The 53,206-nt window shown below is 63.6% G+C and carries 74 protein-coding genes (2 of these 74 running past the window's edge); 25 read left to right on the forward strand and 49 right to left on the reverse strand.

Annotated features, from left to right (window positions below):
- The 14 genes from AKN83_RS00400 to AKN83_RS41990 form a co-directional block, all read right to left on the reverse strand.
- Positions 1-51, reverse strand: partial view of a sterol desaturase family protein gene (locus tag AKN83_RS00400; protein ID WP_050400351.1) — the 5' portion only. It extends 519 nt beyond the left edge of the window; 51 of the gene's 570 nt are visible here — the first part of the coding sequence; the start codon lies at positions 49-51; its stop codon lies beyond the left edge, outside the window.
- Between the two features lie 5 nt (positions 52-56).
- Entirely contained in the window at positions 57-842 is a 786-nt protein-coding gene (locus tag AKN83_RS00405; protein WP_050400352.1) for an NlpC/P60 family protein, read from the reverse strand.
- A 50-nt stretch (positions 843-892) separates the two neighbouring features.
- Positions 893-1,306: a hypothetical protein gene (locus tag AKN83_RS00410; RefSeq protein ID WP_050400353.1), complete on the reverse strand. Its 414-nt coding sequence runs from the start codon at positions 1,304-1,306 to the stop codon at positions 893-895.
- 5 nt (positions 1,307-1,311) lie between these two features.
- Positions 1,312-3,165 carry a hypothetical protein gene (locus AKN83_RS00415; protein WP_050400354.1) on the reverse strand — a complete coding sequence of 618 codons (1,854 nt, stop codon included), beginning with the start codon at positions 3,163-3,165 and terminating at the stop codon, positions 1,312-1,314.
- A 68-nt stretch (positions 3,166-3,233) separates the two neighbouring features.
- Positions 3,234-3,602: a hypothetical protein gene (locus tag AKN83_RS00420; RefSeq protein ID WP_050400355.1), complete on the reverse strand. Its 369-nt coding sequence runs from the start codon at positions 3,600-3,602 to the stop codon at positions 3,234-3,236.
- Positions 3,599-4,159: a hypothetical protein gene (locus tag AKN83_RS00425; protein WP_050400356.1), complete on the reverse strand. Its 561-nt coding sequence runs from the start codon at positions 4,157-4,159 to the stop codon at positions 3,599-3,601. Before AKN83_RS00425 ends, AKN83_RS00420 begins: the two co-directional genes overlap by 4 nt.
- Positions 4,156-4,560: a hypothetical protein gene (locus tag AKN83_RS00430; protein ID WP_050400357.1), complete on the reverse strand. Its 405-nt coding sequence runs from the start codon at positions 4,558-4,560 to the stop codon at positions 4,156-4,158. Before AKN83_RS00430 ends, AKN83_RS00425 begins: the two co-directional genes overlap by 4 nt.
- Entirely contained in the window at positions 4,557-4,997 is a 441-nt protein-coding gene (locus AKN83_RS00435) for a hypothetical protein (RefSeq protein ID WP_050400358.1), read from the reverse strand. Before AKN83_RS00435 ends, AKN83_RS00430 begins: the two co-directional genes overlap by 4 nt.
- Complete coding sequence (locus AKN83_RS00440) at positions 4,998-5,435, reverse strand: hypothetical protein (RefSeq protein ID WP_050400359.1); 438 nt, start codon at positions 5,433-5,435, stop codon at positions 4,998-5,000.
- Positions 5,436-5,439: 4 nt separating this feature from the next.
- Positions 5,440-8,835 carry a host specificity factor TipJ family phage tail protein gene (locus tag AKN83_RS00445; RefSeq protein WP_050400360.1) on the reverse strand — a complete coding sequence of 1,132 codons (3,396 nt, stop codon included), beginning with the start codon at positions 8,833-8,835 and terminating at the stop codon, positions 5,440-5,442.
- Between the two features lie 109 nt (positions 8,836-8,944).
- Entirely contained in the window at positions 8,945-9,355 is a 411-nt protein-coding gene (locus AKN83_RS00450; protein WP_050400361.1) for a hypothetical protein, read from the reverse strand.
- Positions 9,355-9,879 (reverse strand): DUF1833 family protein, encoded by a 525-nt coding sequence (locus tag AKN83_RS00455; protein WP_050400362.1) that lies wholly within the window; start codon positions 9,877-9,879, stop codon positions 9,355-9,357. Before AKN83_RS00455 ends, AKN83_RS00450 begins: the two co-directional genes overlap by 1 nt.
- Positions 9,879-10,250 carry a hypothetical protein gene (locus AKN83_RS00460; RefSeq protein ID WP_050400363.1) on the reverse strand — a complete coding sequence of 124 codons (372 nt, stop codon included), beginning with the start codon at positions 10,248-10,250 and terminating at the stop codon, positions 9,879-9,881. The genes AKN83_RS00455 and AKN83_RS00460 overlap by 1 nt, the downstream gene beginning before the upstream one ends.
- A gap of 3 nt (positions 10,251-10,253) precedes the next feature.
- Positions 10,254-13,121 carry a phage tail length tape measure family protein gene (locus AKN83_RS41990; RefSeq protein WP_172803458.1) on the reverse strand — a complete coding sequence of 956 codons (2,868 nt, stop codon included), beginning with the start codon at positions 13,119-13,121 and terminating at the stop codon, positions 10,254-10,256.
- Positions 13,122-13,554: 433 nt separating this feature from the next.
- Between AKN83_RS41990 and AKN83_RS40370 the strand changes: the two genes are divergently transcribed.
- Complete coding sequence (locus AKN83_RS40370; RefSeq protein ID WP_172803459.1) at positions 13,555-13,773, forward strand: hypothetical protein; 219 nt, start codon at positions 13,555-13,557, stop codon at positions 13,771-13,773.
- A gap of 267 nt (positions 13,774-14,040) precedes the next feature.
- Here the strand turns inward: AKN83_RS40370 and AKN83_RS41995 are convergent, their stop codons facing one another.
- The 19 genes from AKN83_RS41995 to AKN83_RS00560 all read right to left on the reverse strand — a co-directional run bounded on the left by AKN83_RS41995 (position 14,041) and on the right by AKN83_RS00560 (position 29,560).
- Positions 14,041-14,475 carry a phage tail assembly chaperone gene (locus tag AKN83_RS41995; protein ID WP_430641498.1) on the reverse strand — a complete coding sequence of 145 codons (435 nt, stop codon included), beginning with the start codon at positions 14,473-14,475 and terminating at the stop codon, positions 14,041-14,043.
- Positions 14,472-14,918: a hypothetical protein gene (locus tag AKN83_RS00475; protein WP_157113129.1), complete on the reverse strand. Its 447-nt coding sequence runs from the start codon at positions 14,916-14,918 to the stop codon at positions 14,472-14,474. The genes AKN83_RS41995 and AKN83_RS00475 overlap by 4 nt, the downstream gene beginning before the upstream one ends.
- Positions 14,919-15,088: 170 nt before the next feature.
- Positions 15,089-16,321: a hypothetical protein gene (locus AKN83_RS00480; RefSeq protein ID WP_157113130.1), complete on the reverse strand. Its 1,233-nt coding sequence runs from the start codon at positions 16,319-16,321 to the stop codon at positions 15,089-15,091.
- Positions 16,321-17,373 carry a hypothetical protein gene (locus AKN83_RS00485; RefSeq protein ID WP_050400368.1) on the reverse strand — a complete coding sequence of 351 codons (1,053 nt, stop codon included), beginning with the start codon at positions 17,371-17,373 and terminating at the stop codon, positions 16,321-16,323. The genes AKN83_RS00480 and AKN83_RS00485 overlap by 1 nt, the downstream gene beginning before the upstream one ends.
- Positions 17,374-17,382: 9 nt before the next feature.
- Positions 17,383-17,613 carry a hypothetical protein gene (locus AKN83_RS00490; protein ID WP_050400369.1) on the reverse strand — a complete coding sequence of 77 codons (231 nt, stop codon included), beginning with the start codon at positions 17,611-17,613 and terminating at the stop codon, positions 17,383-17,385.
- Positions 17,610-17,969: a hypothetical protein gene (locus AKN83_RS00495; protein ID WP_063695126.1), complete on the reverse strand. Its 360-nt coding sequence runs from the start codon at positions 17,967-17,969 to the stop codon at positions 17,610-17,612. The genes AKN83_RS00490 and AKN83_RS00495 overlap by 4 nt, the downstream gene beginning before the upstream one ends.
- Positions 17,970-18,029: 60 nt before the next feature.
- The gene (locus AKN83_RS00500) at positions 18,030-19,511 is read right to left on the reverse strand and encodes a phage tail tube protein (RefSeq protein WP_063695127.1); all 1,482 of its coding nucleotides are present in this window, start codon (positions 19,509-19,511) and stop codon (positions 18,030-18,032) included.
- Between the two features lie 65 nt (positions 19,512-19,576).
- Positions 19,577-19,831 (reverse strand): hypothetical protein, encoded by a 255-nt coding sequence (locus AKN83_RS00505; protein WP_050400372.1) that lies wholly within the window; start codon positions 19,829-19,831, stop codon positions 19,577-19,579.
- Positions 19,832-19,840: 9 nt separating this feature from the next.
- Positions 19,841-20,317, reverse strand: coding sequence for a phage tail terminator-like protein (locus AKN83_RS00510; protein ID WP_050400373.1), 477 nt, complete (start codon positions 20,315-20,317; stop codon positions 19,841-19,843).
- The gene (locus AKN83_RS00515; protein ID WP_050400374.1) at positions 20,317-20,970 is read right to left on the reverse strand and encodes a hypothetical protein; all 654 of its coding nucleotides are present in this window, start codon (positions 20,968-20,970) and stop codon (positions 20,317-20,319) included. Before AKN83_RS00515 ends, AKN83_RS00510 begins: the two co-directional genes overlap by 1 nt.
- 2 nt (positions 20,971-20,972) lie before the next feature.
- Complete coding sequence (locus AKN83_RS00520) at positions 20,973-21,353, reverse strand: hypothetical protein (RefSeq protein ID WP_050400375.1); 381 nt, start codon at positions 21,351-21,353, stop codon at positions 20,973-20,975.
- A 3-nt stretch (positions 21,354-21,356) separates the two neighbouring features.
- On the reverse strand, positions 21,357-22,028 hold the full coding sequence (locus AKN83_RS00525) for a hypothetical protein (RefSeq protein WP_050400376.1): 672 nt from the start codon (positions 22,026-22,028) through the stop codon (positions 21,357-21,359).
- A gap of 31 nt (positions 22,029-22,059) precedes the next feature.
- The gene (locus AKN83_RS00530; protein ID WP_050400377.1) at positions 22,060-22,566 is read right to left on the reverse strand and encodes a hypothetical protein; all 507 of its coding nucleotides are present in this window, start codon (positions 22,564-22,566) and stop codon (positions 22,060-22,062) included.
- 90 nt (positions 22,567-22,656) lie between these two features.
- Positions 22,657-23,052 carry a hypothetical protein gene (locus AKN83_RS00535; RefSeq protein ID WP_050400378.1) on the reverse strand — a complete coding sequence of 132 codons (396 nt, stop codon included), beginning with the start codon at positions 23,050-23,052 and terminating at the stop codon, positions 22,657-22,659.
- 95 nt (positions 23,053-23,147) lie between these two features.
- Entirely contained in the window at positions 23,148-24,560 is a 1,413-nt protein-coding gene (locus AKN83_RS00540; protein ID WP_157113131.1) for a phage major capsid protein, read from the reverse strand.
- A 28-nt stretch (positions 24,561-24,588) separates the two neighbouring features.
- Entirely contained in the window at positions 24,589-25,983 is a 1,395-nt protein-coding gene (locus AKN83_RS00545; RefSeq protein WP_050400379.1) for a head maturation protease, ClpP-related, read from the reverse strand.
- A 12-nt stretch (positions 25,984-25,995) separates the two neighbouring features.
- On the reverse strand, positions 25,996-27,288 hold the full coding sequence (locus AKN83_RS00550; RefSeq protein ID WP_050400380.1) for a phage portal protein: 1,293 nt from the start codon (positions 27,286-27,288) through the stop codon (positions 25,996-25,998).
- Positions 27,289-27,297: 9 nt separating this feature from the next.
- Positions 27,298-28,980 (reverse strand): terminase large subunit, encoded by a 1,683-nt coding sequence (locus tag AKN83_RS00555; RefSeq protein WP_050400381.1) that lies wholly within the window; start codon positions 28,978-28,980, stop codon positions 27,298-27,300.
- Between the two features lie 199 nt (positions 28,981-29,179).
- Complete coding sequence (locus AKN83_RS00560) at positions 29,180-29,560, reverse strand: hypothetical protein (RefSeq protein ID WP_157113132.1); 381 nt, start codon at positions 29,558-29,560, stop codon at positions 29,180-29,182.
- A 656-nt stretch (positions 29,561-30,216) separates the two neighbouring features.
- Here AKN83_RS00560 and AKN83_RS00565 point away from each other — a divergent pair.
- From AKN83_RS00565 to AKN83_RS00660, 24 genes are all read left to right on the forward strand, one after another.
- A complete protein-coding gene (locus AKN83_RS00565; protein ID WP_050400383.1) occupies positions 30,217-30,528 on the forward strand; it encodes a hypothetical protein in 312 nt (103 codons plus the stop codon).
- Positions 30,529-30,927: 399 nt separating this feature from the next.
- Positions 30,928-31,086, forward strand: coding sequence for a hypothetical protein (locus tag AKN83_RS39315; RefSeq protein WP_157113133.1), 159 nt, complete (start codon positions 30,928-30,930; stop codon positions 31,084-31,086).
- Between the two features lie 13 nt (positions 31,087-31,099).
- Entirely contained in the window at positions 31,100-31,312 is a 213-nt protein-coding gene (locus tag AKN83_RS00570; protein WP_050400384.1) for a hypothetical protein, read from the forward strand.
- A 5-nt stretch (positions 31,313-31,317) separates the two neighbouring features.
- Positions 31,318-31,557: a hypothetical protein gene (locus AKN83_RS00575; RefSeq protein ID WP_050400385.1), complete on the forward strand. Its 240-nt coding sequence runs from the start codon at positions 31,318-31,320 to the stop codon at positions 31,555-31,557.
- 207 nt (positions 31,558-31,764) lie between these two features.
- Positions 31,765-32,220, forward strand: a complete 456-nt coding sequence (locus AKN83_RS00580; RefSeq protein ID WP_050400386.1) for a hypothetical protein — start codon at positions 31,765-31,767, stop codon at positions 32,218-32,220.
- Between the two features lie 92 nt (positions 32,221-32,312).
- Positions 32,313-32,555 carry a hypothetical protein gene (locus AKN83_RS00585; protein ID WP_157113134.1) on the forward strand — a complete coding sequence of 81 codons (243 nt, stop codon included), beginning with the start codon at positions 32,313-32,315 and terminating at the stop codon, positions 32,553-32,555.
- Positions 32,556-32,593: 38 nt separating this feature from the next.
- Complete coding sequence (locus AKN83_RS00590; protein WP_050400388.1) at positions 32,594-32,785, forward strand: hypothetical protein; 192 nt, start codon at positions 32,594-32,596, stop codon at positions 32,783-32,785.
- 5 nt (positions 32,786-32,790) lie between these two features.
- Positions 32,791-33,090 carry a hypothetical protein gene (locus AKN83_RS00595; RefSeq protein ID WP_050400389.1) on the forward strand — a complete coding sequence of 100 codons (300 nt, stop codon included), beginning with the start codon at positions 32,791-32,793 and terminating at the stop codon, positions 33,088-33,090.
- A gap of 277 nt (positions 33,091-33,367) precedes the next feature.
- Entirely contained in the window at positions 33,368-34,246 is an 879-nt protein-coding gene (locus tag AKN83_RS40835) for a hypothetical protein (RefSeq protein WP_157113135.1), read from the forward strand.
- A 39-nt stretch (positions 34,247-34,285) separates the two neighbouring features.
- Positions 34,286-34,459: a hypothetical protein gene (locus AKN83_RS00605; RefSeq protein ID WP_157113136.1), complete on the forward strand. Its 174-nt coding sequence runs from the start codon at positions 34,286-34,288 to the stop codon at positions 34,457-34,459.
- A gap of 70 nt (positions 34,460-34,529) precedes the next feature.
- Positions 34,530-34,943 carry an ArdC-like ssDNA-binding domain-containing protein gene (locus tag AKN83_RS00610; RefSeq protein WP_050400392.1) on the forward strand — a complete coding sequence of 138 codons (414 nt, stop codon included), beginning with the start codon at positions 34,530-34,532 and terminating at the stop codon, positions 34,941-34,943.
- 85 nt (positions 34,944-35,028) lie between these two features.
- On the forward strand, positions 35,029-35,298 hold the full coding sequence (locus AKN83_RS00615) for a hypothetical protein (protein ID WP_050400393.1): 270 nt from the start codon (positions 35,029-35,031) through the stop codon (positions 35,296-35,298).
- Between the two features lie 10 nt (positions 35,299-35,308).
- Entirely contained in the window at positions 35,309-35,503 is a 195-nt protein-coding gene (locus AKN83_RS00620; RefSeq protein ID WP_063695128.1) for a hypothetical protein, read from the forward strand.
- Between the two features lie 28 nt (positions 35,504-35,531).
- The gene (locus tag AKN83_RS00625) at positions 35,532-35,939 is read left to right on the forward strand and encodes a hypothetical protein (RefSeq protein WP_050400394.1); all 408 of its coding nucleotides are present in this window, start codon (positions 35,532-35,534) and stop codon (positions 35,937-35,939) included.
- 137 nt (positions 35,940-36,076) lie between these two features.
- Positions 36,077-36,310, forward strand: a complete 234-nt coding sequence (locus AKN83_RS39320) for a hypothetical protein (protein ID WP_157113137.1) — start codon at positions 36,077-36,079, stop codon at positions 36,308-36,310.
- Between the two features lie 65 nt (positions 36,311-36,375).
- Positions 36,376-37,281 carry a hypothetical protein gene (locus tag AKN83_RS00630; protein WP_050400395.1) on the forward strand — a complete coding sequence of 302 codons (906 nt, stop codon included), beginning with the start codon at positions 36,376-36,378 and terminating at the stop codon, positions 37,279-37,281.
- A 59-nt stretch (positions 37,282-37,340) separates the two neighbouring features.
- Entirely contained in the window at positions 37,341-37,532 is a 192-nt protein-coding gene (locus AKN83_RS39325; protein WP_157113138.1) for a hypothetical protein, read from the forward strand.
- Positions 37,533-37,609: 77 nt separating this feature from the next.
- Complete coding sequence (locus AKN83_RS00635; protein ID WP_050400396.1) at positions 37,610-39,973, forward strand: DUF3560 domain-containing protein; 2,364 nt, start codon at positions 37,610-37,612, stop codon at positions 39,971-39,973.
- A 75-nt stretch (positions 39,974-40,048) separates the two neighbouring features.
- Positions 40,049-40,543, forward strand: coding sequence for a hypothetical protein (locus AKN83_RS00640; protein WP_050400397.1), 495 nt, complete (start codon positions 40,049-40,051; stop codon positions 40,541-40,543).
- A 73-nt stretch (positions 40,544-40,616) separates the two neighbouring features.
- A complete protein-coding gene (locus AKN83_RS00645) occupies positions 40,617-40,988 on the forward strand; it encodes a hypothetical protein (RefSeq protein WP_050400398.1) in 372 nt (123 codons plus the stop codon).
- Positions 40,976-41,263 (forward strand): hypothetical protein, encoded by a 288-nt coding sequence (locus tag AKN83_RS00650; RefSeq protein ID WP_157113139.1) that lies wholly within the window; start codon positions 40,976-40,978, stop codon positions 41,261-41,263. The genes AKN83_RS00645 and AKN83_RS00650 overlap by 13 nt, the downstream gene beginning before the upstream one ends.
- Before the next feature lie 36 nt (positions 41,264-41,299).
- Complete coding sequence (locus tag AKN83_RS39330; protein ID WP_157113140.1) at positions 41,300-41,473, forward strand: hypothetical protein; 174 nt, start codon at positions 41,300-41,302, stop codon at positions 41,471-41,473.
- Positions 41,474-41,586: 113 nt separating this feature from the next.
- Complete coding sequence (locus AKN83_RS00655; RefSeq protein ID WP_050400400.1) at positions 41,587-41,838, forward strand: hypothetical protein; 252 nt, start codon at positions 41,587-41,589, stop codon at positions 41,836-41,838.
- A 94-nt stretch (positions 41,839-41,932) separates the two neighbouring features.
- On the forward strand, positions 41,933-42,256 hold the full coding sequence (locus AKN83_RS00660; RefSeq protein WP_050400401.1) for a hypothetical protein: 324 nt from the start codon (positions 41,933-41,935) through the stop codon (positions 42,254-42,256).
- Between the two features lie 6 nt (positions 42,257-42,262).
- Here the strand turns inward: AKN83_RS00660 and AKN83_RS00665 are convergent, their stop codons facing one another.
- From AKN83_RS00665 to AKN83_RS00740, 16 genes are all read right to left on the reverse strand, one after another.
- Positions 42,263-42,565, reverse strand: a complete 303-nt coding sequence (locus AKN83_RS00665) for a hypothetical protein (protein ID WP_050400402.1) — start codon at positions 42,563-42,565, stop codon at positions 42,263-42,265.
- Positions 42,566-42,674: 109 nt separating this feature from the next.
- Positions 42,675-42,941 (reverse strand): hypothetical protein, encoded by a 267-nt coding sequence (locus tag AKN83_RS00670; RefSeq protein ID WP_050400403.1) that lies wholly within the window; start codon positions 42,939-42,941, stop codon positions 42,675-42,677.
- A gap of 10 nt (positions 42,942-42,951) precedes the next feature.
- On the reverse strand, positions 42,952-43,296 hold the full coding sequence (locus tag AKN83_RS00675; RefSeq protein WP_050400404.1) for a hypothetical protein: 345 nt from the start codon (positions 43,294-43,296) through the stop codon (positions 42,952-42,954).
- Complete coding sequence (locus tag AKN83_RS00680) at positions 43,293-43,478, reverse strand: hypothetical protein (protein WP_050400405.1); 186 nt, start codon at positions 43,476-43,478, stop codon at positions 43,293-43,295. Before AKN83_RS00680 ends, AKN83_RS00675 begins: the two co-directional genes overlap by 4 nt.
- A gap of 10 nt (positions 43,479-43,488) precedes the next feature.
- Entirely contained in the window at positions 43,489-44,388 is a 900-nt protein-coding gene (locus tag AKN83_RS00685) for a hypothetical protein (protein ID WP_157113141.1), read from the reverse strand.
- 91 nt (positions 44,389-44,479) lie between these two features.
- A complete protein-coding gene (locus AKN83_RS40885) occupies positions 44,480-44,908 on the reverse strand; it encodes a hypothetical protein (RefSeq protein WP_206600771.1) in 429 nt (142 codons plus the stop codon).
- A complete protein-coding gene (locus AKN83_RS00695; protein WP_050400408.1) occupies positions 44,905-46,335 on the reverse strand; it encodes a DnaB-like helicase C-terminal domain-containing protein in 1,431 nt (476 codons plus the stop codon). The genes AKN83_RS40885 and AKN83_RS00695 overlap by 4 nt, the downstream gene beginning before the upstream one ends.
- Positions 46,332-47,078, reverse strand: a complete 747-nt coding sequence (locus AKN83_RS41010) for a DNA-methyltransferase (protein WP_050400409.1) — start codon at positions 47,076-47,078, stop codon at positions 46,332-46,334. Before AKN83_RS41010 ends, AKN83_RS00695 begins: the two co-directional genes overlap by 4 nt.
- Positions 47,075-47,602: a hypothetical protein gene (locus AKN83_RS00705; RefSeq protein WP_050400410.1), complete on the reverse strand. Its 528-nt coding sequence runs from the start codon at positions 47,600-47,602 to the stop codon at positions 47,075-47,077. Before AKN83_RS00705 ends, AKN83_RS41010 begins: the two co-directional genes overlap by 4 nt.
- Positions 47,599-48,882 carry a DNA-methyltransferase gene (locus AKN83_RS00710; protein ID WP_050400411.1) on the reverse strand — a complete coding sequence of 428 codons (1,284 nt, stop codon included), beginning with the start codon at positions 48,880-48,882 and terminating at the stop codon, positions 47,599-47,601. Before AKN83_RS00710 ends, AKN83_RS00705 begins: the two co-directional genes overlap by 4 nt.
- Before the next feature lie 32 nt (positions 48,883-48,914).
- The gene (locus AKN83_RS00715; protein WP_157113143.1) at positions 48,915-49,961 is read right to left on the reverse strand and encodes a DUF7146 domain-containing protein; all 1,047 of its coding nucleotides are present in this window, start codon (positions 49,959-49,961) and stop codon (positions 48,915-48,917) included.
- 41 nt (positions 49,962-50,002) lie between these two features.
- Positions 50,003-50,212: a hypothetical protein gene (locus AKN83_RS00720; RefSeq protein WP_050400413.1), complete on the reverse strand. Its 210-nt coding sequence runs from the start codon at positions 50,210-50,212 to the stop codon at positions 50,003-50,005.
- Positions 50,209-50,892, reverse strand: coding sequence for a hypothetical protein (locus AKN83_RS00725; protein ID WP_050400414.1), 684 nt, complete (start codon positions 50,890-50,892; stop codon positions 50,209-50,211). Before AKN83_RS00725 ends, AKN83_RS00720 begins: the two co-directional genes overlap by 4 nt.
- Entirely contained in the window at positions 50,889-51,242 is a 354-nt protein-coding gene (locus AKN83_RS00730; RefSeq protein ID WP_050400415.1) for a hypothetical protein, read from the reverse strand. Before AKN83_RS00730 ends, AKN83_RS00725 begins: the two co-directional genes overlap by 4 nt.
- A complete protein-coding gene (locus AKN83_RS00735; protein ID WP_050400416.1) occupies positions 51,239-52,048 on the reverse strand; it encodes a hypothetical protein in 810 nt (269 codons plus the stop codon). The genes AKN83_RS00730 and AKN83_RS00735 overlap by 4 nt, the downstream gene beginning before the upstream one ends.
- A 1-nt stretch (position 52,049) precedes the next feature.
- Positions 52,050-53,206: the 3' portion of a DNA cytosine methyltransferase gene (locus tag AKN83_RS00740; RefSeq protein ID WP_063695131.1), read on the reverse strand. 1,027 nt of this gene lie beyond the right edge of the window; 1,157 of the gene's 2,184 nt are visible here — the last part of the coding sequence; its start codon lies off the right edge, out of view — the gene reads right to left on this strand; its stop codon occupies positions 52,050-52,052.

Below are 53,206 nucleotides of genomic sequence, written 5' to 3' on the forward strand. Positions count from 1 at the left end.
CGGCGACAGGTCGAAGGCCGGATCGAGCCCGGCGTGACGGTTCTCGTCCATGGCCGTCACGCCTCGTTGGTGGATACGCGGCCGTTGCTGAGGACGACCGGGAGATGGCTGAAGCCGATCTGGCTTGCCGGCGGCGGCGGAACGTCCTTCGGCCACCAGAAACCCTGGTTAAGCCGCGAAGCGGCAAAGGGCTCGATGTTGACGGCATCAGACTGGTTGCCGCCAAGCCCCATCACGTTGCCGTGCTGATCTTTGCCGACAACGACCGTGATGTGACCGCCTCCGGTCCGCTTCATCGGAGCAAAGGCGCCGACCGCCGGCCCGGCCAGTTTCACGGACGGCCACTTACCGGCGAAGTCTAGAGCCCAAAGCGTCTTGGTGCCCTTGAGGCCCACCTTGGTCAGGATGTGATTGGCGAAGAGCGCGCACCACGGGATCGAATCGTGGGTGTATTCGGCCGCGATATCGCCGCCTTCATCCTTGGCCCAATCGATGATGACGGGGTTGTCCTTCGAACCCGCGCCCTCCTTCGTTCCGATCAGCTTGATGCCGGCTTCAAGCCACAGCGGCCGGCTGATTTCCGCTGCCGGCGCCGGTGCCGGTGCCTTTCCGGTCATAGCAGCGTCAAGGGCCGCTCCCGTCAACGGCCCCACCTCACCATCGACGTTCAACCCGGCGCGCTTCTGGAACGTCTCGACTGCTGTATCGGTCGCCGGACCGAACCAGCCGGTCCCCTTCAAATCATATCCGATGGACTTCAGAGCAAGTTGAACCTGCTTCACGGCGTCACCCGTTGCGCCCATGCGCAAGGGCGTCGCCGCCACGAGGGCCGCGATCGTCATCCCGTTCTCCTGTTGGGTATCAAAAAGCCGCCCGAAGGCGGCGCGTTAGATCAAAGCTTCGAGGCGTTGATCCAGAGTTCGTCCATTTGGGCGGACGTCCATTGAAGAGCCGTGCCGAGCTTGAGAGTCGTGGGGTGATTCCGGTTGAACGAGGTGGCCCCGGATATCAGCATCTCCGCGTCGAATTGCTCCTCGGTAGGCAGGAGGTTGAGCACCTGCTGCAGCGCAGCCGGGATATCACCTGTCTTGACCGCGGCGAGCGCCTCGGCGTTCGTGATGACGCCCTGAATGGCGAGGCGCTGGAAAAACTGGCGATCCGAGATCGTCTCCGGCACCATCGTCGGATTGAGAAATGCAACGACGGACGGATCATCGTCGTCGATCGGATCGAGGACACGGTCGGGCTGCTCGCACCGAAACCATGAGACGATCTCACCAGCGTTGTTTCGCTCCACAAATCCCATATCGATCAGCCCTCCAATGGATCAAACCAGCCGCGCGTAAAGCAGCGATATGACGTCCCGGCTGCGGACGATCGCGCGCAGATTTGCGCGGACGTGTCCGTCCAGACCCTCAAATCGGACGCATTGCCAGAGGTCGCAGTCGAGGCTTCCAGACCGTTGGCACCAACGCTATAGCTTGGCGGGTTGTCAGTGATGCCGGTCTCGTGCGTCCACCAGGTGGTGTTTTGCGTAGCGTTCCAGGCGATGACATTGAGCAAAGCCTGCACCCTGACGCCAGTTGGACAGCTGGCGAGAGCGAACGTTTGTAACGTCGTTCCGATCGTCGTGGTTACATCCAGCGCCGAGCCCGGCCAGAAAAACTCCCTGCCCCGCTGCAAAATCTGCGAGAAATTTACACCACTGTTGAACCACACGGCACCGATGCGACGGAACAATGTGTATCCGGCCGGCATCGTCGGCGCAGTTGCACTCTTGGACATCAGCACATCGACAACCGACGTCGTCGGATTTTTGATTATGAAGACATGGTAGAAGCCGTTTGCAAGCGCCCCGGTATCAAGGCAACCATTGTTGTTGCCAGCCGCCCATGCCGAACTTGACTTAGTCAGTGCAGCACTGAGAACGATCATATCGGTCCCGCTTCGATCGCAAGCGACACCGGCGCTGACGCTGAACGTCGAAACACCGCCCGGCGACGTGATCTTCAATCCTGAGAGATGGCCGAGCAGCAAGCCGGGGACACCGAGATTGACGAGCGCAACAGGCTTATTCGTCAGATCAGACAGATTGGCGGTCGACGACAAGTCGCCAGCGCCCGGCTGACCGACGCGGCTGAAATTCCAATCGTTGAACGTGCCGGCGCCGGCAAATTTATCCCTGTACATGAGGAGAGCGCCGGTCGATGGATCGTAAGTGCAGACCCCCTCTTGCCAGTTGCCGATGTTGGCATTGGACGATGCGCGAAGGCGAACGCCATTTTGATAAGACAGATCAGGTTGCGTCGTAAACCCGATGGTGCCGGCGCCGATCGTCACCGAAGTCGTGCTTGTTCCTTCTTTGAGGCTTTGAGCAATCAGCTTCCACTTGCCAGCCGCAAGATCGGTCGCGAACACTCCGGAGTTATGCGGAACGATGCACTGATACGTATTGCCATTCGGCCCTGTCACGATCGACGCGGGCGCTGCTGCAACAAACGCTATGCCCGTCGCCCAGGCTACCGGGACGGCCCAGGGCACTGAGCCGGTATCGCCCTTGTCGCCTTTCGCCGCCAGCACCTGCCAGTAAGTTGGGTCCGGCGCTGGATGCCCAGATCCCGGCGTTTGGTTGATCCAGACATAGGACGTACCCGCTGTCGTCTGGACGTCGCCGACCGAATAGGCCGCGGCATTGTCGTATGCGCCGCGGAAGCTGAAACCCTTGTAGACCCCCAGATAGGACCAGGCGCCACCGGTATGAACCCACATCTTTCCGGTGGTAGGCTGCAGCGCGTACTGCCCGTCCGTACCGAGCGAGGGATCGGGCGCCGCGAGCGACGCGTCGACGAACCAAAAGAAGCCCGACGTGTTCAGCGCCGCCACGAGCGCGGAAACATCCGCCATAGCTTGCGCACCGGCGATGCGCTGGGACGATACCTTCCAGACAACATACGCAACGGCTGCCTGCGCGCCGCCACCCCACGGGGGAATGACGAGATGCGTGGGATCCGTAACGTCAGTGATGATCGTTTGGAAATTCCCGATCTGGAGAATGTCGCCGGGCCGCACGTTGGTGCTGGACCAGATCGTTCCGACTCCGGACACAGTGGTATCGCCGGCCGCAACGGAAACCGTCCCGGTCGAGTAACTGGCAAGCGCCGTCATCTCGAGAACCTCTCGATTGAAGCTTCTTTGTGTTTGCGGGGGGCAGAGCCGCTATGGCTCCGCGCAGGCTACGGCAGCAGGGCCAGCCGCTGATCCTCGTAGTGCGCCGGAACGCCATTGTCGGCGAGGATCCTGTTCAGCTCTTCCAGGGTCTGCGCATTGCGCACGGCGACGATCAGGCCCCTGCGCCTGTTTTCCTTGGCCATGAGATCGTCAGGCTTGGCGAGGATGATGGCCGCGAGCTGCTGCGCGGTTTTGCCCTCGATCCTGGCAGCCTCTTCAAATTCTGCGGTCGGCGCCGCACCGTTCTGCACAGACAGCGCCAGCATGTGCTTGCGGGAGTGCGCCACGTCATGCCCGTCAACCATCAGGAACGTGTTGATCCGGCGCTCCGCTCGCTTCTTTTCCTGGACGAGCGGCGAGATGCTAATTTTCATCGCGCGATCACCTCGAAGGCGCCGACCTTGTACGGCTGCGCGGCAACAATGGTTACCCGGAACGTGCCGGCCTGGTCGATCGCGAACTCGATCGCACCATCCGTGACGTCCTCCTGGTGGACCAGCCTGTTCTCAAACCAGACATAGACCGTGAAATTTTCCGGCCGGACCGTCAGATGCAGCACATCGATGCCGTCCGCCTTGATCGGCCGGATTTCGCCGCTGATGACAACCTCCGGCTTGGGCCGAATTTCCGGCGGATCGGTCGACAGGTCGACATAGGCCTCTTTGATGTCGACCGGTCCATCGTAGAGGATGTGGTCAATGCCGGCCTCCGCGAACGACTTGGAGATCTCGTCCATCGGCCTTGCAGCCTCGAGAATGACCTGAGTAATGACGCCGTTCGCGTCGTGCCTGATGAGCGTCTTTGTCCTGTTCAGCGCCTTCGGCTCCTCGACAGTGATCGGCTGCGAGCCGACCGTCAGACCCTCACCGTCGGCCCCGGCCGGGACGAAGCCGGGAACAGCCCACGCACTATCGAGCGTTACGCCCGTCATCCTGCGATCCTCCTGAACAGCGAAAAATAGAGCCGCCCGACTTGGTTGCCGAACTTGAACCGGAACTGGATCGCCGACGACGTCACCGCGGCGTAGATCCAAAAGTCAGTGCCTCCGCCGCGGTAGGCTTCGCACTGTAGATATTGCGCGCCGGGATTGAGGATGATGCTGGGGTCGCAGTAACCCAGCATGAACGGAACCTCCGGCAACGTCTCGCCGAAATTCAGCTGCGCCACGCTGTCGTTGCCGCTGTCGAGGGTGCCGCTCAAATAGAACTGATGGCCCGACCAGCGGGAGTCGAACACGGTCTGGTCGAGGTTTGCGAGGGACGCTTCGATGCCCGGCTTGCTGACCACGAGCTTGGCGTCTGCCCCTCCCTGCATCAGGACGCGCTGGGTCACCCGAGGCTCCGGTTGAAGACCATGTAGTCGACGTAAATGCCGTACGACTCGGAGATCAGATTGTTGAAGTTCATCGTGTTGTTGTGGATCTGGAAACCGTTCTGGATCTCGTAATAGACCGTGCCGCCGATCGTGATGTCCCTCGGGACCGCCATGTCGAGGCGATACGGGTAGGAGACGACGCCATTGTCGATATACGTCCGAAAGGAGACGTATGGATTTTGCGGCAGGGACGCCGGGTACGGGATAGACACGTTCCCACTGAGAGGCGGCAGGTAGATGCTGCCCGACATGATGACCTGCTCGTTCTTGACGTCCGATTTGAGCAGGAACTGAGCTGCCGCCGTGGCCGCGACGACGTCGACGCCAGGCACGGAGAGCCAGACGCCGTACTGCCCGAGGTTGGGATGCAGCCCCATCAGGAAGCGCTGGGCCACTTACCAGACCTTCCACGCGAGGTAGAACAGGTTGTATGCGATCCCATGCAACCGGGAGTACCTCGCGAACACCAGGCCCGAGTCATCCGGCGTGAACCCGTCTCGCGCACATAGCACGGCGAAGGGAGAGCGCTGGATGGCGGTCGAGCTGTTGGCATCCCTCATCACGAGCGTCTGGCCGTATCCCGCGACACCCGAGCTGAGACTGTAAGGGACGATGTCGACGGCCGGCGGCGTTGGGTACGTGCCCGAATAGAATACCTTGGCGCCGCTCAGAAACGTGTAGGCCGGAATGAGGCCGACCTCGAGCGGCCTGCCCTGGTTCAACCGGCTGTCGAGCGACAGGTACTTGTAATCGACGGCCGGCGGAAACTGCGCGTCGTACCCCGGCTTGGATACCGTGACCCTGGTTGGATCGATATAGATCCGGACGGCCACACGGTCACTCCGAGATGACGAGGGTGCCGGCCGTCAGGTTGAAGACCGTCTTGCCATCTGAGCTCTGGATGATGCCGGCAGTTACGGTCCCGATGTTGGCCGAGATCGCGCTCAACACGCCGACGTTCATCATGCGTGCCGTGAGGACGCCATCAAGGAACAAGTTCGCCGTGATGCCAATCGAAGGAACTCCGCTGATCGTGCCCACGGTGAAGACCGCTTTCGGCGCGCCGCCATTGTAGCCTGGCAGTTGGATCTGGAACTTGTCGGCGACGACGGTGAAGGCTGAGACCCCCGAACCGCCGTTGACCAACTGTATTCCGGAGATGTAGCCGTTCACGTTGAGCGTGAGGGACCATGCCGCGGCGGCGTATCCGCCCAGCTGCGCGATCGCGGTCGATTGTTCCGTGATCGACGCGTTGACGTCGCCGAACTCAGCCGTAACGGACGTGCTGAGATCCGCGACGGCTTGCTGGGCGTCGACGGCGACGGTCTGCACCGTGGCGATTTGAGCAAATGCAGCGCCCACACGGGCCGAAATTTCGGACTTGATCGACTTTTTGTCGAGCCAGTTGCGCGCGTCCTGGTTCGCAACGGCCGCCGTGGTCGCCTGCAGGACGGCGTTGATCTCGTCGTTGTTCTGATCCGTGACGTCGGCGACCTGTTTTTTCAGCGCCGCGTTGAACGACTCGAGCGTGACCATGCCGGGCGCCAGCTTGACCGTGGGAGCATCGAGATCGACGGTCGAATAGGCGCCGCGCATTGTCGCATTGACGGCCTGCACTCGCAGCGTCGCGCCCGCCAGGCTGACGATGATGTCGAACTGGTTCTCAGCGCCCTCGTAGACCTGCGTCCAGCTCTTGCCGCCGTCATATGTGATGCCGGCAACGTAGTAGACTGCACCTTCCGTCGGGAACCAACTGGCGAACAGCCTCGGCTCGGCGGTACCTTGGCTGATGTAGGCATTCAGACCGTAGACCAGCGGAACCTTGGCATTTGACGGATATTGCGGGCTCGGCAGGATCGGCGGGGTGCCGAGATCGGTCGCATGGACCCGCTCGTCGTCAACGACGAGGCTGAGCGAGCAGGTATCGCCATTCGGCGTGCCGTTCAGGACGAGGCAGAGCTTCGAGGCACTCTCGCCGGTGCCCAGTTCGAAGGACGCCGGCTCGCCACCATCCTCACGCGCCAAAACCGCGGCCAATGTGGTCGACTGCGCCGCCTGGGCCGCCGCCAGGCTGGTTGGGTCGAGATTCGCGATCGACGCATTGGCGCCCTTGCCGCAGGCGATGGGGCCGAAGAACTTGCCGTTCGGCATGCGCAGCCGGATGTAGAACGGTCCGCTATCCCATGTCGGCGCCGGGTCAAGCGTTAGGGCATTGCCGGCGACGCCGACCACCGCGCCACCGTATCCGTAGTCCTGCGGCAGTTCGGACTGCAGCCGGATAACGGAGCCGAGGGTAATCGCCCTGCCCTCGTACTCGACGCCGATCGTGACGTTCTCTCGACGGTAGAAGGACTGCAGATAGGTGAAGGCACACTCGCGGAAGGCCTGCAACCGGTTGACGATGCCGTCAATTCGGATGGTCGTGGCGTTGAGCGAGGTGAAAGTGTCGCTGTTCGGCGGGTACTGGACCTGCGCGGCCTGCCAGGTGTTCTCGTCGACATACTCGAGAATGACCGCATCCGGGTCTTCCTCGCCGAGCATCGTGAGGTCGATCGCGGTCGAGTCCCGCACGATCTCCCGATCGGTCAGCAACATCGTCGGGACGTCACGCCATTCGTCGCGAACGATGGAGACGGTATCCCCGAGCCAAAAGTGCTTTGCTCTAGCGACAGCGAGGATCTTGTCGAAGGCATCGGGTACCGCGACGGCGGCGTCGAAGCGGAAATCGAACGTGTCGCCGCGGCTGGTGCACCCCGCTGCAAAGTTCACGACGGCGTTGAAATCGACCTTCGAGATGCCGAGGCCGGATCCGTATTGGGTGTTGCTGACGCTGTCAAAGAAGGCCCAGCCGGGATTGCGCGTCGCTTGCTGTACGAAAGCTGCCCCATTCCAAACCGGGAGAACCCGGGTGGCCAGCACGCCGAACTTATAGGAGCCCTGCGTGGACTGCGACGCCTTGATCCGGATCGCGATCGTTGAGACGTCCGGGAACGAGTTGTTGCCCTTCAGGAACGAGCGGAGACCGGCCCAGATGACGGAATTGGAGCCGCCGGTGCCGGCGAGCTCGGCATCCTCGCGCCTGAAGCGGACCAGGTATCGACCCGGGAAGACGTCGACCTTCACGCTGTTGCGGACTGGCGCCTGCGACGCGTACTGAAACGACGTCGAGAACAGCGTCACGAACGGCCCGGTCTGGGTGCCTGCATCATCGCAGGTGGCGTATTCAGCCGTCAGCCCGACGTTTGAATAGCCGATCGAATTGTCCTTGCCGCTGACGGTGAAGCAGCCGGCCGGGAACGCGAAGTCGACCGCGATGGACTGCGAGAGTGTGCCGGCGGGATTGGCGACGAACGGGCCGACCCATGCGCCAGGCGTCCTGGCCGACGGCGGCAACGGCGCGCCCATGGCATCGTACTGACCGCCGGACGAGCCCGCCCCCGACGGCAGCTGTTGGCCGGTGACCTCGGCCGACTGGTCGACGTTGGTCGGGAACAACGTGACGGTCGCACCCGGCGCATAGAACGCGACCTGCGCGCCGGCGAACGCCGCCGAGACCCCATTGACCGGATCCCAGAAGATCGTGTCGTCGACGTAGATCTTCTCGTAGGACATGCTGCCCATCGAGACCGAGAGCAGCAGGTTGAGATATTGGTCGTTGCCAACGAACTCGGCCCAGGGCGTCGCGGCGAAGTCCGGGAAGGCCTTCATGCGGCCATACCAAACCGGCAGCGGCTGCCCCAGCTTGGCAACGTTGCCCTGTGCCGTTACCGAATAGATCTGGTCCGGCGTAGCGTTCGGCGAGTTGGTCGCGCCGGCCTTCGGAAGGATCAGGGCGTTGACGAGGAGCGTGCCGCCGATAGCGAGGCCCGCACCGAGCGCCGTCGCGCCGAAGCTGCCGGCGGCGAGACCGAACAGGCCGACGGGCGCCCAAAGCGCGAATGCCGACACCGCCACGAGGGCGACGATACCGATGATCTGCTTGACCGAATTGCCGCCCTGCCCGCCACCGCGGGGGAAGCTCATGAAGCGGACGCGATCGTCAGGACCGATCCGGCGCCGGCGCCATTCCTTCCGCAGCACCGCCTCGCCGTTGATCTCGAGGATCGTCGGCAGTCCCTTCGCGAACTGCCAGCCATAGGCGCGATCGCGCCATGCCCAATTGGTCCGGCGCAGGAAGGACGTCACGGTTTCGCGCGGCCGCGGCTGAGCGCGCGCGACCTCGAGGCCCGGCATCACGAGATGCAGAGCGGGATGGCGGGGCGCGCGCTCACGCCGACGGCGGTCACGCGGCCGCGGCGCCGGAGAGCGAGGCGCCGGAGCGGGTTTCAACGATCCATGCATGTCAGTTCGGCTCGAAAAACGTCAGCTTCTTCCAGCCCATTTGACGCAGGGCCAGAACGGTTTCGCAGGCAACCCCCTGCTTCTCGTCGCAGTGGATGACCCGCTGCTCGGACTTCAACCAGACGCCGATATGCGCCGGCACCCGCAGGTGGGCCATCAGGACGAGCGCGCCATCCGCGGCGACGACAAGGCCGCCGGGCCCCTCTGGCACTTCTCGCCACAAGCCTCGCTCGGGATGCCCCTCGAAGGACTCCAGCACCCAGCGCTTCGAGAAGTCGTTGGGTACCGGGATGCGGGGGAGATCGCGCCCGAACAGTTCCTTCTCGACGTGGCAGGCGAAGTCCCAGCAGTTTCGCGCCTGCCATGCCCACGGTTCGCCGATAAGCGGCGCCAGAAATTCGGAACGGTTCATTAAGGCAGCAAGCTCGGGAATTGGACGTAGTCGTAGTTCTTCGTGAGGCGCGGAAACCGCTTGTTCTGCAGGTTCTTCACCATCACGGTGCCGGTGATCGAGGTACCGACCACCTTGACGTTGCGGAGCTCGAACTCGACCGCGCCATAGGACGGCTGCGTCAAGTCCGAGGCGAGATATTCCCGGTACAGAACCGAGATGTACTCGCGGTACCCCAAGGCGGCCCGGATCTTGGGCAGCAACTCGCGATTGACGTTGTCGATCTTGATGTCGGTCTGCGGCGGCTGCCCCTGCCGCTGCTCCGGATACTTCGACTCGAACGGGCACGCGATGAACGTCACCGTTTCGCCGGGATTGCGCGGGGCCGACAACTCGATCCCGAAGGTCATGTCGTCACCGACGTTGGCGACGACGCGCGCCGCGACATCGAACGACGACTGCCAGATTTCGAGCGTGTGATAGACCCGCGCGCTAGGCGGGCAAGACGCGTAGGCCTCGAGGAGCGCTTCGTTGTGTGTCGCCATCAGAGATTAAACACCATCAGGGTCATCGTCGCCGCGACGTGGCTCGTTCCCACCGGCACGTAGGTTGGCTTGCCGCCCTTCGCGAACTTGCAGGTCTTGCTGGTGTAGGAAGACCCGAGCCAGACGTTGGCGGTGAACCTGCCGGACCCGTTACCGAGCGTGTCCCTCACCCAAGCGACAAACGTGTCGTACTCTGCCAGCGTGAGATTGATCGTCTGCACCACGGTCCCGACGTTGTCGCCGGGCCGCGGGCGTTCTCGCGTATTCCCGCCTTCCATGTCGGTCGCGATCGGGTCCAGGAACCGCTTCTGGATTTGGAATCCACTTTTTTGCGGCCGGCTGTTGACCCCGGGCCAAGACGGAAGGGCCATCGCTTAGCTCCCGAAACCGCGTTGACGTGACGTCATGGCCTGAGAGATCGGGCCATTGCGGGAAGCGTCGTCGACCATGAGACCGGTGACGGCGTTTTTGAACATGATATCGACCTGCGTGCCGTTATTTGTCCGGCTGACGCTGGTCTGCGGATCGGATCCAGACGGCGCGTTGTAGATGTTCACCGTTACAGCACCGCCGCCGGCACTGTTGTCGTTTGCAGCACCCAAGCCGCCGGCGGAGACGCCGAGGCGCCCGTCGCGGCCGCGGCGCAGCGGCATGACGGCCTCCTCGCCGGCCTCGCCCATGAGACCGGTGCCACCATTCGCCATAGGGAACAGAGTCGGCCGTGTCACGACGCCACCGAGCCGGAACGGGATGATGTTGCCGCCGGCGAAGACGTTGCCGCGGGCGCTCGGCGCTACGGGGCCAAACAGGTTGCTGCCGGCGGTGCCAGGCGAGCCGAAGGTGACGCCGGCGGACCCGAGGAGCGACCCGAAATCAGCGCCGCCACCCAGACCACCGAACGAGCTCTGCAGGCTCCGCATCAACGGCCCGACGACGAGCAGCTTGATGATCATTTCCTCGATCGCTCGGATCACCAGCTTCGAGGTGTCGGAGAACGCCTGGCCGAAGCTCTTGGACCCGTCGATCGCATCGGTGATTCCGGTCACGAGGTCGCTCGAGATCGTCGAAGAACTCTGGCTGATTGCCGCGTTTGTGCGGAGCGCTTGGGCCTCGACCGAGGCTAGCGCGGTCGCGACGTCCGGATAAACGGACTTCAACTGCTGCGCGATTTGAACGTCGTCGGGCGACAGCAGCGCGGTCTGGCGACCGAACCTAATGTCGTTCTGGATCTGCTTGAGCGCATTGGCCTGTGCCGCTGCACCGAGCGCCTTGGCCTGCGCTTCGATCGCGGCCTTGTCTTGGTCGGTCAGTTCTTTGTGGTTGCGGACGGCGTCGGTGAGAGCCGTCATCCGGGCCACGTACTCGGCCGCAGCACCCGCGGACATGCCGATCGTCGCGGTCTGGATCTTGGTCGCATCGGCCTGGGCCTTGATCTGCAGCGAGCCGTCGGCCTGCGCGCGGGCAAGGTCCAACTGATCCTTGATCTGCTTTGCCGTCAGGCCGGCGCCGGCTTCCTGTGCCCGCTGGAGCTCGAGCGTCTTCTGCCTGACGCTGTCAAGCACGCCGGCCGACTGACCGAGCGCGGACATGCGCGCCGATTGGACGCTGGAGGCAATATCCAACTGCAGGGCCGCCGTCGCCCGGCCGGTGTCCGTCGGTGATGCACCAATCTGGGCCGACTTGGCGCGGATCTGCTCAAGTCCGGCAGCCAGCCGTTCCGCCGGGCTTGCCGCGGCGCCGAGGAACTCGACGAGGGCGTTCTTCGGCAGGGCCGCCAGCGCAGCACTGGTCGCCGTGATCGAGCGCTGCAGTTGGTCCATCGACTGACCAACCTTGGCCAGCTTCTGGTCGACGTCCGGCGCCGCGGCGAGGTCTTGAAGCAGCTTCAGTTGGTTCTGGAGATCCTGCGTCTGGCCGATGATCGGCAGCGCGGTCCGAATGGCCTGCTGCTGGGCCAGCGACTGCTGCGCATTGCGCGCTTCCTCGACAGCGGTCTTCTGGCGCTGGAGCGCGGCGGTAACCTTGTCGATCTGCGCTTGGGCGGCAGCGACGGCAGCGGGGTCAGCGATGGCCCCCAGCATCCCGGTCTCCGGATTGACCGTCCGCCCGCCTGTCTTCTGCAGAAATTCGAGATTGCGCTGGGCCGCCTGCAACTGGGCGTCGAGCGTCTGCGCCGGATTCAAGACGTTGTAGATGCTCTTGCCAATCGAGTCCCAAGCGTTCGAAACGGTGTTGCCAAGCGCCGTCCATGCAGTCCGCGTCGTCGAGACGGTATTAGCGACGTCCAGCAGGCTTGATTTCACGCCCGCCGCGAGCACCACCTGCGCGGCGTAGGTCTTGTTCTGAGCGACAAGGTTCGTGATGTTTTGCTTCGTCGCGGCATCCAGGAAGCCGAGGCGCTGATTGAGATCTTCCGCGCCCTTCACCGGGTCGGCGAAGGCCTGCGCCAGCATCTTTGCCGCTTCCGTAGCGTCGACGCCGAAGATAGTCGAGATGTCCTTGCCCATCTGTACGATCGGCAGGATGTTGTCGTTGGCGATTTTGCCGGTCTCGGCCAGCGTCGCCGCAAATGATCGCGCCTCGGCGACCGAAAGCCCCGACCGGGATGAACCGGCGTCCGCGATCGAGTTGATGCTGCCAGGAGTGGCGCCGCTCGCGCGGCCGGATCCAAGGACCGACCGGTTCACCTCCTGCTGCTTGTTCTGAAATGAGATCAGGGCTGCCACGCCAAGCCCGATTGCGCCGGCGATGCCGCCCCACACCAGACGGCCAACGCTGAGCAGGCTCAGAAACTTCGACCCAATCACGCTCGCGAAATCCAAAATGCTGGCCTTCGACGACTGGAAGATCTGGAAGACCTGCCCGCCCTGCTGCGCCAGGATCATGAAAGGCGACTGACCGAGCGCGAGGCCGGTGACGACGTCGTTCAGCTGATAGGACAGGTTGACGAGTTCGCCGGACGCGACACGGCCTGTGGTGCTGGCGTTCTTCAGCTGCTGTTGCACGTCGGTCAGCCGCTTCGCCAGCATGACCTGGGCCTGCTCATACTCGCCGGTCGAGATGTAACCGTCGGCGAGCAGCTTCTTGTATGTGACCATCTCGGCGCCGAGCCGCTGGAATTCCGTCTCGAGCGGCGCGATCTTCGAGCGCAGTTGCTCAGCCGCCGCGGTCATCTTCTGCTCGGCCGCGATTGCCTCGTCGAATTCCGCAGCCATGGCGGCGCCGGCGGCGTCGATCTCCATGAAAGCAGCGGCTGACGCCCTCGCCGATTTGGTGACCTGGTCGTAGCCGAACGCCTGCGCGATCGATTGCTGGGTGCTGGCAGCGAGATGCGCGGCTCGTGCCTGCTCGATCTGGTCGAGGCGCGCGACCTCTGCGGCAAGGGCTTCATAGGTCGCGCCCTGCGAGGTCGCCGAAGCGCCGCCACCACCCAGAGCCTCAGTTAGGCTGCGCTGGAAATTCGCACCGGCCTGCTCGGCACGCATCCGGGCGATGTCGTCCAACTGTCGCAGATTGGCATCGAAGACGCTGGCGGAGTCCTTCGCAGACTTCGCTGCACCGGCGATCATCAGCCGGTCGAGATCCGCGCCGAATGCCGCACCGGTTTCCTGCGCCTTGGCCCGAGCGACCCCCTCGAGCCCGCCGTACTGCGCCAGGAAGGCGTCCGCACTATCCTTGGCCGACTTCGAATCGCCGCCGATGCCGAACGTGGCATTGATATCGGCTTGTGACTTCTGCGCCGTCGCCAATTGCTCGATCGCTGTCGCGGCACGGGTCGCGACCTCGGCATGGATCGAATATTCGTCGTTCAGCTGCCTGACGGCCGAGGTGATGGAGACCAAACCCTTCTCGGCTAGCGACGTGGCATCGGCGGTGAGCCCAAACTTCCGATAGGCCGCATCCAGGAGCAGGTTGGCCCGGTCGAGACCCATGCCACGGTCAACGGCGTTGCCAATCCGGCGGATAATCGCCTCGAACTGCGCACCGGCGCCGTAGCCATCCAGCAAGGCCTTGCTGACAGAGGCCATGCCGCCCGGGATCCGAGCCAGCGCCGCATCCTGCTGCGCCAAGGCCGCGTTCAGGGCCTTGTCGCTCGCGATCATGCGATTGTCGGCGTCGACCTTCTGCTGGGCGCCACGGACATAGCCCGTGGCGTCGTAGTCAGAGGTGACTCGGAGAGACGACAGAGCTACTCCCGCCATGATATCCCCCCTCCGTCATCCGCTTGCGGTTGTCTTCCGCCTCCCTCTCCTTCCGTGCTTCACGCGCGACGTGCTCGAGGTATTCCTCGTCCAAGCCGCCGACGAGCGCCAAGAACGTCTCGAACTCGACGCCACAGATACCGTAGCGCCGCGCATAAGCATCGATTGAGAGGAAGGTGATGGGCGACTCTCCGCCCATGGCGCCGTATTGGCGATCGAACCGAAGCGCGTGCCAGGCTCGCCAGTACGTTTCGGCCCAGAATGGAAGCGAAGCTTCATCCGGGCGCTCGGCCTGCGCCGCAAACTCTGCGGCGTCAGGGTCTTCTTCGGCGAGCTCGGCGAGCCAATCGTCCGTGCCCTTCTGCTCGAGCTCGTAGCGAAGGGCCGCCCTCAGTTTTTTACTTTGGCCGCGACGAACTCGGCCTCATCACGACCGACCCGCATTGCGGCGGCATAGATCGAGCCTCGGATATAGCGGTACTCCGGATCGGTCAGGATCTCGGTCGCCTTCTCCTTCGAGAACAAGATGTCCTGCTCGTCATCATCGACCAAGCCGTCCCAGCCGAGAAGCAAGTGCTCCACGGCAAGTTCGCCATAGGCGTCGGCGAGGATCTCATCCGGAACGCTGTCACCGTGCTTGCGGGCCAGCTTGGCGGCGATCGCATCGCGAGCGATCCTGAACGGTGCGTAGTTCGTCGACCGGACGAACCACTTGATTGCACCGCCGGCGTCAATATCAAGAGCCGGTATCCAGTCGCCTTCGCGCTCCTTCTGGCTGTCGGCCCTCATTGAGGACAGTTTCAACTTACGCACGGTCTTTTCGGGGGTTTCAGTCATGGTTTGGTGTCACCTTGGAGAAACAAGGGAACCTGGCTGGCGCCAGGGGTGAGACCGCACTTCACGAGGACACCAATCCTCTACCGGCATCAACCGGTCCTGAAGGCGGAGAAAGATGGAGATAGGGTGAGCGAAATGTCCGGCGCGATCGGCGCAGCCGCAACACTTCGTTATTGAAGCTGCGGAGGCGTCGGAGGCGCCGACGGAGTGTTCCGATACGAGTTATACTGCGACAGCGTCACCGAGAAGGCGATGCCGCCCGGATTGTTCGGACCCGTGATCAGCAGCCGCGCATCAGTCACTGACGACGTGATGGCGAAATTGAACTGGGCTCGCCCGGCGGTGGCCGGCAACGGCTGGATCGTACTGATGGGCGAGGTGCCCGATATGACAGTCCAAACGCAAGGATTTCCAGCGGTGCAGCCTGTCTCTGCCGATATATCGGCGGAAGCCCAATAGGTGTCGCCACTGTTCAACGTTCCGATCGGGACGCCGCCGCCTAGCGGATAGGCGGAAGCCGAGATCGTTATCGACCCGGCGCTATTCCATACCGCACTGCCACCGAACGCCGGATCGCCGACGAAGCCGGATGCATTGGTCGGGAAGGTCGTCTCGAGCACGGTGTTGAGCGTCGGAAACGGATAGCTGGTTGTCGCCTCTACAGTGCAGCGATTGATCTGCAGGAGATTGTCGAGGAATTCAGAAAATACCCAAGACCCGGCATATGTCGCCAGCTGCGGATCGTGCACGGTCTGACTGCCGAGCACGGCGCCGGTCGCCGCGTTGCGCATTACCATGGAGGCGTTTGTGCCCCCATCGTAATTCAGCTCACTCTGGTATTGAACGCCTGACACCAGTGTGTAGTTGGCGGAAACCCACCACGCGGGCAGAGTGAAGTTTGCGCCATTCACGCCGAGACGCAGGAGGAAGAACGTTGCGTCACTCTCGCCGTGCAGATAGGGCAGCGTTCCGGTGGTGTCGTTGGTGAACGCATAGGTTGGCGGCGTGTTCACCGTGCCGGATGGATAATTCCACAGGCACGACATCCGACGCGGCACTTGCCCGAACTTCTGAAATGCGTACAGGACTTGGCTCCCGACCGGCAGCGTCATCCGGCCGCCGCCCGCGATGCCGTTCGCCGCGCCAGTGCCGCTGGCCTGATACGCCGGCCCCTTCGGCGGGATGCGACCATTCAGCGATGTCGTCTTGCCTGTGTAGTCGTCATAGCCGAGATATTTCGAGAACGGAGCCGGCTTGCCGAGCAGCGATGTCTGCCGGCTTTGATCGAAGGCGTGAGCTTCGGTCACATGTTGCAGGAAATTGATGAAGACTGCGATGAAGGCGATCAGCGCGAGGATCGGAACAGTCCAACTCAACCACCGGGGGATGGGACGGTTATGCATCAGTTGAGCCCCACCGTCGCGATACCGACGCGCAGCACCTCCCCGCTTACCGGCACATACGGGTTGGTCACCTCAACCATGCCGATGATGTTCTGCGTGCCCGACGTACATTGCGCCTGATACGGTGCCCCGGACAGGCTCACGCCGCTGTTGGAGCCGGACGATTGATTGCTGCCGAGCGTGAACGGGGTGCCGTTGAAACTACCTGTCAGGTTGGCGAAGTCGGCTGACGTGATGTTGAAGGCCGCATTGTCGTTCACATTCGTGCCAGGCGTCGCCGAGAACAACCACAACACGCCACTCAGCTTCAGCGTCGGGTTGGCGCTCGACCAGATGTCGGTACGCGTGATCAGAACCTGGCCACCGTTCACGCGGCAGACACCGCTGAGCGTGAAGAAGTTCGTCGCGCCCGAGGTCGCATTATTCCAGCCGGTGTTGACCGTGTATGTGGTCGTGTTGGCTGGCCGGGTAATCGAGGCCGTCGCGTATGCCGCGAACCCGGCGCCGATAGCGTTGCCCGACGCATCAACGTTCTGGGTCTTCTGGGTACCGTTTGTCTGGTTCGCCGCGGTGGCTGCTCCAGATGGTAGGTTGACGGTCAGCGTTCCGGCCAGGAGCGCGCGGACCGCCTCGAGCTTGACTCCCTGATAGCGGTTGATCGCCATCAGGCTGGCTGCGCTGGAGCCGTCCCAGGTCGAATTGGCCTGCGCGCCGATGGAGGTATCGATGTTGCCGACAGACGTGTTGCCGGTTGCCTGGTTTGCTGCGGTTGCGGCTCCGTTCAACGTGCCAAGATTGAAAGTCGGCGTCGATGCAAAGCCGGGCAGCAGGACGCCCGTTCCGAACTGAAACGAGAGCGGATTGGCCGCCGTACCAACCGCGGTGCCGGCACTATCCGTCAAGTAATGCGGGACGATGCACACCACGCTCGTGCAGTCGCCGCTGCTCTTGAATGTGAGCGTCGCGCCATCCTTATTTTTGCTGGTGAAGTCAGCACAAGCGGGACCGACCAGTGCAGCAATCAGGGCAAGAGCGAGCGATATCCTGCGCATAGCGGCTCCTTAGAAAAGGGCTGAAAAAATCGAGGTCTGGCAGCTGTCAGAGAAGTCGATCTGGCCCTGACCGGTGCAGCCGACCGGCTGGACACCTCCGGACTGCTTCTTCATAACGGCGCGGCCCATCTTCCCGACGCTGACGCCATACTTGCCGACACCGAGAGCCTGCACGTCGGTGCCCAAAAAGGCGGAGGCGAGCAGAGCGGCCACCGCAAACGCGGCGATAGCGCGCTTCATGGATTGGCCACGATCGAGATGATCTGGCCGGCCTTCACTCCGAAATATTCCGGGGCATCCGGTCCCAGCGGAGTGTTCGCAGTCGTTGCAGCGGTCGATCCCGCGGGACCAATGGACACCGCGCACCTGGTGTCGCAATTGACGCGGATATAGGTCGTCCCGACTGAGAACGCCGCCGACTCGGCATGACCGCCCGAGAAGTCAATCAGAGGCTGCTCCACCGCAGGAGGCATCGCCGCAATCTGCAATCGAACGTTCATTGCGGCTGCGCCGGCCTCGGTAAACTCGGCGATATGTGCCTTCGCCGCGAATGCCGGGCTTCCGCCCAGCAAAACGGTAGCCGCGATCAGCGCCATGACCCTGTTCATGTCGTTTAGCCTCGTTTTCGCGATGTGGGAGAGCGGCGGATCAGGCGCTTATTCGACATACTCGAGCCGATCGAGGAGTACGTGCGCATTGGTCACGACGTCCTGCGAGGCCTGGTAATCGAAGTCCGCCATGACGTCCGTATTCTTGGCAGTGGCCTGCGGGTTGCCGCCGCCGCGGTACACGGCGCGCGGCACCTGGAAGATCAGGGCTTGGCCGTTCTTCGAGATGCGCGAATTGATCGGCCGCGGCGTGCCGTTGTAGAAGGCCTGCACCTCGGTCGCGCTGCCGAAGTACGTCGTGACCTTGCCGGTCACGGTGCACTCACCGTCGTTGATCGCCACCGGAGCGTCGGAGTCGACAGCGTCCAGCGTCCGGAGGTTGTTGTTGATCTGGATCGAGAAGCCCTTCGCCCAGTTCGGCGCGCCCAACTGCAGCTGGTTGACGCCCAGGCGCCCCACGTTGGCGTTTGCGGCCATGACGACGCCCGTGGTGACGGGATCCGGGCTGGCGTCCAAAGGCACCGTCCCGATGCTGCCGCCGAGACCCGTGAACGTTGCCTGCCACTTCAACTTGTCGCCGCTCTGCATGTCGACATTGAAGGTGTTGGCCTGCATGCCGATGTTCACGATGTAGGACGGCACCGGCTGGCCGAGGAAGCCGCGCTCGATCGTCACGGAGTTCGGCAGGACGCCGTTCTTGATCTGGTCGCCAAAGAAGGCCCAGATCGTCTTGCCCGTGCCGGCATCGGCTGCCCAGCCCGACGGCAGATTGTCCAGCGTCAGCTTCTGAGCCGCGATCGCGGTGACGCGCGCATATGCGGCCGCTCGCGCCTTCGCCCCGGCAGTGACCAGGAACGCAAACTGGGTGATATCGGCACCGCCGCCGACCTTGATCCACTGACCGACGACAAGCCCGAGGGTGGTGAAGTCGAGCGCGGTCGAACCGAGACCGTCAACCAAGGCCGTGATGTCGCCCGCAACGCCGGCAAAGCCAACGACCTTCAACTTGGCGGTGCCGGGAGGTGCTGCTTCCGCCACCAGGCCGGCCGCGCCGACGATTGTGGTTCCGGTTGAGGCAGACGCTCGGAAGACCTGGTTGTTGGCTGCCTGGCCGAAGCCGCTCGCGCGCACCAGCATGCCCACCTTCACCGCGGCGCCGCCCGACGCCACGGCATAGGTCGAGGCGGTCGTGCCAGCATCGGTGATGATGCTGTCGGCGACGCCATCGTTGAAGAACTGCGGGGTGTTCACCCAGACGCTCTCGAAGGCCGACATCAGGATCTCGGACAGCGGCGAGCCGTCGTCCGGATACGAGATTTCACCGTTCAGCCCGCCCGACGATGCCTGGTTCGTCTTGATTGGGTCACCGAGCATGCGGTCGTCTCGGATTTCCTCCGAGTCCACATACGTCGGACCATACTGGAGCGACTCGCCGGTCATTCTGACCTTGCGCATGCGAGGCGTCGTCGGGGTTACTCCCGGCGTGGTCTCCCGAACGAGCGTTACTTGCGTGCGGTTGGCTGAGGTCACGGCTTTCTCCCAAAGAAAAAGGCGCCAGAGGCGCCTTGCGTGAGGTCAGGAATTGTGGGTGATGACTATTTTTCGGACGTCGGCGGAGCTGCCTTCGGGAGCGGCTCGGGCTTGTCCGGCGCGACGAACACGGGCGCCGACGGCGGGCCTGGCAGCGGCGCAGGCTTGTCGCCCTGCTCCTTGATGAAGCCGCGCGACTTCAGCGTCTCGATGGTGTGCGGCTCGATATGATCGTCCGAGCGGACAACGTTGCTGCGGTCGTCATCGGGCTTGAAGCGGCGGTTCACGGTGTTGAACGGCTTCACGACGTCATAGTCCATTGCTGTCTCCTATTCGGCCTCGGTCAGGCGCCATTCAATGCTGACGGACATCAGGTAATAGTTCGCGTTCTCGGCTCCGGGATCACCGGCGCCCATGTCGGCGTCCAAGAACTCGAGGCGATCATTGAGCATCGTCTTGCCGCGGAACATGTTCGCGAGTCCCTTGGCGATCCGGCGAGCGTCGCGCGATCCAATGCCGCGAGGCGTGAAGACGTGGAACCAGAGCGTTCCTTCCTCATCCCAGCGATTGCCGCCGGGATCGACACCGCCGCCGATCGATTGTTGCCCGTACAACTGGCTGTTCAGGATGACCAGAACCCAACTCTTGATCTCTCCACTCGGAGAACTGTCTCCCTCGTTCTCGTAAACGAGCGGCGCGACGCTGAAATCCCAGTCGCCCGCTACCAACTGGTTATTGGTGACATCGACGTAACCAAGATAGCCGCGGATCGCGTCGAACACCTCGTCGTACGGTTGATCCACCATCACTCGACCTTCATCGTCATGACCAGCGCCGGGTATGTCATCTGCGCACCGGCCGCGGTGTCAGCCCTGAGCCTCGTTCTGGCGAACGGGCGATAGCCGCGCCGGAACTTCCCCTTCAGGATGTAGCCGCCAGGCAGCGTAATCATCGTCCGCTTGGCCGTGACGAAGTTGCCGAACCGCGCCATGACCATCTTCCGAACGTCTTCGATAATGCCCGGCGGCACCGACATCCGCATGTGACCGACGTCGATCTTGCGGCTGTAAGGCCGATTGTTCGTCAATATGACGGTCGAGTTGATCGAGATGGTGTCGAAGTTCGCTACCACGCCGCCAGGCGTCATGATGAACCACGACTTCTTGTAGTCGCCGGACTTCTCCGGTGATCTATCGACCGCGGCTTGCAGCGCGAGCTCGATAATTTCCTGCCACCACCTGAAGACGTAGAGAATCGGCCCCGGCGGCTCGACCGTGTCTTCGTCGGCTTCGGGACGACCGTTGACGTACTTGTCGTAGCGCTCGGACCCGACGCCTTCCTGGATGGCCTTCGACAGTTCGGAGCGAGCGAAGGCCGCCAGTTCCCTTGCGATGTTCTCCGGCGCGATCCCGGCGGTTGCCAACTGGAGATCGCGCGCGAACGTCGAGATCCTGGCCATCGCTAACCGTCTACCATCATCTTGACGCGGACAATCTCGCCATTTACGGCGATAGCGTCGCTCGCCTTCACCGTCTTCGGCTTGCCTTTGATGACTACGACATCGCCGATCACCGGAATGCCGGGGTCAACATCGAACGGCGGGGCCGGCCGTGGTGGCGCATGCTGCGGCCAGCCCGCAGCCCTGATTTGCGTCATCGAGATGATGACGACCGACGGCTCTTTATAGATACCCTTTGTGAGTTCCTCAGCGTTGAGGCGATAGCTTCGGACGTGCGCACGGACTGGGACCTCGTCCTTGTTCGCGCCGATATTGCGGCGAAGGACGATGTCCTCGCCCTCGGCCTGCAACGATGCATCGAGGTCGTCGATGTGGTCGCTCATGGCCTACACCGACCGGGAGCGGTAAGGAGCCAGCTTGGCCTGGATGTCCGGCGGCAGGCCACCGCCCTGCGCGAGACCGCCTACCCAATATTCCCTGGCGTCGATGTCCTGGACATCCAGCGATTTTAGCAGCGGATCGCGAGTCCGTGCGGCCCGCATGCCCTTGACGATGTCGACGACGGCGGACTCGATGTCGTATGGCAACGTTCGGGCAGCGCCCTGGTCTGGCAGCAGCCATCCTGCGGTAAACCTGACCTCGATCTTGACCCGACAGCGCCAGAAGCACTCCTGATAGAAACCGAGGCCCCGCAATCTGGTCAGGACGCCGTTCCGCCCCTCGAGCTCATACTGCTCGGCGGTGAGATCGACATCATTCTCTTTGATGTAGGCGATCGCGGTCACCGGCCTGCGAGCCAGGACCAGCTTGGTCAGACCGCGATGCTGGTCCCGGAGTAGGAAGGTCTGGATCAGTTCCTCCGACGCCAGCGTGCGCGTGCCGTCATCGGCCATTGTCACCCTAAGATGGGAGCACACCATCGCGCTGGCGCGCGCGATGGCTTCGTCGATATAGGCATCTTCGGCCGTGCCGCTGATTTTCAGGTCGGATTTGATCGTATCCCGGAGGGTCAGCGCAGTCAGCGCTGCCGGGACCGCCCGAACGATGGTGCTCAGCATCTACGCCTCACCAGCACAGCCGATCCAGATATCAGCCGGCCTTGGAAGCGCCGGCGCCAGCGTCCGTGCCGGCAGCACTGCCACCGGCGCCGTCCTGCGCGCCGCCGGCGGCCGCCTGACCTCCGGTGCCCTCCGACTGCCCCTCCGAATGACCATCGGTGGTATCGCCGGTCTGACCAGCAGCCGAAGTCTCGGGGTTCGCGCGGCGATCGACTTCCGCCTGGACGATCGTGCGAGCCTCATCGGTGCCTGCCACTGGTTTGCCGAAGATCTTCTCGGCCAGCGCCTTCAGCGCGAACCATTTCAGCTTCGACCAGTTCTCCGGGATCTCGACCTGGCCATCGACCACGATGACTTTCCCCCCACCATCACCAGCGCCGGCGGCGTCAGCCCCTTCGCTGCCCTCCGGGACTGCCAGCCCATATTTCAGCGCGGTCTCGGCGAGATCACCATCGATCACATCGCCTTCGACGAAATTGGTTGGATCGGTCTCGCCGTCCCTGACACCCGGAAAGGGCGTAATGACTACTGCGCTCATGGCAGATCTCCCTTAGTTTGGAACACACGACCCCAGGTCGCGGCGCCGTTTGGACGACGGCGCCGCACCGGATCGCGAGAGCCTCTCAGGTTACGCAAGTGGCGAGACGCGGGCCCGCGAGCGGATGACTGCCATCGACTGCAGCATGCCCGTGGTCGCGCCAGCCGTGACGATCGAGCCACGGACATAGCGCTTGCTGCCGACATAACCGACGCGCTGAACAGCGTTCTGGCCGGCAGCGCTCGTAACCGGGGCGAAACCGCCCTGGATGTCGGAGGCAGCAGCGGCGACGTAGTTTGTGCCATCGTCGCTGTGCTGGATCGACGGGGTATGCGAGCCATCGGTCCAGGCGCCGGCTTCGAATGCGAACATCACGCTCTCGTAGCCCTGGAGGTCGACGGTTGCGCCGTTCGCGGTGCCGTTCACACGGGCCGCCGGCGCAAGGGTCTGAGCAACGTCAACGTTGCTCCGGAGATCACGCTTCATAGCGCTGGTCCCTTCTGAAGGTTGAGGAAATGGTGGAGCAGTGCCGCGGCCCGGCGAGCGCCGAGCCGCGCTAATGAACGATGCTCGAAGCGCGCTTACGCGAACTTCAGGAGCTTGATCGCCTCGAAGTTCTGGACACCACCGCCGACGCGCTTAGTCGTGTAGAACAGCACGTAGGGCTTGGCGGTGTACGGGTCGCGCAGGACGCGGATGCCGATCCGATCGATGATCAGATAGCCGCGCTTGAAGTCGCCATAGGCGACCGAGAGCGAGTTGGCACCCATGTCCGGCATGTCCGGCATCTCGACCGCCGGCCGTCCGAGAATCTCCTCAATGAAGCCCTCCTGGCGGAGGACCATGTTGAGAAGATAGTTGCCCTGGCCATCCTTCAGCTTCCGGATCGCACCGAGCGTGCCGCGGTTCGCGATGAACGTCGAATTGATGCGGTACGGGCTCTTCACCGAATGCAGGAGGTCGACCAGGCAGTCCGCCGGGTTGGTGGCCGCGAAGGCGCCGGCTGCACCGGTGGTCACAAAGCCGATCTTGCCCCAGGCATAGGCGGCATTCGCAACAGTCTGATAACCGCCAATGATACCGTTCGGCTTGTTCTGGCCGTCGCCGACCACGAAGGCGTTGCCCTCCTGACGAGCGAACTCCAGTTGCACCTCGCCGGCGATCCAGGCGCCGATGTCGACGAAGGCATCGTCGAGAAGGCTCTGGGAAGCTGCCGGCATGGCGTACATTTCCATGACCGGGAACTTCAGTTCGCTCAAATTCGAGCCCGCGGTCTGCGGACGGGAATCGACTTCGCCGACCCAGCCCGACGCCGTACCGTGCTGGTTGACCAGCTTGCGGTACTCCGAGGTGCCAATCGTGCGGACCGTGGCAAGATCGCGCATCGGCGAGATCTGCTGCACAACCTCGTCGATCGTCTGCTCGATCTCCGGCAGAACGGTGTAGCCACCATCCGGATCGGAGCCGATCGACATCGCGGCCTTGACCTCGAGGTCGCGAAGCGCCGAAGCGCCACCCTGGAGGGCGTTCTCACCACGGCGGAAGTACGTGGCGAACGCCTTAGCGTACTCCGGCAGGTTCGGGTTCGAGACGCGCGGATCCTTGGAGGCCTTGGCGCCACCACCGCCGAGAGCGGTCAGGGAAGCCTGCTTCTCGTTGAGCTTCTCGATGTCCGCCAGCACCTTCTTGATGAGGGCGTCGGCATCCTTGTTCGCCTGGACAAGCTCATCGACCGAGGCGTTGATCTTGTTGACCTTCTCGTCGGTTACGGCGTCCGCCTTGTTCTTCAGGGCGGCATCGTTCTCCGTCTTGAAGGTGGCGAAGGTCGCCTGGAGCTGTTCGTAGCTGGTCTTCTGGGCAGCCTTGAACTGGTCCAGATTGGTGGTGAGCTGCTGCACGAGCTCAGCAACGTTCGCACCGTCAGCACGGATACCGCCGAGCATGAGGGCACGAGGCGCAGCCGACTGCAGCGCGCGCGGATTAACGTGGCGCATAGCCAATTCCTTCAGATTTTGAGGGGTTTCAGGACTTCAGGGACTGATTCAGGCCAGCGAGGGCCGCGATCAGGTCAGCGTCACCAGCGCCAGGCGTGGTGGTGGTGACGTCAGCGCCAGGCTTGACGTCGGTTTGACCAGCGGTCGCCGCAGGCGAGCCGCTCTTCAAATCTCGGATGAGCGAACGGAACGTGCCGCGGGACATGCCTTCATGTCCGGCATCGTTCTTCGTCAGGATCTTCTCGATTTCGCGCACCGCCGGCGTGCCTTCCTGGCTCGCCGCGCTCACGATCATGTTGCGGGCCTGCGCCGCCGGGACATGGCCACGGCGGACCAACGCAGCCTCGATGTGGAGAGCCGCAATCTTCGACTTCGAGCTCGCCGCCGCGGCCTTGTCTTCCTTGATCTTGTCCTGCGACAGGATCGTATCGGCGAACCCCTCGTCGATCGCCTGCTTCGCGCCGATGAACGTCTCGTCGTCCATGTAGTTCTGGACGTGGGCGGTCTTCATGTCGGTGCGGGCGACGTAGATGTCGCACAGCGCCTGATCGAAAGGCTCGAGATAGTCAGCGACGTCGCGCATGTCGTTGCGGTTGCCGATCGCCATGACCCAGCAGTTGTGGATCATGATGAAGGCGCCCTGCCCGATCTGGATCTCGTCGCCGGCCATGGCGATCACCGATGCGGCGCTCGCGGCCAGCGCCATGACCTTCACGGTCACTTTGCCCGGATACTGGTTGAACAGATTGTAGATCGAGATGCCTTCGAACATATCGCCGCCGGGCGAATTGATCTGCACCTCGACCGGTTGGCCGCCGAAGCTTTTCAGCTGGTCCGAGATCCACTTATCGGTGATGCCGCCACCGGTCCAAAAGTCGTAACCGATGACGTCGAAGATCTCGATGACGTTCTTCTCGTCAGCGGCCGCGGCGCGAATGCCGGGATTCCAGCGCGAGAAGCAGTCCGGGCTCGCCGGCGCCGAACTCGCGAGATCGGACCGCGGCTGCACCTCAATCCGAGGCGGGCGGTTCGCGACCGTGATCGCGCCGGCGCTCGGGCCCTTTCCGGCGTCGGCCTGGCTCGAGTCGCTGTCGCCGTTGATCTCATCGAGCAGCGCGCCGGCAGCGTCATAGATGGCCTTGTCCTTCTGCGCGCTCGAACGTGACCGGATCGACACCAGCGCGCTTTTGTAGATCTTGCCACCCTTCGCGAAGGGATACTTCCAGTGGTCCTTGGTGTCGAAGCTCTCGGTCGTGTCGACGCCGAGATGGTTCTTGCCATAGGTCGCCCAATCCGTGCCGGCATCACCGAGCAACGCATTGCCGTCGTCGGCAGTGAATGACCACGCCGAGTCCCGATCGATGTTGTCGCCGGCGATGAGTTCGCGCGCGTAGGCGCGGCCGGCGCGATTGAGATCAGCCATGTGCCCTCTCGATTACTTTGATGTCGGAGCGTTCGGATCGTGCGCGGCCAAGTCGTTGGTCGCTTTGTTCGCATCCTGCATGTTCACGGCCTGCAGGTAGGTATCGCCGCCTTCGATCGGATTCTCGTCTTCCATCTCGCGGACGTCGTTCGCCGACCACCAGCCCCATTGACGGCCGACGGCGTACGACAGCATCCGCGTCTTGATGTCAGCCCGCATCAGGCCCGCTGGATTGATCCGGACGTAGAGATTCGGATCGTCGGCCGGCTGCAGGTCGCGCTTGATCGCGTCTTGCCACATCGTGAACCAGTCCTGGAGCGTGTAGGCGACGAACCCGATGCCCATCGACTCGATGCCGGAGCCCCACGACGTTTGCTTTGTCGTCAGACCGACCATGAACGGCGGCACGCCGAAGAACATGCAGATCTCAGTCGCCGTGATCTCCCGGTTCTCGATGAACTGCATATCCTCGTTGCTGAGGTCGACCTTCTCCCATTTCAACCCGCCCTCGAGGATGAGGGTTTTGTGCGCGTTCTCTGCTCCGCGGTACTCGTCGAGGTTGGCCTTCAGGCGATCCTTTTCCGGATCGTCCATCTCACCCTCGGTTGACAGCACCGTCCCAACCGAGGTGCCGTTCTTGTACATCTTAGCCAAGCGTTTCTCGGACTGGATCGAGATGCCGAGCGTCTCACGGGCGAAACCGAGTACCGACAAGCCGTTGATGCCGTCGAGCGACATGCCACGGAGATGCAGCATGTCTTCCTGGGCGATGGTGACCTGACCACCGTCGGGGCGCGTATAGGTGTATGTCAGCGTGAAGTCGGAATTCTGCCTCACTTGCATGGCGCCGGTCAGCGGGATCAGCCACTTGATCTTGCCGATGGCACCACGAACGATCAGCGCGTAGCCGTTACCGCGCATCAACACCATCATCTGCATGAGGCGCTTGAACTCGCTCGGCGTCTGCCAAGGGTTCGGCTTCGTCTTCAGGACGTTCCAAATCACGGCGTCCTCGGCGTCGACCCGGTTCTTCCCGACACGCCGCTTGATGTCCATTGGCAGCGTCGCCATAGCGCCGCAGATGATGGCCGAACACCGATATGCGGTGGCAACCTTCAGCGCGCTATGCGGCGTGACCGGCGCGCCGGCCTCGCTTTCATAGCCGCGGCCGCGCAGCCATTCCGACACCCGAGGGTCGTCGAGGTCGAGCATCTCCGACACCTCGACGGATGCATTGATCCGCGGCTCGCGCCGCTGCTCGACTGGAACGCCGCCGCCAGATCTGAAGAAATCGAGAAATCCCATTCAGACCCCTCAAAGGACCGTTGCCCTCGGCTTTGCGCGGCCATGAGCCTTCGGGTTGGTCGCCATCAGATAGGCGGAGTTGAACATTGCGATCGCGGGATCGATCTTGGAGTCGCCGGCGGTCTGCTTCGTCGCGCGGATCGCCGTTGCCGTCGGCTCGATCTTCAGGTTGCTGACGCACCAATCCATCATCGGGCTCGGAGCGTGCCGAAGCTTCCCGGAAACCAGCATGCGTTCGCAGGTCTTGATGCTGTTCATCATGCCGAAGCCCTGGGGGGCGCCGATGAGCAGCTTGTTGTCGACCGTGATATCGACGTCCTTGTCCGCCAAGGCATCGACGAATTCGCCGAGACCAGCCGGGTCGACCGCGACACCGCCGAGAAGGCGCCGGTCCTTCACCAACTTGATGATGCGGACGATCTTCGAGATGTCCTGCAACGAGTCATCGACGATGGTGAGATCGCCCTCCTTCTCAAACTGAAGCAGGCGCGGTGCGATCGACTGCCTGAGTTCGAGCACGCCGCGGTGGCACCAGGCATGAACCCAGAGCAACCAGTCGCGGGTTTCGCGGTGCCGCCCCAGGAGGCTGAGGCCGAACAAGTCGTCGAGACCGCCGCCATCGATACCAGGGACGATGACGTCGCAAACCTTGAACAGGTACCGCAGAGTGATCCGGTCGTCGTCACGCTTCTGCCAGTGCGCGGCACCTGCCCAGCGGTTCGCCCGGAGGTTCATGCCGATCTCGACGTTGAGATGCTTGGCCAGGAAGGTCCGGAGCGCGTCCTCGCTGCCGCGCTGGGCCTTGATTAGTTCGCCGAGCAGCCATTCCGTGCTGACTGACTTGTCGAGGTTCGGGTTGGTGATCCGCCAGTTCTTCGGATCGAGATAGCCTTTCGCGGCGAGGATGGCAGCCGGGAATTCGTACAGCACGCCGAGGCTGGTCGGATCCACGATCTTTCCGTCGCGGACGTCGCGGAAGTAATCCAGCTTCTCCTTGAACACGCCGGTCGGCGGAGCATCCGACTGGGTCGTCAGGAAGATGACGAACCCCTCGGGCCTCGAGACCAGGCCGCCGAGCGCTTCCTGGAACATCGAAGCGGCGTGAGCGCGCTTGCCGAAGATCCAGAGCTCGTCGACGAGCACGAAGGCCGCCTTCTTGCCGCCGACAACGTCGGTGTCGGCGGCGACGACCTTCAGGACCGCGTCTGTCGTCAGATGTGTGATCTGCCGATAGTTGTCCTGGACGTGCAGCAGATCCTTCAGCTTGGGGTGCAGCCTGACCATGGCCGCCGCCGGCACAAACGAGTTGTTGGCGATCTCGATCGTCGGCGCCAGGATGAGCAGTTCGGCGCCGTGCCGCCAGTTCCGCACCAGCGCGGTAACCATGATGCCGGCTGCGATCGTCGACTTGGTGTTCTTCTTGCTGATCAGCAGCAAGAACTCGCGGATCAACCGCTTCGCCTGCCCGTGATCATAGGCGCCGAAGATCGCCCGGACGAAATCGAACACCCATGGCTCGCAGGCCTCGCCGAAGGTCGGCTGCCGCGGCAGATCGTAGATCCGGAGCGACTTGAACACCTCGAGCGCGGCGTCCGCTTCGTCCGGGAACAGCGGCTCGAACGGCACCAGGCTCTCGCCTGCGACAATCCTCCGTTCCCAATCGATGCACGCTGTGGACCAAGCCAGCGTCATTGCGATCGCGACGACCTGTGGCGCCGCCGAAGCTCTTTGTGCAGGCCGGTGACGAGAGGCTCAGCGCGCCGCTGGCCGCACCGGGACAGGATGGCGACCGCTCTATCGAGCGTGCAGAACGGCAGGCGACGCATGATCCGCATGGCGACGACGCGCCGACCGGGGCGCTCGTGATACGACTGCCGCCCGTACACGCCGGCTACTCATTGACCGCGGTGTTGTCGATCACCAGGCCGATCTTTGGCGGCTCAGGCGGCTGAAACGCTCCCGACGCCGCAACTCGTTCTGCCGCGGCCTTGCGCTCGGCCTTCTTGCCGACCTTCTCCGGCGCAGGTGGTGCAGCCGGCACTTCGCCGCCCGCCCTGCCCAGATCCGCGATCGCCTGCGCGGCCGCCGACACCCGAGTCATCTCCTCGAGCTTCTTGATGCAGGTGGCGTTGCCCTTCTTCGCCTGCTTGAACAGGAGCCCGACCACCTCGGCCCGCTTCTTGGCCACGCCGGTCGCGATCTCGTCAGGGAAGGACTTTGCCAACGTCGGCGTCGAGATCCCGAGCACCCGAGCGCATTCGTCCTGGGACATTCCGCACGCGATCCACTCTTCGACCTTCGTGCGCTGCGCTTTCGTCGGTTTGAACGCCGGCCGACCTCGGGCCATGCCGAAACTCCAATTTCTTTGCCGTTCTTGGCGTTCCGGACAAATTTTCCGGCCAGCCAAAAAAAATTGCGCGAATGAGCCCCCGTGCGGTCCGTGCCCCCGCCGGTTCCCAGACTTTCCGACCCCATACCCCTTGGCCGAGCATGGCCGGCCGGCTTGCGGCGGGTTGGCGTGTCGTTAGCGCTGGCGTGCGATAGGCCGAGGCGCGTAGCCTGGCCGATTAGTGTCAACCCTGCAGGCTACATGCTGGCGCCGCTGGCGCCGCGCCGCGCGCGCGGTAGCCTTCCGCGCTTCTGTCTCGAATAGCTGGCGCTAGTGGCGTTGCGCGGTTGACGTCGCGGCCTTGCATCGATCCGCCGAGGCCGAGGCCAGAAATGCAAAACCCGCCGAGGCTTCCCGCGGCGGGTTGGCTGCAGTGACACTGCGCCGAATGCCTGTTCTGAATCATAACTGGAGTCGGACTGTCAAACCCGGTTCCGCTACTCGGCGGTGCATGACGGCGCCGCGCGGCCTCGGCCTCTCCCTCTTCTGTGATAGCTATTGCTTACGGACTGTTGAAACTCACGGAATAGGGAAACCCAATGACTGCAGCAAAGGCGGATAAGACGGCGCCGAGGCAAGCCGGCAAAGGCCGCGCCTATGCCTCGGCCGGCGCCGCAATGCGAATCAGCGCGGCCGAATTCATGGCTTGGCAGGAAGAGCTACGCCTATCCAATGGCGCCGCAGCTGCAGCGCTATTCATCTCGCCCAATACCGTTACAGCGGTGCGCGCGGAAGGCGGTAGCGCTGAACTGGCGCTGAAGTGTCGCGCCATCGCCGCCGGCCTTTCGCCAGCGCTACCCATGCAAGAGGCCTTTCGCCTCGGCCGAATTGCCGCGATCCTGCAGGAATAGAGCCGCAATTCCCTCTAGTGTGAGTCCGGCCGGGCTAAAGGCTATCTTTTTTCACAGAACAGCGAATTAGGGGATTGACACGCGCCGCGCTTTATAGGCATGTGCGGTTTGTGAGGCGCGATTGTGCGCAAATCTAAAGGCCGCGAAATGAACGCTTTCATTTCCTCTTGCATCGCAAATCCGGCTTTGGCCGGTTTCCTCTTTGCTGCGATCTATTCCCTTTGCTGGGCTGGCCTAGCTCCCTTCCTGTATGCGCCGGCAAAGCCTCGGCGCCTCATGATCCGGCGCCGCGCGCGCCGTTCCAGTTCGCCGCGCCGCTAACCCGGCAAGGCTCAACCCGCGCAATCGTGCGCAAATCGAAAAGGTAAGACAGTGACAAACTCAACCGTGAAAAGCCTCTTGCACCATGCGGCCGCGGCGATCCGGGTTGGAAACCTCACACTCGCATTGCGGCTTGTGTCCAATGCCGAATGCCTGGCCTCGGCGGACGAAACCATTTCCGCGGTGCGCCTCGGCCATATTCGCACCGCGCGGCTTGCGCTCGCAATCGCGAACTGAGGAGCGCGCGACAATGGCAACCGCCACAATCAAAAAGCGCGATCATGTCACCTATGTTTGCAGCGCTGGTGTCACCGTTACCGCCATCGTTCGCACCGCGCACCGCGACGGTACCGCTACGGTTGAGGCCCGGCATATGCTGGACTCGGCCGGCAATATCCGCGGTTGCTATCTCGGTTACCGCTACCGTTTCGACGCCAGCGATCTAACCCGGGTTGAGGCATAACGCACATGGCAAAGCCTGATGATTTGACCGTGTACGCCTCGGCCGGATATGCCGCGCCGGATTCCACAAATCCGCACCTCTGGAGTAGCGCAACACACATTGCCTATTGCCTCGGCCAATGGTTTCACGCAACCGGCCGGCCGGCGCCGCGCGCGGTCCGCATGTCCCGCGGCCTTTCGATCCGCGCAAACGATATGCTGATACGCTGGGATGCTAAAACCGGCGCATGCGAGCGTATCAACTAACGCGATTTGCAGCCTATGCCGTGCACGTCACGGCATAACCGGCAAACCGCCGAAACCGCGCAATTGTGCGCAAACTGAAAAGGAAACCGCTATGAAGTATCGCAAGCATGACTCCGACCGCCGGCCGATGGACAAGCGGACTCGGCGCGCCGCGGTGCGCAACGGAAAGCGCTCGTTTCTGAATTCGTGCCTCTGAGGGATACGCCAATGCGATGGACGTTTGACCAATGGTTGACGGCATGCGGCGCGGAAATGTCGCTCCAGTTTAATTGGACGCTGGAGCATTCCGGGTTGCGCGGTTTCGATTGGAGCGCGGCCTATGGCCGAGGCCTCACGGTCCGCGCGGCTTGTGACGCGGCTTACGATCATGTGCAGGAAACTGCACTAGACGGCGCCGTCTATTTCAATTGCTGCACTGGCAACACGGCGCCGGATTGGTCCGCCTTCCGTTCGCTCGAAATTGGCGGATGCAAAATGGTGAGCAATTCCGCTGGCGAAAGCTACGTGCACGGGAATCAGGCGCCGGACGATTCCGCTTTTTGGACTGTCTACGCTCGCGAGCATGACGGTTGCGCGCTGGCGATTACCGATTGCGGAATCCTCACGGAAACCCACGCGATAGCGGAAACGCTTTCCCGGCTTTCCGGCCTTCCCCTGATTTGACGTTGCGACACTGCGCAGCATGTCTGCGCAGCACGGAACGCCAAAGCGGACCAACGCGCGATTGTGCGCAAACTTGAAAAGGACAACGGCCAATGCCTTGGAAACTGGAACTGCAGGAAACCCGGCGCGGTTGCCAAATGCTGGAAACGACACCGCGCTATGACGTTCTCTTGAACGGCGCGCGAACCGGCCAGCTGTATTTCAACACGCGCGGTTATGTCGGATATCTGCCGACGCCGGCCGGCGGAAAGATCGATATCGGAGAGAAGGGAATCACGGCGTTTCGTCGCGAGGTTTCCGCGCTCAACCGGGAAGCTAGGAACCTGGCCGGCTAACCCGCGCGATTGTGCGCAAATTGAAAGGACAGACTACAATGGCACGATATGGCGGCGATCCGCGATGGATCATTACCAAATATCCGACCAATGACCGCAACGGCCGTTTCATCCCGGTAGGAACGCGCGCGTTCTACTATCCCGCTTCCAAACGCATGTTGACCGGCGCCGAGGCGGAACAGGCAAGCCGTGACTTTGAGGCCGCGCGCTTTGACGAAAGCATGGGGTAACGGAAATGGATTTTGCAGCATTCCAAGCCGCCGCGGCCGAGCTGGATAACCGGATGACAACGGCCGGCGCGCGCCTCGGCGCCGTGACAGAAAGCCTTGCGGCCGAGATGGGGATTCCGGCGCGCGGTCCGATGGGATTGACGCCCGATCGAATTAAGTTCGATCCGCGATACCGGCTTGCGAAGGCCGCGGCCGATATCGCCTTTTCGGAACTGCGCGCATTCAATGCCCGGTATGCCCGGCGGTTCAAGAAAGAGATACGCGCCGCGATTGACGCGCGGCGCCGTGCCAAGGCAACGGCCTGACCTGGCCTCGGCCTTCCCTCAATTCTCGGCGCGATTGTGCGCAAATCAGAAAGGACAATGGACCATGCAACAGGTTGATTTGATCGCGGCAAAGGCTGCAAAGGCAACGGAACGGCGCGCGCTCGCAATCGTCGCGTATGACAACGCAACAGCGAATCCCGATTGCGCGAACTGGCGCGCGGTTGCCGATTTGCTTAGGCTCGCATTGCCGGCGCCGAAAGCCGGATCCGCCGCGGCCAAGATCCCGGACGGCGCGGCCGATCATTGGGCGGACTATGTGATTCCGGCAAGCGCGACCAAACGTCTAGGCAAATCGCCTATTATCGTTGTCACGTTCTCTTGCGGCGCCGTGGTACGCGCGCCGGCAGTTTCCCTTCCCGGCAAGCCGGTCAATATCGGCCGCGGCTTGCGTGTTGCCTTTGCCTTCTACCGGGCACGGATCGCACGGGAATTCGGCAAGGCCTCGGCCATTGGTTCCGATTGTGTCGCGGTTCCGGCCATCGTTTCCGTTGCCTGTGACGTTGCCGGCGCCGAGTATTCCGCCGAGGAATGCAACGCGCGAACGGCCGAATTCCGCCGCGGCCGTTTCGATCATATCGCGCTTTCGGCCGAGGCCTCGGCCTTGCCGGAAACCGCCGAGGCCGGCGAGTTGACGCGCGCCGACTTCTACCGCGGCCATTACCTCATTGCCTCGGCCGAGGCCGAGATTTTGGCCGGCGCCAATGAGGATCACGCGGCCGAGCTCGGCGCGCAGATTGCCGACTATCGGTCGCGTCTCGGCGGTATGGCCTGGCTGGAGATTGAAGCGCGGCGCCGCGCCATCATTCGCGCGGCCGAGGCCGAGGCGAAAGCCGCGGCAAAGGCCGAGGCCGAGGCCGGCCGGCGCGCCGAGCAAGAGGCCGAGGCCCGCGCAGCTGCAGCCGAGGCCGAGGCGTCGCGGTTGCGGCTTGTCGCGGACAATTCCGCCAGCGTCGAAACCGCGTCGGCTTCCCTCCCGGATACGGCCGATTCCCTCCCGGTTGCGCCCGCGCCCAAATCGATCGCGCCTATCCCGGTTGCGCCTTCCCGCGCCGCGCGCTTCCTGGCCTCGTCATCGCTCGGCGCGCCTCGGCCTTCCCTCCCGGTTGCGCCTTTCTGCGCGATCCGCGCCAGCTAGTCGGAGTCGCCAGCAATGCGAGCCTATGGATTCGATATCTTGCCCGATGGCGCAAAGTTTCGCCTGATTGATCGCTGCGAATTCAACAATTGGGGCGAGCTATCGCCGCGGTTTGATACTCCAGCCGAGGCCGAGGAATACGCGCGCCGCTGCGACGAATTCAAGCGCGGCAAGCGTTCAAGCGTCGAATTGCGCGCTTGGGAACTGCACTAGGCCGCGGCGCGCCTCGGCCTCACGGAATGCAACACGCGCGATTGTGCGCAAACGGAAAGGAAAACAGACCATGCGGAAGCCGAATCCCAACAAAGAGAAGGCCGCGCAGCTGGCGCGCCAGATTGCCAACATGACGGAAGAGCAGAAGGCGATTTGGCTGCAGCGCGCGCCGATCCTCACCGCGGACGCGCGGCCGATATCCGGGAAAAATCACATGCTGGCGGCGATGCAATGCGAAGGCGCAACCATGCTCGGCGGCTTCAATCAATGGCTTTCCGCCGGTCGCGTGGTGCGCAAAGGCGAGTCCGCAATCTACATTTTCGCGCCGTCCGGCCGGCGCGCGACGGCCGAGACCTCGGCGGCGCCGAGCGCGGAAGGCGCCGCGGCCGAGGCCGTGGCGGAGTCCGTGCGGTTTATCCTGGTCCCGGTTTTCGACGTCTCGCAAACCGAGGAAAAGCCGGCCGAGCAAGCCGCCGCGGCCTAGTCCCGGGTACGGCCGATTTCCCCAATCCCTCGGCTACGGCCGATTTTCTCGGCGCAATTGTGCGCAAACCAAAGGAGCTAACGACATGCCGAAATTGATTCTCGATTGCCACCCCGCAACCGTCCAGGGCGATTGCATCTTGACGTCCATCATGCAAGCCGGCCCCGTGGCGCGCCTCGTTGTCGATATCGCGCGCGCCGCGGACGCCGAAAGGGAATTCGCGGATTACTGCAAGAGCATTGAGGCAACCGGCAAGCCGGCGAGCGTTTCAATGCGGATCGCCCGCGCCGATCGCTCCCCGCCTGGCTTCAAGAAACTGAAGGGCGCGGCCGGCTTTCACAGTGTCAATTGCTGAGGGCGCCGAAATGACTTTCCGCGCCTATGACTTTCCTGCGGCCGTCATCCGGATTTATGCGGATGGCAGCTGCAGGGAGTTTCCGAAATGGTGCCTAATGATAAGCGTCGAACGCTCGCGCGCCTATGTCGCCAGTGCACTGCGCGAGTTGCGCAGCTATCGGCGGCGCCTCGCCGCTGAACCGCTTCGCCCCGCCGCCGCCTGATTTCCCATCACAGAACAAAGGAACCGTTATGCATCTCACCTTGCCCCGCTCGCCGCTCGCCGCGCTCGTTAACGAGGCCTCAAAGTATCGATGGCGCATCCGCTACGCGCTGCAGCGCTACGGCGTAGCCTGGCGCTACGCTCGCCAGCGCTCAACCCGCGATGACGGATTGACGCTGCTTTTCGACGCCGAGCATATCGCCGGGATTTACGGCCTCGCCTGCTTGTCCGAGGAATCCGTTTTGGATCGCGCGCGCGACCTATACGGCGACATTCCCGGTCTTGAGCGATGGGCGGCGGACGCTTGCGCGCGCGTCAACTCGAAACATGGCGGCGGCGATGGCGAAATGATCGGCGCGGCGGAAGATTGGGCGCTTGAACTGATGGCCGAATACGCCGCGCACGATGGCGTGACGCTGGCAGAACTCGCCGAGTAACCCCCGGCGCCGGCTGATTCCCCAGCCGGCGCGACACCTCCCGACTACGGCCGATTTTGCGCGGTGGATGACGCGCGGACCTGGCCGCAGCCGCTCAACCATCCGCGCAATAGTGCGCAAAGCGAAAGGACGCTCCCATGAGAACGATTAAGCCCGCGACACGCGACAATGCAATCCAACTCAACAACGCAATAGCGCTGATGAAGAAGGCCCGCGGCTGGTTGCGCGGCGCCGATAGCCCGAAAGCGTTGGAAGCGCTGCAAGCGGCGCTGAAGAGCGCCGAGGGCGCAAAGCGACACATGCAGCACAGACTCAACCGGGCCAATCCGCCTGGCCTTCGCGCGCCCGGCGTCGATCACATGCCGGGATAGCCTCCGGGCTACGGCTGATTTTCCACCCCTCGCATACGGCTAATTTTCACAAGGAGATCACCATCATGAGCACAATCACGATTTGGACTTGCACCACGGAAGGCGACAACTGCGGGACCGAAACCACGGTGCACGCAACCCAAGGCGAGGCCGTGGACTACGTGCGCGCAGCGCTCCGCGATATTCTCAAAAACCGCAGACCCGAGCGCCTGGCAGCGATCGCGGCGGCGACCGCCGAGAACATCAAAGAACTCTGGGAAGATGCGGTTGACGGACCTTGCATCATCGAAGAGCAGTCCGTGACGCTTCCGCCCTTTGCGGTCGCGATCTACGAAACCCGCTACGGCGACGAAACGCGCCTCTACGCCAACACGGACGACGCGCAGACCTGGCGCCGCGAGATCGCCGCCGAGAACTGGGCGGCGCGGATGGACGAGGAACGGCCGGCCGATGCCGACGAGACCGCAGACGCCTATTTCCATCACGTCGGCGAGGCGCGCGGCGACTTCTTCCGGGTCGAAGAGCTGGAGATGATCGGCGGCACAGTCCCGGTTGCGCCTGCCCAGGACTGGCGCCAGATCGCCCGCGACTTGGCCGGCGCGCTCGATGCATGCACCCATCAGATTGGCCAGATGCGCGGCATGTTCGACGACGAGGACGGCACGATTGCGGAAGCAGTTTCCGACGCTGACGCCGCCTCCGAAGCCTACCGCCGAGCCGCCGCCGGCCTCCCGGCTGCGCCCGCGCTGCAGCCCATCGGTCAAGATGACCGCGCCTGCTCGGAAGGCTGGGGCCTCTTCGAGAACAGCGACACAGGCCGGCTTGAGATTCAGGCCGACGCCGAGTCCTCAATCTTTGTGCGTGACGGCGTGAGCCACGACGACGAGGCCGAGGCATTCGTAAAAGCAAAGGCCGCCGAGGGCAGCGAGTACCACGCCGCGGCGCTCGCCCGTGTCGGTACGGCCCAATAGGCCCGGCTACGATCGATTTTCCACCCCCGAGCTACGGCCGATTTTGAGGAGCAGCACACATGCACTTGAGCGAGACGACAAACGGAAAGCTGGCGGAGGTCTCAACCCAGATTGAGGAGCTAATCCGCTGGGCTGAAGCGGACGCCGAGCACGCCCGCGAAAACGACGCGCGTCAAACCGCGCGAGATGATCGGAGCCGCGCCGCGAAGCTCCGCAAGGCGCTCGCCCTGGTGCGAGCGTGCGAGCGATAGCCACTTGACACCGCCGGCAATCTGACTCATTGAACAACCCCCGCGCGATTGTGCGCAAATTGAAAGGATGAAGACACATGCAGCATTCCGCCACCTATTCGCCCGATGATAACAAGCTGCGCCTTTACCCGGCGCACCGGCTCGACGCCGAGGAGCACGCGCGCGTAAAGGCGCACGGCTTCAAATGGGCGCCGCGTCAAGAATTGTTCGTTGCGCCGATGTGGACGCCAGAACGCGAAGACCTGCTGATTGAGATGTGCGGCGAGATCGGCGACGAGGACAAGAGCCTGGTAGAGCGCGCCGAGGATCGCGCCGACCGTTTCGACGAATACAGCGACAAGCGGCTGTCGGAAGCTAACCGCGCGCGCGAGGCCGTGGACCAGATCGCGGAGCGGTTCGCGATGGGGCAGCCGATTTTGGTCGGCCATCATTCCGAGAAGAGCGCACGCAAGGACAAGGAGCGGATGGACTCCGGCATGCGCAAGGCAATCAAGCTGTGGGACACTTCCAAATATTGGACGGCCCGCGCCGAGGGCGCCATCGCCCACGCGAAATACAAGGAACTGCCGGCGGTGCGTCATCGCCGCATCAAGGGCATTGAGTCCGATAAGCGGAAGCTGGAGCGCCAGCAGGCCGAGACCGAAAGGCAGCTGAAAGCCTGGCAGATCGTCGCCGGCATCACGGACCCGGAGAAGCAGCGCGCGGCCGGTTTGGCCGTGGCCAACACCGGCGGTTATTGGTCGATGTCGTTTCCGCTGGCCGACTATCCGCGCGACCCGCCGGCCTCGCAGTATGAGGGACCGATGGGCCTTTGGTCGGCGATTGAAGGGAACGTCATCACCGCCGCCCAGGCCGCCGCTATCGCAATTCCTGGCCTGGAGCGCGGCGGGCCTCGGCGGGAGCGCTGGATTGCGCACTATGACAACCGGCTGGCCTATGAACGGGCGATGTTGGCCGAGCAGATCGGCGCGGAGGCCACTGCCAACCCGCTTGCAGACCGTTTCGCCTTCGCCGTTGGTGGTCAGGTGCAAACCCGCCGCAGCGACGATTGGCTTACGATTGTGAAGGTCAGCAAGGGCGCTAACGGCTCGGTTTCCAGCATTCAAACCGCAGCCCCGTCAGGATCGCGCGGGCGCGGCGTTTACTGGAAGGTCGAAAGCGTCCGCGACTATCGCGCGCCGACCGCCGAGAACGTCGCCGCGGCGAAGGCCGCCACGAAGCTCCCGCCGATTTGCAACTATCCCGGCGAGGGATTCCGCGAAATGACTGAAGCCGAATGGAAGGCGCGCCGGCAGTTCTCGGATTTCTCCTATATCGGCACGGTGAAGGCGACCGAGACCCAAGGCGCGCACCGCGTCCGCCAGATGCCGACGCCCGGCGAGTTCTGGAAGGCGCAAAAGGTTTTCATCACGGATGCAAAGCGCGTCGATCCGCCCAAGATCGCGCCGGCACCAGAGCCGACCGAACCGGCCGAATTTGTGGCTGAGTATGTCGCGCCGCCCGCGGTCGATCTTGACGCCATGCTGGCCACGGTCGGCGAAATCGTGGGCGCGCCGGTCGAGGCCGCGGCCCAGGACGAGCCCGAGGCCGCGCCGGCGCTGGCCCCGGATGCGCCCGCGGAAGAACCGCGACGCCTCGGCGACGCCAAGGCGGAGGCGCAGCGCATCGGCGCGGAGATCATCACCGGACTCGGCCAATTCCGTGTTGGCCTCGGCCAGCACGTTACCGACTGGTGCGACGACGAGGCGACCGCCTGGCGGCAGTTCTGCGGACTGGCTGGCGTGCCGTTTGAGGCCGAGGCCGTGCCGGCTGATCTGCGGCCGCGCGTTCTCGCCCCGGTCCCGGATACGGCCGATTTGCCGGCGCCGACCGCGGCGGACAGTTTCGAGGCCATGCGGGCGATGTTGAAGGGCGGCGGCGTGCAAGTCGTCGTCGCGCCTCAACTCTTCCCGACGTCGGACGAACTCGCCGCGGACGTTGCGGAGGCCGCGGACATCCGGCCCGGGCAACGCATCTTGGAGCCGAGCGCCGGAACCGGCGCCCTGATCGAGGCTGCGCGCAACTGCGCCAATGATCTGCAGGTGGTGGCGGTCGAGATCAACACGAAGCTGTGCCATGCATTGGCGGACCGCTTCACCGGCATGCAAATGACCGTCATCAATGCGGACTTTCTCGACATGGCCGGCGTCACGGACAAGTTTGATCGGATCATCATGAATCCGCCTTTCGAGCGCGGCGCCGATATCAAGCATATCGAGAACGCGCGGCGGTTTCTGAAGCCTAACGGCCGCCTGGTCGCCATCTGTGCCGACGGCCCGCGCCAGCGCGCGAAGCTCGAACCGATCGCGGTGGAGTATCGCGCCCTGCCCGCGGGATCCTTCAAGGCTGCTGGCACCATGGTCAACACGGCGTTGGTCGTGATCGACGGGCCGCCGGGATAGTCCCGGCTGCGCCCTCCCGCTTACGACCGATTTCCAAACCCTCCCGGCTACGATCGATTTTGAAAGGAACACAGCATGCCTGACCGTTTCGAATACACTTCGGAAGAGCGGATGTTGCTCGCCCGCCTGGCCCAAGGCCGGCAAACCGACCGGGATTGCATCCCTGAGCGCGTGCTCGTCAATCGAGGCATGGCGCGCCGGGTCGATCCCGGAGAGATCGAGATCACACCAGCCGGTCGCGACGAGCTCGCACGGATCGCCTCGAGCGCTGCTTTCTCCGGTCCAATCGACGGCGCACGCGCCGGCATCATCGAGGCGCTCGGCGGCGCGTTCGCAACGCCTCCGGCTTCGCCACCGCCTGGCCGGCAACTGACCGACGATGAGAAGGCCTTCATCGCTCGCATGGCGCCGCACGTCATGGCCGGCAAGACCCTCGAGGAAGCCGGGGCGGCCGTCCTCCAGGATGATGAACGCTTGTGGCTGACCGCCATGGAGGATTCGGACGTCGGCCGCGCGATCCGCGGCGAGCTCGCCAAGGCGACATACGTCGCAGCGCGCGCGAAGCCATAGGCGCGGCTGCCCCGACTACGACTGATTTCCCATCACCCCCTCGGCTACGGCCGATTTGAAAGGAGAATTACCCATGCTCGTCACCGTCAAGGCCGGCGCCAAGGTGGAAGGCCACACCTTCAGCCAGGACTCGAACCAAAACTTTGGGCGGGAGAAAGCCGAAGGCCTGATCAAAGATGGCCGCGCAAGGCCCGCGGCGTTCGACGCCGAGGGAATCTGCCGGATCAACACGCGGTTCGAAGCATGGCTCAACGAACATGGCGCGCTCGCGATCGGGTCTTGCGGCGATGCCTTTCTGCATCTCTCGCCGGAATTTCCGTTGGCTTACTTGCCCGAGGCACTGCAAGCCTATCAAGCGGGGCACCACCACGGCATGAGTTACGGCCGCAGCAAACTGCAGAACGAGCTTCTGAACTTGCTCGGGGCCGAGCCATGCAAGATATGACGGGGGAAGAGACAGTCACCGCGGCCGGCTACAGGGTTGCCACTCGCGCCGAGTTCGATGCCGCCACCGACGTGCCCGCGGGCGTGCGCCTGGTGGCCGATCGCCTCTTCAAACGCTGGGGCGGCGACTTCGTTGTTTACGATCCGGCCGGCGGTGATGACGGCTGGCTGCTGATCGACGACGACCGCGAGCAGATCATAGGCGAGACCGTGGAACACCTCGGACGGCTCAAACCTGAGCCGACTGCGCCGCCGGCACAAGGCTCGCTGTTTTGACACCCGGATACGATCGATTTTGAAAGGAGACCGAGCATGCCGCGGAACTGGATCGTGCGCGAGCGCCACCCATTCGATGATGGATACTGGGCGCGCTATGACGGCAAACGCCGCCCCAACAAGTCATTGACCGAGAAACGTGAGGGCTGGGAGGCTTGCGACCGCGAGATTGCCGAAGAAGCCCACGACGCTGAGGAGGCTGTGCTATGAGGCAGGTCCGCCGCGTCCCCGCCGATTGGCAGCACCCTCGCAATTCCTGGGGTCGATATACGCCGCTCCTTGAGTCCGCCCCGGATGCACCCGCGCCCGATCTTTCCCGCTGCATGCCGGCATGGCCGGAGGCGGAGCGCACCCACTGGCAGTTGTACGAGACCACCAGCGCCGGCACGCCGGTTTCGCCGCCCTGCCCGTCGCCCGAGGCCTTGGCCAAATGGCTTGCCGACCACCATGTGGAGGCCGCACCAGGTTTCACCGGAACGGAGGCGCAATGGCTCGGCGCCATCAAGCGCGGCGGCGTCATTCCGCCGGTGATGACCGTCGGCAAGCAGCAGGTCTCGCCGCTGGATTACACCTGATCGGCCGGGACTCCCGGCTACGATCGATTTTGTGCTACCCCCTCGGCTACGGCCGATTCCGGGCGATTGTGCCCAACCGGAAAGGAACTCTCAGATGTCGCCCCCCAGATTTGTTCACCGCAAGATCTCGGCCGAGGACTTCAAGGCCGAGTTGGCGAAGCAGGGCATGTCGGTGCCGGCGTTCGCCCGTGTCTGGTGCCAGAACCTTTCGACCGTCACGAAATGGGCCAACGGCGGGAACGATATCCCGACCTGGGTGCCGATCGCGCTGACCATGATGACGCTGCCAAACGCTCACGGGACCGCCCGTATGGCGGCGGCGGCGATGATCGAAGAAGATCGGCTGCATCCCGAGCTCGGAAAATTCCCGTACCAGAAGCTTCGGCAGATGCCGGCGGACGACGAGATCGAGGAATAGTCCCGGCTACGATCGATTTTGCGTGCCCCGGCTGCGCCTTTTCTTCGCCGCGTGCCGTTTCTTGGGCGGCGCTCGCTTCGCCGCTGGCGCCGGCGGCGCGTCCTTCGCTGCGGCCGCGGCGTCGAGGGCATCGAGCTCCCGCTTCTGCGCCTGCATCCGTTCCCACCTGGCTTCGCGTTGAGCGCGCAGCGCGTCGGCGCGCGGTGACGGCTCCCTGCTCATGACGGCGACCTTTGCCAGAACCAGCGGCGCCGGCGCAACAGCACGATTGCCTCTTGCGATCGGCCAGCAACGCTGATCGGTCGCCAACCGTCCGCAATTCGGCTGTTTAACTCTCGCCGCAACCATCCCTGCGACTGCGTGGAGTAAATGCTTTGGAGATCGTATTCGTAGCGATAGAGCAGCATCGGTCCGACTCCTAACCTGCGTCCGTGGGGACTTCGCCGACCTCGAGCATGACCGGCGGATGGCTCTGCGAGATGATCCGGAGGTGCACCGGCGCGCCGGCGTTCAACCGGGCCAACTCTTCCGCCGTCGGCATCCACGCGGACGACAGCGAGGGCAGCGAATTATTCAGCACCTCAACGCGGATCGGCAGATCCATGCACTTGCCATCCCTCTCCTCGTCCCAGTTCCTCGGCGCCTCCAGCACCTTGTTGCAGCCGGAGATCCTTGCGATTTCCATTAGTACCCTCCTACGATCGCATCCGGTCCGCTCGAGCCTGCAATCCCTTGCGGACGTTGTGCTCGGCGCATTTGCAGGCGCCGTTGTTCAGGTCTAGGGCGCGGGATCGATCGTCCCTGATCTCGACGACATGATCGGCGTACATCTGGTCGCCGTTGGCCCGGCTGCGCTCGCAGCGGACGCCATCCTCGACATGCTCGCAGCGCCAGCCGGCGCGCTTCTTGACCTGCAGCGCCCACCGCTGGTGCTCGGCAGTCTGGTAGTGCGGGTCCGCGCGCTTCTCCGGAGGCTTCACCTTCCTGGTGTCGAGGGTCGGAACGCGCGGGCCCAGCGTGGGAATTCGAGACCGCTTCATTTCTTTTCCCCGCGCCGCGGCCCGAACATCTTCCGGCCCATAGATCGCACCATTTCGCGCTGGTCCCATGTCATCACGTCGTTGTCGACATCGAGCAGGAGGAGACCATACTCACGCCAAACCCGCTGTTTCGTTTCCAGCGGCGTCTCGCGGCTATTGGGGGCAAACCGTCCGAGGGACATCAATCCAACCCTACTTCTGCAAGCCCATGCCGGCGGCGATCCTCAGCCGCCGAACCGCGTCCCATGTCCGGTCGACGATCTCGACGCCGTCGTAAAGCTTCACCAGCGCGTTCAGCGCGACCCGGAAGTCCGAATTGTTGGTGCGGTGCTCCTCGCCGCCATGCATCCGGACGTCCTCGCTGCTGCACTCGAGCCCGATCCTGACCAGCAGGATGTCGAACTGCCGGCGGCCGAGCCGGCGTTCCACTTCCCTGAGCCGTCCGCTGGCCTCGAGGGCGATGGTGTGCGAGGGCGAGCCGCCGCCGCCACCATCGACCTTGTCCTGCAGCGCGAAGCCGCGCGACCCATGGAAGGTGGCCAGATCGAAGTCGCGCCGAAAGCGATCCGCGGCGCTCTGGCGCAGCTTGTCCTCGGGATCCGCGGCGCCGCGCTTCTTGGACTCCGTGAGATTGAGGTGCGATGCACGAACCGTGTCGACCAGCACGTTGAGCCTTGGATTTTGCGGGTCCGGGATGGTGTGCTTGCGCCGACCGCTGGCCAGGCGCTCGGCTTCATCGGCCGCCTTCTGCTCTTTCTTGGTGAGTGGCTTGCCCCAGAGATTCAGGGGATCGACGGAGTCAGTTGTCCCGCTCCGGAAGCCTTGCTGGAACAGCTTGTTCCGATGCAGCGCCTCTTTCACACGACGAGCGCCCTCGGTGTCGCGGTCCATCAGGTACTCGACCACGAGTTCCTGGACGATGCGCTGCCGGCGTCGCGTCTCCTCAAACAGGAGTTGCCCCTCATAGGTCAGCCCCTTGTACGACTCCATCGGCCGCGCGCGCCGGATGTCGCGCATGAAAGCACGGGCTCGGCGATCGCGCTCCTTGTCGACGTGTACCGGTGCGACATCCGTGATCTGTGCTTGAGACATTCCATCCTCCACGCAGAATCACGGATATGTTTTGCGGAGGTGATTTGTCTACGACTGCAAGCGGAAAGTTGGAGCGCCGTCCACCGTCGATCTATCCGCGCGCGGGATAGGTCTCGACGTATTCGCGGATCGCCTGCGCGAAAGCCTTTCCGGCCTCGACGGTTGCCTGGTCGCTCAGGTCGAGATCCGTCATCGTTCCGCGAGCGCGGTCGATGCTTATCGTGCCGTTGACGCGCCGCGGGCATTGGCCAGCCTCGAGCGCCTGGTAATCCTCCGGACCAATCGATCGATCGTGACTGAAGGCGAACGCCCGCCACATTGGGCAGTCGCCCCAACCGCCGACACAGCCCGGGCATTGCGCGTCAGCGAAGGCTGCGACCCTTGCGTGGTCGGGACAAAATCCGACCTCGCTGTCGACTCCGCCGGTTCGATGCTCCCAACCAGGTGGGAGGACAATCTCAGTGCGATGGTTTTTGCCGCAAAAGCAGCAGTCGACTGAGATTTCAAGCTTCGTGGTCAAAACGGGATCTCCTCTCTGTTTGCGTTGCCCCCGAACATCATCCGCGGGCCATTGAAGTCGACCTCTTTCCACTTACAGCCGGTGCCGCTACGGTTCTTGAACACGGCGAACGCCGCCTTGTCCTTCCATATGTCGTATTCCCGAAGCCAGCGGTCGCGCTGCTCTCTTCCCTTCGGGTTGTCTTCTGATGCCGGCTCCGGCTCGTTGTCGCGGAGCCAGATCTTGGGAATGGTGACGCCAACGATGATGTCGCTGTTTTCAACGATGAGGCCGCCGCCGTAGATGTCGCCGCTGCCGAATTTCCAACTCGGCGCCCGCTGGCCTTCGCGGGTCAGTTGCGCAAGCTGCCAAACAACGCCGTCGAGTTCCTTCGCCAGATCCTTGGTGTAGGCGGACGCATACTCGACCGTCCGGACAACGTTCCAATGCTCCTGTTCCGGCTCGACCAGCTTCAGGTGATCAATGCAAAACTGCCTGACGCCGTAGCGGCGCTTCGCCTTGCGGAACTCGTCGCCGATCTGCTTGATCGTCATCCGGCTGCGGTCCTGGACCCATACCTGGATCGACTCGAGCTGTTCCTTTGCCCGCCGGATGTCGAGGAATTCCTTTTGGTTGAAGTCGCCGCTGATCTGCTTCTTGACCGAGACGCCGGACAGCGACGCGATGTCGCGGTATGCGATCTGCTCCGCGGACATTTCGAGGCTCAGGGAGAAGCCCGGGAAGATGCTCGACTCGTCGAGCGACGGTCCTGCATTGTCGCGCAGGATCTGAGCCATCAGCGCCGATTTGCCGTGGCCGGATGGCGCGGCCAGCGTGACGGTCGTCCCGCCGACGATGGGCCCGAGGACTTCATCCAATTCCGGGATCTTGGTGAGCACGCCGACGGCGCGCTTGCCGCGGTGCTCATAGGCCTCGCCGGCCTTGGCCATAGCCGTTCCGGCGGCGTCAGCCAGGCTGACAGCATGCCGAACCCGGTCATGGTCGTCGACGACGCGCAGCAGGTCGTCGATGTCTTGCCGGGTTTGGTCGAAGGTCTTGTTCGGTGCCGTGGCGACCTTGCCGAGCTCGATGCGGGCGCGCTCCCGCCACGCCAGCACGATGTCGTCGACGAAATCGAGCGCGCTGCCGACGTCCGCGGCCTTCTCGATCAGGATCTGGAGAACGGCCTCCGTGTCGCCGACACCCTCGAATTCCGTCGGGAGCTTGGCCTCGAGCAGCGACAGCGTCGGGCCGGCGCCGTTCAGGCAGCAGTCCTCGACCGCCGCGAAGATCAGGCGATGGTGGGGAACCGTGAACTGGTCCGCCGACACATGGTCGGAGACGGCCCAGAAATTCTCGGCCGCCCCTAAAATTTTTCCAATGATCGCCTCTTCGGCACGGACGTTTTGCGTCGGCCTATCAGGCGCGGCGGCTGGCCGCTTGTTCATGCCGGCACCTCGAACTTGAAATGATCTTGCGAAAGGCGACGCTGCATCGCGGCTACGATCTCGGGATCTGCCTCGATCAGAATGCTTGTGCGGCCGTGACGAGACGCAACGATGCCAGTGGTGCCGCTGCCGGCGCAGCAATCCAGGACGATTCCGCCAGGCGGGCTCGAATAGAGAAGCAACGGCTCGACAATACCCATCGGCTTCTGGGTCGGATGGAACGCCTGTCCGTGCTCGGAGCGGACATATTGGACGCTCCTCATCAAGCGCGGTCCTCCCTCGAAGGTTTTGTAGTCCTGGTCACCGATCTCGCCGAGGTGCGCCGGGCGACCGCGCCGCCGGATGCGGCGAGCAGACGCATCGTTTGTGAACTGCGGCATCTTGTAAACGTCAGCCCAGCGCGCGTCTGACCGGTAGAATTGAACAGCGGTTTCGTGAACACGGCGAAATCGATCATTCACAAACCCAGACCCGTTGTGCTTCTCCCAAACGACATCTTGCGCCATGCACCAACCGTCAAACTCGTCGTGTTGCTCGAGGAACATCTTCAGCGTGCCAAATACCCACATGCTGCCAGTCTTTTTCAGGACTCTTCTGACACTCGCTGGCCACCCTCGAGGCCAACGGTCCCATCTCAATTTCGTCGCTCCATAGGGCGGATCGGTCAGGACCAGGTCCACCGACTCGTCCTCCAAATCCGACAGCACGTCACGGCAATCGCCGCAGATCACTTGGATGCTCATGCCAGTGCCTCATCGAATAGCGGCAGCCCAAGCGGTAGCCGCTGCTTCGCCGGCATCGGCGGCGGCATGTCGATAGGCAGGATCTGGAAGGTGAGCAGTCCTGCCTTCGTCTGTCCGACGTATCGGAAGCCAGCCTTCACCCAGACCCATCCCCATGTTGGGTGGCTTCGGATCATCGTCGGCTTGACTTGCCGGTGATCGATGAACGTGACAAGGCCGAGCGCCGGCGGCTCACCGAGGGCTGCGCGCGTGGCCGACAATGCCTGCGTGACGAGTTCGACCGACCCGCCGGCATCCTCGCTGCGGAACGCCGAGCAAATCCACGCGCCTGGCCAATCATGTTTCACGAATTCCGGGAGCGGCCAGGACGTGACCCAAAATGCTCGTGCGGTATCCTCAACCAGCACGCAACAGCGGCCCGGCGGCACGAACTGCTCGGCGCCGACGGTCTGGCGATTGTAGTGCCGATCGGCGATCGCGCGCGCGACTGGATCGGCCCTGTTGCTGGCGCACCACCGCATCATGCCGGCACCGCCTCGATCTCGACGGAGGTCAGCATCGGATGGCTCGCGCCGATCCGTTTGGCGGCCATCTCGGCATAGTCGGGATTGAGCTCTATCAGGATCGCATCGCGCTGCAGATGATCCGCGACCATGCCGGTGGTGCCAGCGCCGGCGAACGGGTCGAGAACAGTGCCGCCCTGGGGCACGCCGGCGAGGATGCACACTGCTGCCAGTTCCGGCGGCATTACGGCAAAATGGTTGAGCCAGTCCTCGTGCGAACCGCACTCGCAGAAGCGATGCGTCAGCTTGCGGCCGTCGCGCTCAACTTTTTCGGTCCGGAGGCGGCCGAGCTCAGCGCTGGGATAGAACCTGCGGCACTTCGTGCAGAACTCATCGTTGAACCCGCCGGGCGCCACCCACCAAACCGAGCGCAGCGCGGCGCCGTTCGCGCGCTGTTCAGCAACCGACATGCCGTCCCAGCGATCGTTGAAGCCGGCGTGGCGGCGGCCGTGCCCCCGTTGGCGATCGCGCTTCCGAGCGCCTGCATGGGGCGGCTGTCCCTCTGGAGCGTATCCTCCCCCGCTGATGACCAGGTCGCCATCATTTCCCAGCTTGTCACGCATAGCGCGGGCCAAGCGCGTCACCGACTCTGGGGCCGCCGGCAGCCGGACGTCGTCGTAGCCGTGGTAATAGGTCTCCGACTTCGTGAGATGGAACACGTATTCGTGCGCCGTGGTCGACCGGTCGCGGGTGCTCTCAGGCATTCCGTTCGGCTTGGCCCAGATGTTGTCCTTGCGCAGCCACCAGCCGTCGGCGCGCAACGCGAAGGCCAGCATCCACGGAATCCCGATCAGGTCTTTCTGCTTCAGCCCGCCGGGCGGCGGCTCCCACGCTCGCCCGATCGCGCCCTCACCCTGGGCCTTCGCCTGGATGCCGGCCGGCACGCGGCTGCCACGCTCGGTCTGCGCCGCGGTCCTCGAACTCGCACCGATCTCCCAGTTCTGCCGCACCACCATGGACGCTTCCTGCGATTGCAGGGTGCCGAGCAGCGTCGACGAGGCAGCCGCCGGATTGCCGCCGCGACCGGAACCGGCATAGCAGTCCCCGATGTTGATCCAGAGCGAGCCATCATCGCGCAGCACCCGCCGCACCTCGCGGAAGAGCTCGACCATTTCCGCGATATAGGCCTCGGGCGAACTCTCGAGTCCGATCTGGCCGGCCATCTTGTAATCGCGCAGCCGGAAATACGGCGGTGAGCAGACGCAGGCATTCACCGAGTTGGAAGGCAGCAGCCGCACCACGGCACGCGCATCACCATTGAGAATTCGAACCGTCAAGATAGCGCCTCCGCGCGCAGTCGCGCATTCCAGATGTCGAGATAGTCGGTCCGCATGCGTGGCTCCGGCTGGCTGTCGTGCAGCTTTCCGAGCGCCACCATGCGTTCATGAAGTTTGCGCACCGCGGCGCGGCCGGCGGGTTCGGCCAGCACCAGATCCCCGTCCTGGCGCCGCCACGGCTTGTCGCCGTCCGGGAAAGACGTGATCCGTTCAACCTCTATCGGCGGCTCGAGCCCGGCGACGCCGCTGGTGCTGAGGCCGGCCCAGACCGGGCGGCGATACTTGATCAGCGCGCGCGCGGCGAGACAGGTTTCGAGGCCCTCGCCCAGGCCGATGTGCGCGGCGACGCCGCCGATCCGCACGGCGCCGCCGGCAGCTGCCCCGGCACCGATCTTCGCCTTCTCGACTGGCGCCTTGGCGGCCTTCGCCGGGTCGAGATGGACTTTCCAAATGGCGGTCAAGTCGCCGAAGACGTCGTCAACGCGTGCGACCAGCGTCGGGAACGAAAGGCGGGTGTCGAGGTCATAGGCCACACTGCGGTGGAAGCGGAGACAGTCATCCCAACCGTCTGGTGGCACTGGGATGCCGCGGGCCAGCAGATACGCCTCGGCGTGTGTGCCGGCGATCGGAATCCCTTCCGCCCAGATCTCAGCGGCCGTGCGCTGGCGCGCCTGCACATGCTCGGCGGCCCGCCGCTCATCCGCCGCGCGCTTCTCGGCAGCGTCGGCCTCGCGATCTTCTCGCCGCTTCCGCTCTTCCGGTGTCTCTTCGCGGGCGCGATCGAGCCCGACGAACTCGCGGGCCCGGTCGAACACCTCGGCATTGGCCCGGTGATTGCCCGTCAATCCGTAGGCGAACAGGTTGATCTCGTCGCCGCCGATGCTGGCCGAACTCCTGACCCAGGCGCCGCGGTCGTACTTGCCGATCTTGCCCAGATAGACGACGAATGAACCGAGATCCTTCGGCGACGCCGGCGCGCAATAGGCCAGTTTGCCCTTGGTCACATGACCGGGCCAGAAATGCTTCAGCACCTGTTCGAGCATCTCGTTCAGGCGCTTCTTGATCTCGGCGGTGTCTTCTCGCGTCACGGCCGCCTCGCATTGAAATTCAGGACGGCCTTGGAACCGTGCGCTTGGCGCGCCAGCGTGTCGTACTCGATCGCGGCGCCGATTGCGGTGGCGCAACGCTCGGAATAGATCACGGTCTCGCCGACGCGAAGCCGCGCGAAGTATGGCTTGGCACGCCAGGCGTCGTTGCTCTTCCTGACTCCGCGGAAACCGTTCTTGTTCTTCACGCGAACATATCCTGCTGTTCCGGCTGAACGGTCCAAACGCCGTTACACTGTACGGCGTCGAGACGCCTCGCCATGCGCTCGGGGTCAAGATTGAAATCCTTGAAATTGCGAGCGACGTTCACAGAGTCGACGGAGGCGAAGGGCCAGCGGTCGCCGGAGAGCGACATGCCGCGCAGCATGTGGATCCACGGCAGGTGTTGGTGGCGCTTTGCCAACTCGTTGAAGGCTTGATCGGCCCGGCGACACCAGAGATCAGAACCAACCTGCCAATACTGGCTCGTTGAACCGAAGCAGATCCGCGGCCAAGCATCGGCGAGTTCCAACAACCAGTCGATTGGAAGCGCCATGTGCCAGACCGGCGCACTCAGGGCACCGGGGTACGGCCAGTCCGCCAGTCCTGCGCGCTGCTCGTCGACGCTGCCATCAATTACGTCCGGCGGAATTGCCCAGTGCGGCGGTGCCAATCGCGGCTCGAGGAAGCGAATGTAGCCTGCGCGATCGAACTGCTTCTTCTGGGTGAAGGCACTGAAGGCACCGTTGTCGAACATGACGGCCTGCCCGATCGTGAGGCAGGTGTCCGCGTCGCGCGCGTCGGAATACGGCACGCAGAAGCACTTGCCCGCCATCTTCAAGAGCTCAGCGCGCGGGGATAGCGGCGTGCCATGGTAGTGAATCGTCACGCCGGCTCCTTCCGTCGCCGGCGCGGCGCGTCCTCGGCGCCGAATGCCGCCTTGATCGTCACATCCGCTTGGATGCGCTCCCAAAGCGCATTGCAGGCAGCCGCTGCTCTATCCCACGCGTTTCCGAACTTTTGGAGCTTCGGCGACCGAGCGATCGCGTTCTGCCGCCTCTCCCATCGGCGCTCAAACCACCGCGCGCGCTTGCGTAACTGCTTGTGGCGGTCGCGCATGGCTTGGTCGCCCATCCGCCAATGGCGGCCGCACATTATCTTCACGCCTTCGGCATCGCCGGCCTCGCGCTTGAAGGTCCGCCCGCAGCCCGGGATGCAGCACCTGATGCGTTCCGTCATAGCAAGCTTTCCTGTTTCGGTTCGGGCGCGGCGACCGGCGACGGCGCCAGCGGGTCCGCCGGCTTCCAGTGATCGAAGTCCGCGGCGATCTCGTCATAGGCCCGCGGGTGCTGCGCCTTGAAATTCGGGAAGCCAGGCGCGCCCCGGTAGACACCGTTGTCCAGCCTCAGCCACCCGGCGGCGGACGGCAGCCAGCGGCGGTGATCGATGTTGACGTGCTTGAAATCGGCGCGGACGAGGAAGCCGCGCTTCTCCAGAATGATTGCGATCTTGATGGCTGCAATCTTCCAGCTTGTCAGTTGGACCGGCGACGGCGCGCCGGCGTCGACATCAGGAACGTAATCCGGCAACGGGTGCCGCTTTGCCGGCGCCCACTCGTACCATTCCTTCTCGTTGATGCCGTGCCGATCACCCGGCAGGCTCGGCTCGAACACCTTGCTGGGACGGTTTGCATAGGCCGACGTCGGCTTCATTTCCGCTTCGGACCGGACATAGATGATGGTCAGACCGATGTAGCGGCAAATGCGGTCAAACCCGCCCTGAGAGTCGGCGGGCACCAGGACGGCCCGGCAGTCTGGTCCGGGATGATCGGCGTAGAAGGCCCCGTATTCCTCAAGCGCCTGGCTGATGACGTCGGTATTGAGCCGAAGCTTTGCCTCGACGCCGATCTGGAAGCCATCCGCATTGCGGACGAGCAGGATGTCCCACCCACACGTCTCCGGATAAGCGGTCCATCCCTCGGGCAATGAGGAGATGAACCGCTTGCACAACGCGACCTCGGTAGCGAATGGCTTCGTCTTTGCCATGTCAGGCACTCGCAGCGCGCTTGACGATGGCCGGTTCCGGTTTTGCTTTGGCCGCGGCATCCGCCATGATCGCGGCGACCTCGGCCTTCATCAGCGACACCGAGACTGCGTTGCCGATCTGCTTGATCTTCTGCGTCTTGGTGCCGGCGAATTCGTACTCGGCCTCGTCTTCGTTGAAGCCCATGGCCGCGGCGAGCTCGTGCGGCTCAAGCATCCGGAAGAGGATGTCGTACTGCGGCGTCGCCTCAACGAGGTTGACGTGGCCTGTGGCAGTGATCGCCGGGGTAGGTTCTGCGATATCGTGCACCCGCGGCGCCTGACCTTCCCGCTCGCCGAACTGCGCCGCGATGAATGCGAGCTCGCCGCGCGCGGCCGTCGTTACCGTCGGGATCGGTTCGCCGAGATCGCGGACGCGGTCGCTGTGGTCGTGATGGGTGACCGGCATAACCATGGCGAACTCGCCGCCCTTCGCCGTGGTCAGCGTAGGGAGCGGATCGGCGACGTCGCGGGCCGCGTTGCCGCCCTGGGTGTGGGTGACCGGCACCACCATGCCGAACCGCCCCTTCGACGTGACGGTGTCCAACGGCTCCTCGGCGCTCTTGCAAGTCTCGCCAGATCCCGAGCCGTAATACGGCGAGATCAGTACGTGGCTTTGCTTCGCGACCTGGGTTGGTGTGGGCTCTTCGACTGACCGCGGCGCCCCGCCGGCATGGCGAGACAGGACAAACGGCTCGACCAGGTATCCGCCGCCGTCGCAGTTCGCGGTCGGCGCCGGATCGCCTATCGAGTGCGCCCGGGTCTCGGCGAAGCCGTCGCCATGACGATTAAGGATGAACGGCTCAACCGCGCTACCGTTGATCTCGGCCATCATCTGATCGAACGAGATAACGGGAGAAACCAGCATCGGCCGCGCGCAGCCCGGGTCATCAGATCCGGCGCCGCCGGTGGTGATCGTCGGCAGCGGATCGTCCGCGGGCCGCGCCGCGCCGCTTCCGGTGCTGAGAACGAGCGGCTCAGCCAACCAGACTCCACCCTTGGTGTCCAAAGTCGGCGCCGGTTCGGACGAAACGCCCTTCGCCTTGTTGTTCTTCCGCCCATTGATGATGACCGGTTCGACAAAGAACTGGCCGCCGCCGGTCGTGGTGGTGATCCCGCCGA

The organism is Bradyrhizobium embrapense (genome assembly GCF_001189235.2).
GTDB classification, from domain to species: domain Bacteria; phylum Pseudomonadota; class Alphaproteobacteria; order Rhizobiales; family Xanthobacteraceae; genus Bradyrhizobium; species Bradyrhizobium embrapense.

Excerpts from the sequence above, each read along its gene's own strand:
- AKN83_RS00535 (WP_050400378.1), bottom strand. The coding sequence starts at position 23,052 with ATGAAGCGTGATCTCCGGAGCAACGTTGACGTTGCTCAGACCCTTGCG.
- AKN83_RS00730 (WP_050400415.1), bottom strand. The coding sequence starts at position 51,242 with ATGACGGAACGCATCAGGTGCTGCATCCCGGGCTGCGGGCGGACCTTC.
- AKN83_RS00510 (WP_050400373.1), bottom strand. The coding sequence starts at position 20,317 with ATGGTGGATCAACCGTACGACGAGGTGTTCGACGCGATCCGCGGCTAT.
- AKN83_RS00515 (WP_050400374.1), bottom strand. The coding sequence starts at position 20,970 with ATGGCCAGGATCTCGACGTTCGCGCGCGATCTCCAGTTGGCAACCGCC.
- AKN83_RS00595 (WP_050400389.1), top strand. The coding sequence starts at position 32,791 with ATGGATTTTGCAGCATTCCAAGCCGCCGCGGCCGAGCTGGATAACCGG.
- AKN83_RS00455 (WP_050400362.1), bottom strand. The coding sequence starts at position 9,879 with ATGGCGACACACAACGAAGCGCTCCTCGAGGCCTACGCGTCTTGCCCG.
- AKN83_RS00585 (WP_157113134.1), top strand. The coding sequence starts at position 32,313 with ATGCCTTGGAAACTGGAACTGCAGGAAACCCGGCGCGGTTGCCAAATG.
- AKN83_RS00655 (WP_050400400.1), top strand. The coding sequence starts at position 41,587 with ATGCCGGCATGGCCGGAGGCGGAGCGCACCCACTGGCAGTTGTACGAG.
- AKN83_RS00685 (WP_157113141.1), bottom strand. The coding sequence starts at position 44,388 with ATGTCTCAAGCACAGATCACGGATGTCGCACCGGTACACGTCGACAAG.
- AKN83_RS00640 (WP_050400397.1), top strand. The coding sequence starts at position 40,049 with ATGCCTGACCGTTTCGAATACACTTCGGAAGAGCGGATGTTGCTCGCC.
- AKN83_RS00670 (WP_050400403.1), bottom strand. The coding sequence starts at position 42,941 with ATGGAAATCGCAAGGATCTCCGGCTGCAACAAGGTGCTGGAGGCGCCG.
- AKN83_RS00445 (WP_050400360.1), bottom strand. The coding sequence starts at position 8,835 with ATGCCGGGCCTCGAGGTCGCGCGCGCTCAGCCGCGGCCGCGCGAAACC.
- AKN83_RS00610 (WP_050400392.1), top strand. The coding sequence starts at position 34,530 with ATGCGGAAGCCGAATCCCAACAAAGAGAAGGCCGCGCAGCTGGCGCGC.
- AKN83_RS00625 (WP_050400394.1), top strand. The coding sequence starts at position 35,532 with ATGCATCTCACCTTGCCCCGCTCGCCGCTCGCCGCGCTCGTTAACGAG.
- AKN83_RS00495 (WP_063695126.1), bottom strand. The coding sequence starts at position 17,969 with ATGGCGCTGATCGCGGCTACCGTTTTGCTGGGCGGAAGCCCGGCATTC.
- AKN83_RS00565 (WP_050400383.1), top strand. The coding sequence starts at position 30,217 with ATGACTGCAGCAAAGGCGGATAAGACGGCGCCGAGGCAAGCCGGCAAA.
- AKN83_RS00705 (WP_050400410.1), bottom strand. The coding sequence starts at position 47,602 with ATGATGCGGTGGTGCGCCAGCAACAGGGCCGATCCAGTCGCGCGCGCG.
- AKN83_RS00475 (WP_157113129.1), bottom strand. The coding sequence starts at position 14,918 with ATGACTGAAACCCCCGAAAAGACCGTGCGTAAGTTGAAACTGTCCTCA.
- AKN83_RS00715 (WP_157113143.1), bottom strand. The coding sequence starts at position 49,961 with ATGCTCGAACAGGTGCTGAAGCATTTCTGGCCCGGTCATGTGACCAAG.
- AKN83_RS00555 (WP_050400381.1), bottom strand. The coding sequence starts at position 28,980 with ATGACGCTGGCTTGGTCCACAGCGTGCATCGATTGGGAACGGAGGATT.
- AKN83_RS00590 (WP_050400388.1), top strand. The coding sequence starts at position 32,594 with ATGGCACGATATGGCGGCGATCCGCGATGGATCATTACCAAATATCCG.
- AKN83_RS00570 (WP_050400384.1), top strand. The coding sequence starts at position 31,100 with ATGGCAACCGCCACAATCAAAAAGCGCGATCATGTCACCTATGTTTGC.
- AKN83_RS00560 (WP_157113132.1), bottom strand. The coding sequence starts at position 29,560 with ATGTCCCAGGACGAATGCGCTCGGGTGCTCGGGATCTCGACGCCGACG.
- AKN83_RS00540 (WP_157113131.1), bottom strand. The coding sequence starts at position 24,560 with ATGCGCCACGTTAATCCGCGCGCGCTGCAGTCGGCTGCGCCTCGTGCC.
- AKN83_RS00675 (WP_050400404.1), bottom strand. The coding sequence starts at position 43,296 with ATGAAGCGGTCTCGAATTCCCACGCTGGGCCCGCGCGTTCCGACCCTC.
- AKN83_RS00650 (WP_157113139.1), top strand. The coding sequence starts at position 40,976 with ATGCAAGATATGACGGGGGAAGAGACAGTCACCGCGGCCGGCTACAGG.
- AKN83_RS00505 (WP_050400372.1), bottom strand. The coding sequence starts at position 19,831 with ATGGACTATGACGTCGTGAAGCCGTTCAACACCGTGAACCGCCGCTTC.
- AKN83_RS00635 (WP_050400396.1), top strand. The coding sequence starts at position 37,610 with ATGCAGCATTCCGCCACCTATTCGCCCGATGATAACAAGCTGCGCCTT.
- AKN83_RS00485 (WP_050400368.1), bottom strand. The coding sequence starts at position 17,373 with ATGCGCAGGATATCGCTCGCTCTTGCCCTGATTGCTGCACTGGTCGGT.
- AKN83_RS00525 (WP_050400376.1), bottom strand. The coding sequence starts at position 22,028 with ATGCTGAGCACCATCGTTCGGGCGGTCCCGGCAGCGCTGACTGCGCTG.
- AKN83_RS41990 (WP_172803458.1), bottom strand. The coding sequence starts at position 13,121 with ATGGAGATCGACGCCGCCGGCGCCGCCATGGCTGCGGAATTCGACGAG.
- AKN83_RS00410 (WP_050400353.1), bottom strand. The coding sequence starts at position 1,306 with ATGGGATTTGTGGAGCGAAACAACGCTGGTGAGATCGTCTCATGGTTT.
- AKN83_RS00660 (WP_050400401.1), top strand. The coding sequence starts at position 41,933 with ATGTCGCCCCCCAGATTTGTTCACCGCAAGATCTCGGCCGAGGACTTC.
- AKN83_RS00550 (WP_050400380.1), bottom strand. The coding sequence starts at position 27,288 with ATGGGATTTCTCGATTTCTTCAGATCTGGCGGCGGCGTTCCAGTCGAG.
- AKN83_RS00405 (WP_050400352.1), bottom strand. The coding sequence starts at position 842 with ATGACGATCGCGGCCCTCGTGGCGGCGACGCCCTTGCGCATGGGCGCA.
- AKN83_RS39325 (WP_157113138.1), top strand. The coding sequence starts at position 37,341 with ATGCACTTGAGCGAGACGACAAACGGAAAGCTGGCGGAGGTCTCAACC.
- AKN83_RS00460 (WP_050400363.1), bottom strand. The coding sequence starts at position 10,250 with ATGGCCCTTCCGTCTTGGCCCGGGGTCAACAGCCGGCCGCAAAAAAGT.
- AKN83_RS00490 (WP_050400369.1), bottom strand. The coding sequence starts at position 17,613 with ATGAAGCGCGCTATCGCCGCGTTTGCGGTGGCCGCTCTGCTCGCCTCC.
- AKN83_RS00630 (WP_050400395.1), top strand. The coding sequence starts at position 36,376 with ATGAGCACAATCACGATTTGGACTTGCACCACGGAAGGCGACAACTGC.
- AKN83_RS39320 (WP_157113137.1), top strand. The coding sequence starts at position 36,077 with ATGAGAACGATTAAGCCCGCGACACGCGACAATGCAATCCAACTCAAC.
- AKN83_RS00615 (WP_050400393.1), top strand. The coding sequence starts at position 35,029 with ATGCCGAAATTGATTCTCGATTGCCACCCCGCAACCGTCCAGGGCGAT.
- AKN83_RS00695 (WP_050400408.1), bottom strand. The coding sequence starts at position 46,335 with ATGAACAAGCGGCCAGCCGCCGCGCCTGATAGGCCGACGCAAAACGTC.
- AKN83_RS39330 (WP_157113140.1), top strand. The coding sequence starts at position 41,300 with ATGCCGCGGAACTGGATCGTGCGCGAGCGCCACCCATTCGATGATGGA.
- AKN83_RS00450 (WP_050400361.1), bottom strand. The coding sequence starts at position 9,355 with ATGAACCGTTCCGAATTTCTGGCGCCGCTTATCGGCGAACCGTGGGCA.
- AKN83_RS00520 (WP_050400375.1), bottom strand. The coding sequence starts at position 21,353 with ATGAGCGACCACATCGACGACCTCGATGCATCGTTGCAGGCCGAGGGC.
- AKN83_RS00735 (WP_050400416.1), bottom strand. The coding sequence starts at position 52,048 with ATGGCAAAGACGAAGCCATTCGCTACCGAGGTCGCGTTGTGCAAGCGG.
- AKN83_RS00680 (WP_050400405.1), bottom strand. The coding sequence starts at position 43,478 with ATGTCCCTCGGACGGTTTGCCCCCAATAGCCGCGAGACGCCGCTGGAA.
- AKN83_RS00480 (WP_157113130.1), bottom strand. The coding sequence starts at position 16,321 with ATGCATAACCGTCCCATCCCCCGGTGGTTGAGTTGGACTGTTCCGATC.
- AKN83_RS00645 (WP_050400398.1), top strand. The coding sequence starts at position 40,617 with ATGCTCGTCACCGTCAAGGCCGGCGCCAAGGTGGAAGGCCACACCTTC.
- AKN83_RS41010 (WP_050400409.1), bottom strand. The coding sequence starts at position 47,078 with ATGAGCATCCAAGTGATCTGCGGCGATTGCCGTGACGTGCTGTCGGAT.
- AKN83_RS00425 (WP_050400356.1), bottom strand. The coding sequence starts at position 4,159 with ATGACGGGCGTAACGCTCGATAGTGCGTGGGCTGTTCCCGGCTTCGTC.
- AKN83_RS00530 (WP_050400377.1), bottom strand. The coding sequence starts at position 22,566 with ATGAGCGCAGTAGTCATTACGCCCTTTCCGGGTGTCAGGGACGGCGAG.
- AKN83_RS00415 (WP_050400354.1), bottom strand. The coding sequence starts at position 3,165 with ATGACGGCGCTTGCCAGTTACTCGACCGGGACGGTTTCCGTTGCGGCC.
- AKN83_RS00545 (WP_050400379.1), bottom strand. The coding sequence starts at position 25,983 with ATGGCTGATCTCAATCGCGCCGGCCGCGCCTACGCGCGCGAACTCATC.
- AKN83_RS00575 (WP_050400385.1), top strand. The coding sequence starts at position 31,318 with ATGGCAAAGCCTGATGATTTGACCGTGTACGCCTCGGCCGGATATGCC.
- AKN83_RS00420 (WP_050400355.1), bottom strand. The coding sequence starts at position 3,602 with ATGAAAATTAGCATCTCGCCGCTCGTCCAGGAAAAGAAGCGAGCGGAG.
- AKN83_RS00580 (WP_050400386.1), top strand. The coding sequence starts at position 31,765 with ATGCGATGGACGTTTGACCAATGGTTGACGGCATGCGGCGCGGAAATG.
- AKN83_RS00620 (WP_063695128.1), top strand. The coding sequence starts at position 35,309 with ATGACTTTCCGCGCCTATGACTTTCCTGCGGCCGTCATCCGGATTTAT.